The sequence below is a fragment of the Streptomyces lacaronensis genome (genome assembly GCF_047337785.1).
Taxonomy (GTDB): Bacteria; Actinomycetota; Actinomycetes; order Streptomycetales; family Streptomycetaceae; genus Streptomyces; species Streptomyces lycopersici.
The window spans coordinates 9,676,484-9,731,907 of sequence record NZ_JBLHDK010000003.1; the positions used below are offsets into that span (position 1 = coordinate 9,676,484).

Genomic DNA, 55,424 nt, shown 5'->3' on the forward strand with positions numbered 1-55,424 from the left:
CTGGGCAAGGTCCTGTCCCACGAACACCTGTTCATCAACCTGATGCGGGAGCGGCGCGGCGATGGGCTCATCGCCGACGAGGCCACCGTCACGGAGGAGCTGACCGTCTTCACCGCCCTGGGCGGCGGCACCGTCGTCGACCTGACCACCGCCGAGCTGACCCCCGGCGCCGCCCCGGACGCCGGGGCTGCTCCGTCCCCGCCCGGTGCCAGCCGGGACCCGGCCAATGTCCTCGCCGTACAAAAGGTCGCCGAAGCCACAGGACTGCACGTGGTGCTTGGCGCAGGGCACTATCGCGACCCGTTCCTGGACCGGGACTGGTTCGACCGTCACGGAGCCGACGCCATCGCCGAGGAGATCGTCCGCGACCTCACCGAAGGCTTCCCCGGCACCGGGGGAGTCCGTGCCGGGATCATCGGCGAGGTGGGCTGCGACAAGTGGTACATCTCCACGGCCGAGGAACGTTCGCTGCGCGCGGCCGCCCGCGCTCAGCGGGCGACCGGAGCGGCCATTCACACCCACGCGGCCCGCTGGCCGGTCGGCCTGCCGCAGCTGGACCTGCTCACCTCCGAGGGAGCCGACCCGGCGCGCGTCGCCATCGGCCACTGCGACACGGTGACCGCCCCCGGCTATGCCGAACAGATCGCCCGCCGCGGCGCGTACGTCGGCATCGACACGATCAACACCCCCCACACCGGCGAGGTGCGCCGTCGTGTACGGATGGTGCTGGATCTGGTGGGGGCCGGGTACATCGACAGCATCCTGCTCTCCCACGACGTATGCCTGGTCTCGCAGCTCCGCGCCCACGGTGGGGGAGGGTACGGGTTCGTCCACACCCGATTCCGCGAGGAGCTGCTGGCGGCCGGCCTCGACGCGGGCGAGTTCGAACACATCACGACGGCGAACCCGGCCCGCCTGCTGTGCGCCTGACCTGAGCCCGCGGGCTAACGTGTCTCCGTTCGCAGCAACCGTGGAGAGAGGGACACCGAATGGGCGAGAGCAGCGGCCGTCGCCGGGGAAGGCAGGCGGCCCGCAACCCGCTGTCGCGCGCGGAGGTGATCGACGCGGCTCTGCACTATGTGGACCTGCACGGCCTGGACGCGCTCACCATGCGGGCGCTCGCCAAGGAAATGGGGGTCTACCCCACGGCGCTGTACTGGCACACCGGCACCAAGGCACAGCTCGTGGCGGCCGTCTCGGCACGGGTGCTGGAGGACATCGTGCTCCCCGCCGACCGCGGCATGGCCTGGGATGAGTGGCTGACCGAGGTCGCCCGGCTGTGTCGCCAGGCCATGCACCGGCACCCCAACCTCGCCCCGATCCTGGGCTCCCAGTTGGTGGTGAGCACCACCGCGGTCCCGTTCGTGGAGCGCGTGGTGGGCGTGCTGGAGCGAGCCGGCTTCTCGGGGCGGGAACTGGTCGAGGCGTACAACGCGGTGGTCGGCTTCGTACTCGGCTGGGTCACCCTTGAGCTCTCCAGCGTGCCGGCGGACGTGGAGGAGGGCTGGCAGAAGGAATACGCGGCCCAGCTACGGACGGTGAGCCCGAATACCTTCCCGGCCCTGACCCGTAATCTTGGTCTGCTGGAGAACAACGCGTTCCTGGTCCGCTGGGACTCCGGCAGGGACCGACCCATGGACCGCAGCTTCGAGACCACGCTGGAACTGCTGATCCTGGGGTTGCGCGCCAAGCTCACCGCACAGTGATGAGGGGCGTCGACGTGCTCTTCCGGCCAGTGGAAACATCCCTTGCCGAAGCGGCCGGGGCGCAGCAGCCTCCGGCCCATCATGACCGATCGACCGCGCCAGGGGTCGCACCTCGCGAACCTCGACGTCAATCTGTTGGTGACCCTGCGTGCACTGTTCCGTGAGCGCAATGTCACCCGCGCGGCCAGACACCTGGGCGTTACCCAGTCGGCTGTCAGCGCCTCGCTGTCGCGGCTGCGGCGGCACTTCGGCGATGAACTGCTGGTGCTTGTGCAGGGCGCGTACGTACTGACTCCGCTGGCCACACAGCTCTCCGGGCAGGTGGAGACGGTCTGCGCCGCGGCGGAACGGCTACGCTCGGCCGGGACGCCGACGGCGTCATCCGCCTCGTCGACGGCGTGGTGTCCCCACCGCTCGGCCACTTCCGCAAACCCCGTGTGGCGTCGCGGCCGCTGTTCCGGGACCGCTGGGTGTGTCTGGTCGCCGAGGGGCATCCCCTGGCCGCCGCCGGGTCCTTCTCCGTGGCGGTTCTGGCCCGGCAGCCCTGGGTGGTGCCCTACCATCGTGACAACTTCCGCGGACGGAAGGGCTGCTGAGTCTCGACTGTCCCGTAGCGCTCGATCCGCTGGAGGAGCACCTGTGGTGGGACGCGAGCCATGACGAGGACCCGGCGGACTGCTGGCTACGGGACCTCGTGACGCGGGCATCCGTCGGTATCTGCCCCTGAGCGGCCCTGAAAGCCGTTGAGAGCCCCGAAGGTGCCTGCCCGTGGCCGTGCGCGGCCGCACCATAAACGCCATTGATGGGCCCCAGCCAAATGCTCTATTGACCTGGGCATTCCCTCCCTGCCATCAGGCTTCCTACTGTGCCCGACAGGCCGCGCACGAGCCGACCGCGGCACCGGACCCCTGAAGGGTGTCTTTATTGTCGTACGGTGGTTGACCTGGGGCTTTGCGATCGCCTGCGTGTGGGCATGATCAATGATTGTGGGTCTGCGACTGCTCTACTTGATTTTCTGTCGACTACTGGGCTGCTTGCTCTTGCTGGGCCGATCGACCGCCGCGAACAATGCTGAGATCCTCGTGCTTCGTCATGAGGTCGCTGTACTTCGCCGGCAGGTCGAGCGGCCGAGCTTTTCGTGGGCTGATCGTGCCGTGCTCTCCGGTCTTGCATGGCGCCTTCCCTCCGTCTTGCGCCGCTATCGGCTGGTCACCCCGGGCACGCTGCTGACCTGGCACCGGCGCCTGTTCTGGTGACTTCGCCGGTCGACCTCCGGTACACCGTGCGCACCCCTTCCCACCAGGGCGGGAGTCGAGGGCTGCGGGTGTCCAGGCGCTCCGCCGCGGTCATGACGGAGGCGTCGGTGATACCGAGGGGGAAGTCGTGGTAACGGCCGACGAGCTCGGCGATCCGGGGCCAGTCCTGGTCTTCGACCGGTTCGACTCGAAAGGCGCCTGCGGTGATGCCCTCGATGAGGGCGAGCTAGGCTTCGGCGGCCTTCTTGGCGCCAACGGCGCGCTTGACCCGGGTGTTGATGAAATACGAGACCTCCGCCAGGACGAGCTGGGGGATCACGAGTTCGCCCTCGAAGCTCTCCAGCAGGGCCGCGGACCTGGCGTGGTCAGGGTCGTCCGCGGATAGATAGGCGAAGACGGGACCTGCGTCGACGATCAGCTTCACGCGTCGTCTGCTTCCCCACGCATGTAGGCCTTGAGATCGCGGGCGTAGGGCGCGCTGCTACCGGTGTGTAGCACGCCTCTGCCCCGGAGGGTGCGGACGGGGCGTGACACGACGAGTTTGGATAGTTCTTTGGTGACCAGCTCGTCCACGGTGATGCCCTGGGCCGCCGCCAGCTGGCGCAGGCGGGCCTCAAGGTCTTCGGGCACCTGAATCGACATGCGGCCAGAATGTCGCGGGACACACGCGGGGAGAGATCCGCAGAGGCCGAATCGGCGCGACGTTGCCCCAGGCAGTCAGAGGGATGGTACGGCTGCGTACGACCCCGGATGGGGCACTACGGTGCGGTACGGATCGTTGCAGAGAGTTGCCGCGCCGCTGAGGGTGACGCCCAGGAGCTCGTGCGCGACGTCGTTCGCATCGGGCCCGGCGGCCAGGACGTAGTGGTCGGGGCGCTCGGCGATCGCGGCGGCGCCGAGCTGGTCGAACCAGTGGTGCAGGGTGCCGTCCAGATCGGCCACGACGCCGTTCCCGGCGAGCTCGCCGATCACGATCACCGTGACGCCGACGGCGCGCAGGGCCGGGACGTCGATGCCGGGGAGGCTGCCCTCGAGCACCAGCAGCCGGAAGCCACCGCCGACGACCTGGTCCAGTAGCCCGACTTGCTGACCGTCGTCGACCTGGCCCTGCACCGAGCGGCTGCCGCCGCCGGGACCGTGCAAGCCGGGACCGAGGTCGGGAAGTCGGATTCGCTCGGGCTCTTGGCGGGAGTCGCGACGCGCACGCAGGGCGTCGTCGCGTTGGCGGGCGAGCTCGTGGTCGGTCAGGGTGTGCTGACGCCCGAGCTCCATGCTGGTCGCGGTGATGGTGCGGACATGCGGTTCGCGCTCGCTCTGATAGGTGTCCAGCACGTCGGGTTCACGCACGTCGGCCAGCACCAGGTCCAGTTTGAACGCGAGGTTCGCCGCGTCCCGCATTCCTGAACACATGCCCTGCCCGAGGAATGGCGGCATCTGGTGGGCGGCGTCGCCGGCGAGTAGGACACGCCGGTCGCGCCAGCGTTGTGCGATCAGGGACCGGAACGTGTAGGTCGCGACGCGCACGAGGTCGGCATCGGCCGGGGTCAGGTACCGCTTCAGCCTCCGCCACGTCTCCCCGTCGGAGAACTCCCGACCTACGTCGGCCTCGTCGAGCATGAAGCAGAACCGCTGGTGTCCGGCGCCGGTGGTGATGATCGTGGTGGGCTCATCGGGATCACCGATCTGTAGGGCCGAGGGCAGCCCCAGTTCTTCGGCGGGACGCCGGAGTTTGAAGTCGCACACCAGCCACGGCTCGGCGAAGTCGAGATCGTCCTGGTCGATGCCGAGCGTCGCCCGCACAAAGCTGTTGCCGCCGTCGCAGCCCACGACGTAGCGCGCCCGCACCGTCCCGCCCTCAGCCGTGCCGAGCTGTACCCCCTCCTTGGTCTGGTCGAGGCTGGTCACGACGGCACCGAGCCGGACCTCGACCGTCGGTAACGAAGCACACTGCGCATGCAGTGCCCGCTCGAGGACGGGCTGATGGAACGTGATCATGTCGGGCCAGCCGCTGTCGCCGACAAGCCGGCTCTCCATGTTGAGAAGAATCTCGCCCGCGGCGTTGCTCCACTGGTAGGCCTTGTGCACATGCAGGGTGGGCCACAGCTCCTCGATCAGGCCAAGTCCGGCGAGCAGCCGGAGGCTCTCGCCGTCGAGGCTGGCGGCGCGCGGCAGGCCGTAGAGCCTGGGGTAACGCTCCAGCACCACCACGGAGCGACCGGCCTGCCCCAGCAGCGCCGCCAGTGTCAGGCCCACCGGCCCCGCGCCCACCACCGCCACATCGACGACGTCGACCCGTGACAACCCGCCGCCCGGTTCCTGTCCACTCATCGTCTCGCTGTCCTTTCGTGCCGACCGGTGTGCTGATCAAGGGATCAGCACGAGCTTGCCGGGAGCGTGCCCGGCGATGCCGACCTCGTGGGCCTTCGCAGCTTCGGTGAGCGGGAAGGTCCTGTCGACGATGACGCGCAGCGCGCCGGATCCAGCGCTGTCGACGAGACTGCCCCGGGCGGCGGCGCGGATCTCGGTGCCCGCGTCCTGGCCGGGTCCGTAACCGAGCAGCTTGATGCCGGCCGCGGCGCGGCGCGGCGACCCGGTGATCGAGGCGATGCGGGTGCGGTCGGCCACCAGCTCCAGCGAGACGTCGAGCGCCTCGTCGCTACCGGCGAAGTCGACCGCGGCATTGACGCCCTGCGGCGCCACGGCGCGCACCCGGTCGGCGAGCCCAGGACCGTAGGCGACGGGCGTGCCGCCGAGTTCACGCAGCAATGCGTGGTTGCGTTCGGCGGCGGTGGCGATCACCGTCGCCCCCGCGGCGGCGGCCAGCTGCACGCCCATCAGGCCGACCCCGCCTGCCCCGCCGTGGACGAGCACGGTGTCGCCGGCAGCCACACCGGCGGTGTGCAGCGCATGGACCGCGGTGGTGCCGGTCAGCATCAGCGACCCGGCCTCAGCCCACCCGAGCCCGGCCGGCTTCGCGACGATCGAGGTAGCCGGGGCCGTGACGTAGTCGGCGTAGGCGGCCGTCACCGGATACCCGATGACCTCGTCGCCGGGGCGGACACCGGTCACGTCCGCACCAACCTCGGTGACGACGCCCGCGCACTCCAGACCGATCGAGGGCATCGAGGCGGCGATCCCGGCGGCGTCCTTCTGGTCGTCGTCCACGGCGTGGAAAGTCCCGCTGTAGAGCTTCCAGTCGATCGGATTGACCCCCGCGGCGCGGACCTCGACCACCACGCCGTCGGCGGCCGCGTACGGGATGGGCGCCTCGACCACGGTGAGCACGTCGGGTGAGCCGTAGGCGCTCGGTCGCACGATCCTGGGCATGACTGAACTCCTGTTTTGTCGGTGAAGGACTCCCCCGAACCCAGTATTGGTCAGCTCGGGCATCATTCCCAGTGCATTATTAGTACGGAGTACTTGCGCCAGACGCACGAATGGGGAGGGCCGTGGCGGAGGAGCTGGATCTCAATCTGCTGCGCGTGTTCGACGCGCTGTTGGACACCGGCAGCGTCAAGGAGGCCGCCGTGCGCCTGCGCCTGTCCGCACCGGCGACCAGCCGGGCGCTGAGCCGGCTTCGGCGCGTGATGAACGACCCCATCCTGGTTCGGGCGGGCCGCGGCCTGGTTCCCACACCGTTCGCCCAACGCTCGGCTGTCACGGTCAAAGCACTGCTCGAAACCGCCGATCGGCTGCGGACCGAGCCCGCCGGCAGCGATCCGCGCTCCTGGCGGCGCACCTTCTCCATCCGCCTCAACGACGGCCTCGTTCCGGTCCTCGCCCCGCGCCTCACCCGCCGGATCGCCGACGAGGCGCCCGAGGTCCGCCTGCGGTTCGTCCGCCAAGACTCCAAGGAACCCGACCTGCTGCGGGACGGCTCGATCGACCTCGATGTCACGGTCGCGGGCCCGCCGCCGCCCGACATCCACGCCTCGACATTGTTCACCGACCATTTCGTCGCCGCCGTCGCCGCCAACTCCGAGCTGGGCCGGGCAACGCGACTGACCCTCGATGACCTGTGCCGCTTGCCCCATGTCTCGGCCTCGCGACGCGGCCTTGCCCGAGGTCCCCTCGATGACGCCCTGGAGCGGATCGGGCGTTCCCGTCACGTCGTGGCGGTGGTGCCCACCTATGCCGTGGGTGCTCTTATGGCTCTTGAGCAGGACGTCATCTGTCTCATGCCGCGCGTGCCGACCGCCCACCTGGTCGAGCGAGGGGTCCCCCTGCGCCATCACGAGGTTCCTGTCGACCTGCCCACCGCCGACGTCGAACTGCGTTGGCACCGTCGCGTCAACGACGACCCCTCCTCACGATGGCTTCGCGGCTGCGTCCGTGAAGCCATCCGCCCGCTCACCGCAATCCCGGGTGTCTGACCCTGCGCGCCGAGAATGTCATCCGTCCTGGTCGGAGGCCTGCACCCGGGCTGGCGGTGGTCGGCCTCGTCGCTTGAGTCGGCGCTCTCGCGTAGCGGGTAGTCGACGCGTCATGATGATCGACCGTGCTGCTGCGACTGGCCTACCTGGGAGTGACCAACGCGTTCGCGATGCTGCGTCTGCTGCCGATGGGCGACCGGGGCAAGGATGCGGAGATCCTGGCCCTCCGCCATCAGGTCACAGTGCTCGAGCGCCAACTCGGTGGTGATCGAGTACGGTTCACGCCGAGCGATCGGGCGTTCCTGGCGGCGCTGCTGCACCGGCTGCCGTTGCCGGTTCTGCGGCGTGTGCGGCTGCTCGTGCGTCCTGACACGGTGCTGCGCTGGCATCGCGACTTCGTCAGGCGCCGTCATGCCGCCTTATCGCGTCCCAAGCGACCCGGTCGACCTCGTACGGCGCGGTCAATCCGGATTCTGGTGCTGCGTCTGGCGAGGGAGAATCCGCAGTGGGGGTACAGACGGCTGCACGGCGAGTTGCTCGTGCTGGGGGTGAAGGTGGCCGCCTCGACCGTCTGGAGGATCCTGCAGGATGCCGGCGTCGATCCGGCGCCCGACCGGAGCTCCAGCACGTGGGCCGACTTCCTGCGCTTCCAAGCCGACGCCCTCCTGGCCTGTGACTTCTTTGATGCGGTCACCTTGTCCGGCGCGCGGATGTACGTACTCGTGGTGATCGAACACAGCGGTCGCCGCATCCGGGTCCTGGGCGGCACCGCACACCCGACCGCATCCTGGGTCACACAGGCGGCGAAGAACCTGGTCATGGATCTTGAGGAACACGAGCTCCTGGACCGGACCTTGATCTGGAACCAGCGACACCTCCTCCACGCCCTACGGGAGTTCGAGGAGTTCAACAACTCCCATCGACCGCATCAGGGCATCGCGAACGCCCGACCGCTACACCCACTGCCCACACCAATCGACGGTCCGGACAAGTTATGCCACCGCGACATACGACGCCACGACCGCCTTGGCGGCATCCTCCACGAATACAGACATGCCGCGTGACCTGCACGGACGAGGTATTCGGCAAGCGCAGCGTCGCGGCGGCTGAGAGCCGTCGCCCTGATAGTCGAAAACTTCCGACCCCGGAACGGAAAACCTCCAGCCCGGCCCGAAACCCTTCGGTGCATACACCTACGAGATGAACGCCCTCGTGGTGCGCTCGGCATGACAAGCTGTACTTCCCACTGCCCGACCCCAGGAGGTCGCCATGACCGCAGAGTCTGCATGCAAAGAAGGTTCGGAGCCGACCGACCCCGAGACGTCCGCTCTGGTGCCCGATAGCGACGGCCACTACGACCTGAAACGCAAGTTCCGGGAGGCCCTGGCGCGCAAGCGCAGTGCGCAGGCGGACGCCGCTGACCTCGCTGCGAACGTCGAGGCGTCGAAGGTCCGTAGGGCGAACAACCCGGCTGCGAGCCAGCGGTCGTTCCGGCGCAAGAGCGGCGGCTGAGTCAATGAGCTCTTTCAGTATTGCCGCTCCAGAGTCGCGTAGCCGGGCATAGTCGGCAAGATCCACAGCAGCCGCCCGACCGGGTCGGTCACCATCTACACGTTTACTCCGTGTCGGCGGTGCTTGTGGGAGAAGTCGGCCCGGCCGTCGCCGACCCGGTCGCACTCTGCCAGGGTGCCGTCGAGCAAGACGTAGTCCGGGTCCGCCTCGCGCAGGGCACGCAGCAGGCCAGGAGAGCGGTCGGCAAGCAGGCCGACGACGGCTGTCGTGTAGGCGTGGGCGGTGCCGACGGAGATGCCGAACCCGGTCGCGATCTGGGCGACCAGAATGCCCTCGGCCGGTCCGTCGGAGAGGACGACCGTGTTGCCGTACACCGAGATCGGGTTGGCGCCGCCGCGCACGACGAGACCGGCACGGCCGTCGATGTCCAGCCAGCCGCCGCGGCTGGTGAGGTCCGCCTGCGGCCAGGCGACCAGGTCGGTCCAGTTCTGCCCGTCGACCGATCCCTGCATCCGGTACGCGCGGCCCGCCGCGGTCTCCCAGCGCAGGGTCACCCGGTCCACGTCCAGGGCCGCGCCCAGATCGACGGCGAGCCAACTGTCCGCGCGCGGACGGTCCGCACGGGAGATCGCCCAACGGGTTGAGCCGTCGCCGTCGACCGCGAGTGCGGGTTCTTTGCCCGGGTCGAAGGAGGACGCGGAGGCCGTCGCCCCGGCGCCGCGCGCCAGGTCGGCGCCCGCGGCTGAGTCGCGTATCTCGAAGGCGTACAGCGAATAGCCGTAACTGGGGTCGGGGCGTGCCCCGAGCATCCGTAGATGCCGGAACCGGCCGCGAGGAAAGGTGAGTTCGTCGGCCCGTGGGCCGGTGGGAGTCGAGGAACCGGCCTGCGCCGCGACCGTCGCGCTTCCCTCGGCCGCCCGGTACGTGCGGCTTCCGTCCAGCTCCGGCATCCCGGGCAGGTCCAGGTTGTGCACCTCCAGGTGGCCTTCCCCGGCGGCCGTACCGGAGGTCGCGCACACGACCGTCCCGGTCGGGAGCGTGGTGAAGCCGCGCGCCTGCTCGAAGAGCTCACGCTGCGACAGGGGGTTGCACCGGTGCGTGCCCGGACCGGGCCCGCCACTCGTGGAGCGGATAGCTGATGGCCAGTTCGGCGCGCGCCTCGGGTTCGTACTTCGGTTCACCCGAGAACTTCGCGAGGCGGTACTGCGGCGGGTACGGCTGGTAGGCCTCCAGACGTTCGGCCAGGGCAAGTTCGCAGCGGGCCGCGGCGCGGTCTCCGGCCACCTGCGCGAGGAAGGCGAGCGGGATGGCCCGCCTCGTTGCGGCTCCACCGGCCGAAGGCGCCGCGCCATGCCTCGTACCGCGCGTCGTCGCTCGCCCAGGCGAGGCCGGGGGCGAGCGCCTGGGCGTAGATTCCCATCTCCTCCAGCTTGGTTCGGCCTGGAAACCGCCGTCGAGACCGCGCGGGTTCCAGCCGTCGGAGTCGGGATCGTCCCCCGTGCCCAACACGGCGGTGTACTGGGCCTGTTCGCGGACGATGGTGTCGACGTTGCGGCGCGTCACCTCGTCGAGGTCGTCCCACAGCAGCCGGGCCGCCAGGACGAAGTAGGACTGGAAGGGGGTGTCGAAGAACAGTTTCCGGCCCCACTCGGTGCCGCCGGTCAGTCGGTTCGACGCCGCGAAGTGCTTCAGGGTGGCGAGGGTACGGGCGCGCAGCGCGTCCTTGTCGACTCCGGCGAGCTCGGCGTCGTACGGGCCGCGGGTCAGCAGGACGGCGTTGCCGAGCACGACCGCGAAGCCGAAGTCCTTGGCGGCGTAGTGGCCTTGGGCCGTGTCCCACTGTTGTTCGGACCAGCGGGTGTGGGTGAGGAGGACGCGGTAGTACGTGTCGGAGACAGGGGTCCATTACCGGATCGGGTCCGGCCGCCGCGCCGACTCCGGCGGCCGCCGCGGCCAGGGCCTGCTCTGATCCCAGGACGAGTGGGGAGGCGGTCAAGGCGCCGGAGACGCCGAGCAGCTGAATGATGTGACGGCGTGTGAACTCCGTGGGCTGGCTGCGGCATGTGGCGGCTACCTTTCCATCGACAACGTTGTCAGGCGGCCGCGGTCATTCTTCGGGTGCGCCATGGGCGAGTCAAGGGTGCTGTCGCTTGTTGGTGCACTCGATCAACTCGACGGATCGCATACGGCCTTGGAGGTCGGTCAATTGGGCCGTGCGGCCCTGTTGACCGACCCGTCGAACGCTGCTTAGGTGTCACGACGGTGAAAGCGCTTGCCGTTGCTGGTGTTTCCCTGGTGAGGCTGATGCTTCCCTGGTGGCCGCCGACGGGTCGCTGGCCCACCTGCGAGAAGGGACTGGCTGCCCCGCCAGTCTGACAACGTTGTCAAAGACGGTGAACGACCAGGCGTCCACCGCACCTACCAACTCCTGCCGTCACCGTCACCGCCGCCGAACTCCGTACCGACCCGCTCCTCCCTCCGACGACGAAGGGTGATGCCCGTCATGTCCCCACTGAGCCGCCGTCTCTTCCTCGGCACGGCCTCGGCCGCCTTCCTGGCGGCAGGCACCGGATCCGCCGCCGCGCTGTCGGAAAGCATCCGGCGCAGAGCGAGAAACTGGACCTTCGAGAACGACTCCCTCAGGGCCACGGTCACCTATGAAGACGGTGGCATCCGCCTCACCGGACTCCTCAACAAGCGTGCGGGCCGCCACTACCTGGCGGCTCCCTCACTGCTCTTCGCCCACGAACTCGACGCCGCAGACACCGTGCGCGCGGACGACGGAGGGTGGCGCCTGGGAGCGACGACCAGGGAACTCATCACCGTGCGCACGAAGGAGAGGTCCTGGCGGGTTGGGGAGCGCGTCCGCATCCCCCTGCGCAGAACCGCGCCCCGACCGTTCCTCGTCACCCTGGTCTTCGAGATCTACGACGGCGACGCGGGCCTGCGTTACTTCACCCTCGTGCGCAACGAGGACACGGCCCGCGAACTCACCCTCACCCGCTCCACCGTGATCGACCTGCGACTGCCGGACGAGCCGCACACCCTCCACTACGTCCCGAACATGAAGTGGTTCAGCACCCGGGGGTCGTTGAGCACCGACCCGGTCGGCAGGTCCTGGCCGAAGAAGGCTCTCACCGTGTACGACACCGGGGACGGCTGGAGCATGAGTCCCGAGCTCAACTGGAAGACCCAGCGTGGTAACGGCAACTACCCGACCGACTACATGTTGCCGCCGTTCGCGGGCATCAACGCCTGGCACGAGCAGGACACCGTCTCCGTGGACACCCACCCCGAGGCGCTGCGACTGACGCTGTTCCCGGGTGAGGAGTTCGAGTATCTCGCGGTGAACCTCACGGTCTTCAAGGGCGACGTCGTCGACGGCAAGATGGCCGAAGAGCTGCACTTCCGCAAGCGCTTCAAGTACCACCAAACGACCACGCTCTTCCACCAGAACGACTGGGACTACCGCGGCGGCCCGGGTCACGAACTGCCCGCCGGCTACTACTACGACACGGTCATCCCGCAGACGAAGCGGGCCGGCCTCGACATGGTCATGCTCGACGACTACTGGAACACCACGCGCGACACCATCGAGCCCAGCGACTCCATGAAGAAGTCCATCACCAGCCTGGCCACGCTGTCGAAGACCCTCAAGGACAACGGACTCGGCTTCGGCCTGTGGTTCTCGCTGACGGGAGACGGCCACCTCAAGGGCCGCGACCTCGCCGACCCGGCCCAACTCGCTTACAAGCGAAGCCAGATCGAGACGCTGCTCAACGGCTACGGCGTCACCCAGCACATGATCGACCTCACCGAGTACTGGCAGAACGAGCGGGCGACCGTCTACTCGCACGCGAGTGACAACGTCTACCGGAAGGCCGTCCTCACCCGGAACATGCTCAACGACCTGGTGACGAAGAACCCTCAGTACCTGGCCAAGCTCACCAGCGAACTGGACATCGCCCCCACCCAGGGCGACCGCAACAACGGTTTGCTGCACATCGCGTACAACGGCTGGAACACCTCCAACGGAGGGATCACCGGAGAGGACCTGTCGCTGCGCACCGCACTCACCGCGTTCGGACACCTGCCGATGGCCGCGACGTACATGAACGGCGGCAAAATGATCGGCCGCATGGAGGACTACTACTCCTACATGGCCGTCCGCGCGGTCAAGTTCCCCCAGGACCCCGGCGACGCGACCAAGTGGCCGGACGCGGCGGTGAAGTTGATGGGCATCTTCAATGCCTGGCGCAGGCGGCCCGAGATCACCGCACTGACGGACGGCCCGTTCCTGCCCGTCTACCTGGGCCAGGGCTGGGACACGACGGAGTGGGACAGCAGCAAGGGCCCGTACGTGTGGATGTGGGCGGACGACTCGCGCCGCACCGCCCTCCTGATCGCGACCGCCGCCGGCACCGCGCAGACCGCCGTCGATGCCAAGGTGCGCTGGCTCAAGGACCGCACGACGTATGCCGTCACGGACATCACCATCGACGACGACGGCACCCAGGCGCACACCCCGAGGGGGCAGTTCACGGGCGAGCGCCTGCGCACCGATGGGCTGCCGGTCGACCTGTCCGAGAACACCTCGAAGGGCAAGGCGTTCTGGCTGGAGGCGACGTAGGCGCGGGGCGCGCACATCGCGGGTCCGACAGGCCGGCGTGGCCGGACCGGCCCGGCCCCGCGTCGGTCAGCTCGAAGAGCGCATCCGCCCGCTTGTAGAGGCAGTCGTGGGACTCGACACGAAAGTGGGACAGCATGCTCAGCGCAGCATCAGCGGGACCCGCAGGAGCCACCCTCTTCACGGCGGCCGTTCCGTCACGCGACGTTGCTCGACATCTCGAAGCGTGAAGAACGGCCGTCCTGTTGTCTCAGGAGGAAGCCTAGATCAGCAGGTCAGGTGACCCAGCGAGGTCAAACACCAGGCTTACTCGCCGGTCTCGCCGGGCAGCCAGTGCAGGGCGAACCAGAGTTCCACGTGTACGCCGGGGTCCTGCAGGTCGAGGGTGGCGAGTTGTGCAGGGTCGTCCCCCGGGTGCGGTTCCTGCGCGGAGCGTGGGGGCGTGTGGTGGCCGTGGACCACGATCCAGTGTCCGGCTTTCGTCGTGCCGACGGGCGCGAGGGCGGGTGTGACTTCGGCCGGGGTGGCTCCGAGCATGAGCCGTACCAGTGCGCTGGCGCTGTGGGTGTCGGTGCCCAGGGCGCGCCTCGCGGTACTGGTCCTTGCCCTGGGTGATGTCGACATCACCCAGGGCCTCCATAGGCCGCCGACCAGGACGGACGGCGATCGCACGGTGGCCGTGGGCCGGCCCTGACCGCGGAGGCGGCCCCGACAAGGAGGATGGAAAAGCCGGCGTGCGTGCGGCAGAATCCGCAGCACATGAGCCTACGGCAGTCCCGTCCCACACACCTCGCGAACCTCGACCTCAACCTCCTGGTGACGCTCCGAGCACTGCTGCGCGAGCGGAACGTCACCCGGGCCGCCCGGAACCTCGGCGTTACCCAGCCCGCCGTCAGCGCCGCCCTGTCCCGGCTGCGTCGGCATTTCGGTGACGAACTGCTCGCCCGGGTAAACGGTGCCTACGTCCTGACCCCGCTCGCCGCGCAGCTGGCCGGACAGGTCGAGACGGTGTGCGCGGCGGCCGAAAGGCTCTTCGCGACCGGTAGGGCGTTCGACCCCGTGACCACCGAGCGGGAGTTCAAGCTGCTGATGGCCGACTACCAGGCGACGGTCCTGGGCCCCGCGCTGTCACGGCTGTTCGACCGCGAGGCGCCGCATGCGGCGCTCCACCTCCAGCTGATCAGGGAGACCCTGGGCAGTGGCGCGGGCGATGCGATCCGGCTCGTCGACGCCATGGTCTCCCCACCGCTCGGCCATTTCCGTACCCCGGGGGTCGAGTCGGCTCCGCTCTTCCATGACCGGTGGGTCTGCGTGGTGTCCGCCGGCAATCCGCTGTGCAAGGCGGAGTCGTTCGGCATCGAGGACCTGGCGCGGCTGCCGTGGGTGGTGCCCTACCACCGGGACGAGGGCTACCCGTCGGCCGCTCCGGCGACCCGGCAGCTGACCGCCCTGGGCATCCGGCCACGGATCGCCGTACGCGTGGAGAGCTACCGGGCCGTACCCGACTTCATCACCGGAACGCGGCGGGTGGCGCTCGTTCCGGAGCGGCTTGCCGCGCCGCTCGCGTCCGCGCGCGGGCTGCGCACGCTCACCTGCCCGGTACCGCTCGAACCGCTGGAAGAGCATCTCTGGTGGGACGCGAGCCACGACGAGGACCCGGCACACAGCTGGCTGCGCGACCTGGTGGCCCGGGCGGCAGCCTGCCTCGGAGCATAAACGCCGTTGATGCCGCCCAGTCGAACGCTCTATTGACCTGGGCATTCCCTCCGGCGAAGCGGGCTGCCTACGGTGCGGGGCACGCAATGAGAGCCGCGTTCGCGGCACAGCCCCCTTCCACAGGAGTCCTCATGGCCCATGCCCTGACCGAGCCGCAGGTCCATACCGTCACCAAGCCCCTGGGCATCACGGGCCACCGGCTCGACGCCGAATGTGCGCGTGGTGGGGTCGGGCGCCTCCGGCATCTCTGCCGCGATCGAGAGCGCGCAACTCGGGCGGGACGTCCTCCTGGCCGACAGCCTGCCCGTGCTCGGCGGGCAGATGGTGAGCTCGCTGCTCGGGCTGTTCTTTCGGATGGGCGGGCTTCTTCCAGGCGACTCGGATCGCCAACACCGCGCCCCTCGGTGTGATCTTCGTGGCGACGACCGGCAGAGCCGCGCTCGGCGCGGTCGTCACCCGCGTCCCCACCCTGGCCGGTCCGGACCGGGACCCGCCGACCATCATCCGCACCGGGGACCGGGTCTGCGTCGACGCCGGCCACGGCACCGTCACGGCCCGCACCGACCCCGCACACCGCCACACCCTCCCCTCAACGACGAGGAGACGTCCATGAGCGCCCCCCGACCTCTCGTGGAACTGGCCCCGATCATCGAGCGCCAGCGTGCGAGCCGCTACTGGCTGCTGATGTACGCCGTCTGCTGTCTGATCACCTTCCTCGACGGCTTCGACTTCCAGATCCTGTCGTTCGCCGCCACCTACATCCGCAAGGACTTCGGGCTTACCGGGACCCAGCTCGGCACCCTGGGCACGGTTGGTCTCTTCGGCACCATGATCGGTGCGCTGATCATGGGTTATCTGGCGGACCGGATCGGACGCCGTCCCACCATTGTCGCGTCGGTCGCCGGTTTCGGCGTCTTCATGCTCGGTTTCGCCTATGCGGACACATACGAACACCTGTTCGCTTTGCGGTTCGTGTCCGGGCTTTTCCTCGGCGGGGTGCTCCCGCTGACCTGGGCCCTGGCGGCCGAGTACGCGCCGAAGCGGTTCCGGGTGACCGCCGTGGCCATCATCATGGTCGGCTACACGCTCGGCGGCGCCGCTGGTGGTCCCGTTTCCAACTGGCTGATCCCCGCCTACGGCTGGCGATCGGTGTTCGTCGTCGGCGGCGTCTGTTCCCTGCTCACCGTCCTCGCGGTGCTGCCGCTGGTGCCCGAGTCGGTGAAGTTCCTGGTGCTGAAGGCCCGCCCGGGCAGCGATGAGCGCGTTTCCCGCATCCTGCGCCGCTTCCAGCCGGGTCTGTCCATCGAGCCTGGGACCCGCTTCATCACCGAGGCCCAGGAGCAGGCGCACTCGGGGCAGCGGTTCAGCCCCGTCCAGCTCTTCCGTGGCCACCTCGCCGCCATCACGCCCCTGCTGTGGCTGGTCTACCTCCTCTCCTCGGCGCTGATCTACTTCCTGGTCTTCTGGACCCCGATGATCAACGAGCGGATGGGGTTCAGCGTGAGCGCGGCCGCCACCATCGCCGCCCTGGCGAGCGTGGCGGGCGCTGTGGCGCAGCTGTTCATCAGCCGGTTCGTCGACCGCAAGGGGGCGGGCATCATCCTGTGGATGCCGCTCGCGGCCGTCGTCTGCATGCTGGCACTGGGCACGGGAGTTCTCGGCCCGGCCGTCTACGTCGCCTTCGTCATCGGCGCCAAGATGTTCGTCAACGGCGGTCATGGCGGTATCACCAGCATCGCCGGCACCTTCTACCCGACGGCGATCCGCGCCAACGGCGCCGCCTGGGCGTCCTCGGTCGCCAAGGTCGGCGCCATGGCCGGTCCCTGGCTCGGCGGTGTCATCCTCGACGCCGGTCTTGGGCCACAGGGCGCGTTCACCGTGTTCGCGGCCTGCCCGGCCGTGATGGTGCTGGTGCTGTTCGTGCTCGGCCGGGTCCAGCGCCGGCTGCCGGCCGACGCGGAGGGAGCGCTGTCCGTGGAGGCACCCACGACCGGCGTGGCGCCGGTGAGAACGGCGGCTCCCTCCTGACCGACGCCTCCACCACAGAAGCAACCACGAAGAACGAGGAAAGAGTCAAGGGATAATGTCCACCGAGCCGCGCAGCAATCATCCGATCGGGTCGTCTCGCTGGGCGACGACGCGCACCCAGTGGAAGGCGCTGGGCTACGACGACGAGGAGATCCGCCGGCCCAAGATCGCCATCGTCAACTCCTCTTCCGGGCTCGCGCCGTGCTTCGCCCATCTCGACAAGGTGGCGGAGGCCGTCCGCCAGTCGGTGTACGACGCCGGCGGGCTGGGCTTCGAGATCCGCACCGTCGCGCCGACCGACTTCATCATGGCCGCCGGCCGGGGTGGCGGCTATGTGCTCTCGGGCCGCGACCTGGTGTCCTATGACATCGAGGCGGTTGTCGAGGGCGCGCGGCTCGACGGGATGATCTGCCTCGCGTCGTGCGACAAGACGACGCCCGGCCAGCTGATGGCGGCCGCGCGGACCGACGTCCCCACCGTGATCGTCGCCTGCGGCTATCAGAGCTGCGGTGTCCTCGACAACGGCCGCCGCGTCGACATCGAGGAGGTCTTCGCCGATGCCGGCAAGCTCGCCGCGGGCGCCATCAGCTTCGACGACCTCTGCCAGATGTCCGACCGCGCCATCACCGGCCCCGGCGTCTGCCAGGGGATGGGCACCGCCAACACCATGCACATCGTCGCCGAGGCGCTCGGCATGGCGCTGCCCGGCTCGGCCCCCACCCAGGCCAACAGCGAGACGATGTGGGCGGCCGCGCGCGCCGCGGGCCCGGTCGTCATGGCGGCCGTCGAGGCGGACCGGCGCCCCAGCACGGTGATGACGCCCGCCGCGTTCCGCAACGCGGTGACGGCGGTCATCGCGGTCAGCGGCTCGATCAACGCGGTCAAGCATCTGGAGGCGATCGCCGCGGAGTCGCCGTACGACATCGACGTCCACCGGCTCTTCGAGGAGATCGGGCGGGAGGTCGGGCCGATAGCCGCGGTCCAGCCCAACGGGCCCACGACCATCGACGAGTTCGACGCCGCGGGCGGGGCCCGGGGCGTGCTCCGGCAACTCGGCGACAGGATCGACGGCTCGGCCATGACGGTCTCGGGCACGTCGATGGCCGAGGTCGTCGCCGGCGCCCCCGTCGACGCGGAGGTGATCCGCGCCGAGCCGATGCGCCCCGAGTCCACCATCGCCGTGATGCGCGGCAATCTCTGCCCCGACACCGGAATCGTGAAGTTGTCGGTAACAGAGCACCGGGCCCGCGCCTTCCGCGGTACGGCGCGCGTCTTCGAGTCCGCGCCCGAGGCCACCGAGGCGATCGAGCGCGGCGAGGTGCTGCCGGGCGAGGTCCTCGTGCTGCGGGGTCTTGGCGTCACCGGCACCCCGGGGATGGGCATGGCCTCCAGCGTGGTCTTCGCGCTGGCCGGCGCCGGCCTGAGCGAGGAGGTGGCGTTCGTGACCGACGGGCAGCTCTCGGGGCTCGTCAACAAGGGCATCGTGGTCGGCGAGATCTCGCCCGAGGGAGGCGTGCCCGGCCCGCTGGGGGTCGTCCGCACCGGTGACCAGATCGCGATCGACGTCCCGAACCGGACCGTCGACCTCCTGGTCGACGACGAAGAGCTGAACCGTCGGATCGAGGCGTACGCCGAAACACGTGCGCCGCAGACCTGGCCGGCGCGGCCCGGCTCCTGGCTCGGCGTGTACGCCGGCGCCGTGGAGCCGCTCGACCGAGGCGCCACGCTGCGCCGGACCGCCGCCAACTGACCACCATCTCCTGGGAGAGGCCACACCATGCCCCACCCCCTGTCCGATCTCGTCGTCCACACGGTCACCAAGCCGGCCGACGATCCAGCCGAACGGCTCGACGCCGACATCCTCGTCGTCGGCGCCGGCATCGCCGGGCTCTCGGCGGCCATCCAGGCACGCCGCCTCGGCCGCGATGTCGTTCTCGTCGACGCGCTCCCGGTCCTCGGCGGCCAGTGCGTCAACTCGATGATCGGGCTCTTCTGCGGGATCTACGGCAACGCGCCCGACTACCGCCAGCTCACCCACGGGATCTTCGGTGAGCTCTTCGAGGCGCTGGAGAGGACCGACGACCTCCACTACAACCGCACCCACACCCAGACGGTGACCTACGACGAGGTCGCCCTCGGCCGCTGGTTCGAGAACACCGTCGAGGAGCTCGGCATCCGGGTGGTCCTCGGCGCCTCCGTCAGCGGTGTCGGGATCGAGGGCGGCGTCATCGAGCGGGTCGACTTCGCCACTCGCTTCGGCCCGGTGAGCGTCACCGCCCGCGGTGTCGTCGACGCGACCGGCGACGCGGCCCTCGCCTGGGAGGCGGGCCTGCCCTGCCAGGTCCCGGACCGTACCGTCTGGGGCTCCCAGCAGATCCGGCTGGAAGGACTCGACGAGTCCGGCAAGCCGGAGCCCGCCCAGCTGGTGGCCCGGGTCGACGAGAAGGCCGCCGAGTACGGCCTGGTCCGCCGTGACGGGCTCGCGTTCTTCTTCCCGGGCCGCAACACGGCGGTGATGAACATGACCCACGTCGAGGCTCCCCTGGGCGCGGTCGAGGCCGCCGACGCACAGCTACGGGGCCGCGCGCAGGCGGACCGGGTCGTGGAGTTCCTCCGGCGGGAGTTCCCGGCGGCGTTCAAGAACGCCCGGGTCCGGGCCTATGGATTCCCGGGGCGCCGACAGACCCGCTGGCTCGCCGCCGCCCACCAGCTGACCCTCGACGAGGTGCGGGGAGAGACGAAGTTCGAGGACGCCGTCGCCCGGACGGCCTGGCCGGTCGAGCTGCACGACCGGGCCGAGGGCTACATATGGGAGACCTTCGGCCCCGACCACGTCCACTACGTCCCGCTGCGCAGCATGCTCTCGCCTCAGGCGCGCAACCTCCTGGCCGCCGGACGCTGTGTCGACGGGGACGCCGCAGCTCTCTCCAGCGTCCGGGTAATGGGCCCGTGCTCGGCGATGGGCCTCGCCGCCGCACACGCCCTCGATCTGACCCTGGGCGAAGACGTCCACCAGGTCGACCTGACGGCGCTGCGCGACCGCGTCCGCGAGAACGTCGAGGACTGAGAACGTCGAGGACTGAGGAGGAGCCGATGGTCGCTTTGACAGACGAAGAGAAGGCCATGCGCGACGGCCGTGACGGCGCTGCCGTCGCGGCGGCGATGGACCTGCTCATCAGATACGCCGACGCACTCGGTGCCGAGCACCTGTGCGAGACCCGCAACGTGGCGGGGACCAACACCCAGCCCTCACCCGCCAAGACGAAGCTGTTCGAGGAGGGCGGCTGGTCGAAGGCGTTCGCGGTCATCAGCCTCGACTGCGACGACGACATCGAAGTGCCGCGGATGAAGGTGCCGACCTGCCAGCTCCAGCACGGCTTCGGCGACGACGCGCTGGGGATCATGCCGTACTCCGAGCGCAACATCGAGCTCCAGGCCGACGCCGAGTCGTTCTACAGCTCCAAGGGCGTCAACATCCTGGCCACATGCACCCCGTACCAGGTGGGCAATCTGCCGACCTACGGCGAGCACATCGCCTGGATGGAGTCCTCGGCGGTGGTCTACGCCAACTCGGTCCTCGGCGCGCGCACCAACTGTGAAGGGGGCGCCTCGACCGGGTCGGCGAGCATCACCGGCCGGATCCCCTGCTGGGGCAACCACCTGGTGGAAAACCGTTATGGCACCCATCTGATCGAGTCCGGGCTGCGGATGACCGGCTTCCAGGACTGGGGCATGTTCGGCTACTTCGTCGGCGACGCGGTTCAGGAAGCGCGCCCGGTCATGGTCGGCGACCTCGGCCAACCCGACCTGGCGGACCTGAAGCACTTCGGGGCGGCCGCCGCCTCCTCGGGCGGCGTCGAGATGTACCACATCCCGGGACGCACCCCCGATGCGCCGACCCTGGAGGCCGCCTTCGGCGGCGCCGCCCCGCCCGGGCCGCTGCACTACGGCGAGGCGGAGCGCCGCGCGATCTACGACTCGCTCAACTCCATCGGGAACAGCGAAGATGTCGACTTCGTGCTGATCGGCTGCCCGCACGCCTCGCTCGAGCAGATCGGCCGGGTCGCGCGGGCGCTCGAAGACCGCACCCTGTCGGCCGGGACCGAACTGTGGGTCATGACCCCGCGCGCGCTGCGTGCCGTCGCGGACCGCAACGGGTGGACGGCCACCATCGAGCGCGCCGGGGGCCGGGTCCTGACCGACTCCTGCCCGGCCATGTCGCGGGCCGCGCCCACGGGCACCAAGGTATTCGCCACGGACTCGGCCAAGCAGGCGCACTACCTTCCGGCGATCCTCGGCATCGAAGCCTGGTTCGGCACCACCGAGGAGTGCGTCGATGCCGCCGTGACCGGTCGCTGGCGCGGCTCGCTGACGCCCGCGGCGGTGGTCCGATGACCAGCGCCGCAGGGACCCGGCGGCTCCTGCTCCGCGGCCGCGGCATCGTCCCGGGGCGCGTCGAGGGCCAGGCCCTGGTCTCCCACGAGACCATCTCCGGCTGGGGCGGGATCGACCCGGCCACCGGCACCATCATCGAGCGCAGACACGAGCTCTACGGTGTCTGCTTCACCGGCAAGGTGCTGGTCTTCCCCGGGGCCAAGGGTTCCTCGGGCTGGTCCGGCTTCTTCCAGTCGACCCGCCTGATGGGCACCGCTCCGCTGGCGATGGTCTTCACCAACCTGACCACGAAGGCCGCCCTCGGCGCGATCGTGACCCGCGTCCCCACGGTGACCGAGTTCGACGACGACCCGGTCGCCAAGATCGCGACCGGCGACCGGGTCGAGGTCGACGCCGACAACGGACTGGTGATCGTGCACGGACCGCGGCCAGGTCATCCGCGATGACGAGCCCGCGCTCCACCGTCGGCTCGGTGGCTGTCGTCGGCTTCACCGGTGATGCGGCGCTCGCCGCGGGCGATCGGTTCGACGTCGTCGGCCCGGGTCGTCCCGACGACCTGGGCGGGGCCGTCACGGCCGCCTTGAAGGAGGTCCGCTCCGGCCGGTGCGCGATCGTAGGGGCGTTGGTCCCGGCGATCTCCCGCGAAGAGCCCGAGCGTCTCGGAGTCGGCGGTGCCGGGTAAGAACGCGGCGTCGGGCGGGCGCGACGGCCGTTCCCTCAGCGTCCGCACGCTCGACGTGCTCGGGGCTTTCGGTGCCGCCCGGCCGCGGCTCACCCTCTCGGAGCTCTCCCGGGCGAGTGGCCTCTCGCTCACGACCACCCACCGAATTGTCACCGACCTCGTCGAGTGGGGTGCGCTGGAAGAGGCCGATGGCGGCTACCAGGCCGGACTCCGGCTCTGGGAGGCGGCGTGCGCGGCGCCCCGCGGGCTTGCTCTGCGGGAGACCGCGCTGCCGACGATGGAGGACCTCTACGAGGCGACCCACGAGAACGTGCAGCTGGCCGTGCGCGACGGGCTCGACGCCGTCTACGTGGAGCGCATCACCGGCCATGGCGCAGTCCGGGTTCTCACCAGGGTCGGCGGGCGCTTCGCCCTTCCGGCCACCGGCGTCGGACTGGCGCTGCTGGCCCATGCGCCTCGGGAAGTTCAGGAGCGGGTGCTGGCCGAGCCGTTGCGGCGTTGGACGCCCTACACCGTCACCGACCCCGCGGTGCTCCGCATAATGCTCGCCGAGGTGCGGCGTACCGGGACAGCCGTCAGCGACCGCCAGGTGACCGACGACGCGTTCTCAGTCGGCTGCCCAGTGCGCGGCGTGGGCGGTGAGGTGGTTGCGGCGCTCTCCGTCGTGGTGCGCTGCGACGGCCCCTTCACCCCGATGGTGCTGACCCCTGCGGTGCGGGCGGCGAGCCGCAGCATCTCCCGGGCCCTGGGCTGGGAGCCGACCCGGCCGACCCGTGGTCGGCGTCTGCCGGGCGCGAGCGGGGATTCCTTCCGAACATCGGAAGTCCCCTAGGTCGCCGAGGGCGCCGCCGGTCACCGTTGGGTTCAGCCCGGTCGTCGCACCGGGCCCTGGTCCCGGGTTCGCCCACCCGAACCCTGGTCCGGGGTTCGGGTGGGCGAAAGACAGAAGGAGAAAACCGATGCCCAGTTGGCCCTTGAACCAGTGGTACATCGCCGCGTACAGCGAAGAGATCGGCGACGGCCTGCTCGGCCGCACGATCTGCGGAGAGCCACTCGTCTTCTACCGGACCGGCGAAGGCGAGGTCGTCGCGCTGGCCGACCGGTGCGTGCACCGCCGATACCCGCTGTCGCGCAGCCACCTCAAGGACGACCAGATCATCTGTGGCTACCACGGCTTCACCTACGACAAGACCGGCGTCTGCGTCGCCGCGCCGGCCCAGAAGCGGATCCCGCGCACGGCCCGCGTCCCCGCCTGGACGGTCCGCGAGCAGGACTCGCTGGTGTGGGTCTGGATCGGTGACCAGGAACTGACCGACGACGCGCTCATCCCACGGGCACCGTGGCTGGACTCACCGGACTACACGGTCGTCCGCGGCGTGGAGCCACTCAAGGCGCGTTACAGCTTGCTGGTCGACAACCTGATGGACCTCTCCCACGAGACCTACCTGCACGGCGGCTACATCGGCACGCCGGAAGTCGCCGAGACGCCGATCACGACCGAGGTCGACGAGGACGCCAACGTCGTCTACGTGAGCCGCCACATGGACGACGCCGAGTGCCCGCCGTTCTACTCCCAGTCCACGGGCATCGAGGGTCGGATCACCCGCTGGCAGGACGTCGAGTACCACGCGCCGTGCCTCTATCTGCTGCACAGCCGGATCGCTCCGGCCGGTATCCTGCCGCCGGAGGAGGGTCCGGACGACCAGGCATTCCACGTCGAGGTGACCTACGGGATCACCCCCTCGACCGAGCACGAGACCCTGGACTTCTGGATGGTCTCGCGTGACTTCGCGCTCAACGACGAGAAGGTCACCGAGTTCCTCGCGACCAACAACCACACGGTGGTCATGCAGGACGTCGTCGCCCTCGACCTGCTCGAAGAGGTCGTCGAGAGCGAGAAGGAGGACTACCAGGAGCTGTCGATCAACATCGACACCGGCGGCCTGGCCGCCCGCCGGCTCCTCGCCAAACTGGTCGCCCGGGGTGAGAGCGAGACGGCCGAGGCAGAGCCGGTGGCCACGCCATGAGCAGCCTGGACCAGTTCGGTTCCGCCGCCCCCGTACACGCGGATCTGCCGGCGCCGACCAAGATGCTCAAGGGACGGACCGTCTACCGGGTGGTGTGGAAGCTCCACACCGACGTGCTCGTCGGCTATTGCTGGTGCGGCGCCGGCCACGAGGACATCGACCCCATCGCCTTGTGGGAGTGGCTGCTGGCGCACCCGGACACGCACGGCGGCGGCCAGGCCGACTCCGTGGCACCCGACCCCGAGCCCGAGCTGGTGGACGCGTGAACACTGAGATCGAGCTGGATCTGATCGTCGCCGACGCCGCGGCGGTCACCGCGGACGTCCGGCTCCTCGAACTGCGCAGCCCCAACGGGGCCGAGCTGCCGGCGTGGTCTGCTGGAGCCCACATCGACCTGCTGCTCGATGACGGGCTGGTGCGGCAGTACTCGCTGTGCGGCGATCCGGCCGACCGCGACCGCTGGCAGGTAGCCGTGCTGCGCGAGCCGGAAAGCCGCGGCGGGTCGGCACACGTCCACGACAGGCTCGGCGCGGGCGACCCGATCAAGGCACGCGGCCCGCGCAACCACTTCAAGCTGGAGCCGGCGGCGGCGTACGTCTTCGTGGCGGGCGGCATCGGCATCACGCCGATCCTCCCGATGCTCGCCACAGCCGACGCCGCCGGCGCCGATTGGCGGCTCTACTACGGTGGCCGCACCCGGGGCTCGATGGCCTTCGTGGACAACCTTGTGGAGCGCCATGGCGACCGCGTCGTCGTCTGCCCGCAGGACGAGACCGGACTTCTCGACCTGGACCGGATCGTCACCGGCCGTCCGGCCGGCGCGCTGCTCTACTCCTGCGGGCCGGCGCCGCTCCTCGACACCCTGGAGACCGCGTGCGCGAGTCTGCCGGCCGGCACGCTGCGGACTGAACGGTTCACGGCGCTCGAGGCCGACCCGGACGCCGTCTCCGAGGGTTTCGAGGTCGAGCTGGCCGGCTCCGGACAGGTTCTGCGGGTGCCGGCCGACAAGTCGATCCTCGACGTGATGGAGGACGCCAGCATCGAGATCCTCTCCTCCTGCCGGGAAGGTACCTGCGGCACCTGCGAGACCGGCGTCCTGTCGGGCGCGATCGACCACCGCGACGTATTGCTGACGAGCGACGAGCGAGCGGCCAACGATGTGATGTTCGTCTGCGTCTCGCGGGCTGCTCCCGGCTGTTCGAGGCTCGTCCTCGACCACTGATCGCGGTCAGCCGGACCCGGCAGTTCTCCGCACCGCACCCGTGCCACCAAGCACCACGGCGGCTGTTCGCGACTGCTTCTCCCCACAGTCTCGCCTGCGGCACCATGTCCCCATGGCCGCTGTGGGGTTCCGCACGCCCCGGCTGGCCCACGGCCGACTCCTGTTCGGCGATCCAGGCAGCCCGCGTCAGGCCGACCGCCTGGTGGAGCGGCTCGTGGGTGCACCTTCCGGACCTGGGGCGGGCTGGTCGAGTCGGCCGGGCGCGGCGCTGCGCGGGTCTCGGACCCGGCGGCGAACGGTGTGCTCAGCCGGTGCTGCCGGGGCGGCGGGCGAGCACACCGGCCGTGGTGAGCAGGGCGAGCATGACGCCGGTGAACCACGTCATCGCGGTGGTCACGGTGGTGTAGCGGGTGGCGATGCCGAGGCCGATCGCGGGCAGGGCGAGGCCCAGGTAGGCGACGAGGAAGAGCCCGGCGAGGGCTTCGCCGCGTTTGGCCGGCGTGGCCATGGCGACGACGGTGCCGACCGCGGACTTGAACAGCACTCCGGCGCCGCTGCCGGCCACGATGCCGGCCACCAGGAACACGGGGAGGCCGGCGGTCTGCATGCCGATGGCAAGTGCGGCCACCCCGGCCGCCTGGGCGAACAGGCCGAGGTTCCTGCGTACCTTGGCATCGAGCCGGCTGGTGAGCGTCTGCGCCGCCGCAGAGGCGGCGAACACGGCGAACACGGTCAGCCCGGCCAGTGCGCGGGACGGGTGGTGCAAGGTGTGGCCGACGAACCCGGGGGCCAGCGAGGTGAACAGGCCGAAGACCGCGAAGGACGCGAAGCCCGCGGCTGCGGCGGCCATGTATCCGGCCGGGTCGCCGTGGTCGGCGCTCACGCGCTGCGGGCGGTATGCCGGCCTGGCCGGCTGCTTCTCGACCGTCTCGGGGGTGAGCGCGACCGCGGCGATGCTGATCAGCAGCAGGGCGCCGAAGATCAGGTAGGGCAGGCGCAGTGGCGCGTCGAGGTACTCGGCGAGGAGGCCGGCGACGAGCGGGCCGAAGCCGAGGCCGCCGATGTTGGCCGCGGTGGAGACGATCTCGAACCGTTGCGACGAGGCGCCGGGCCGGTGCGCGCTGTGCAGTTCGTGCAGGTGCGCGGTGGCGGTCGCGGTGAGCATGCCGACACCGAGACCGGTGACCAGCCTGGCGACGAGGAGGACCGGCAGAGATGGCTCGGCGAGGAACAGCGCGGCGGCGACCAGCTCGAGCGTCAGCGCCGTGATCAGGACCTTTCTCCGGCCGAGCCAGTCCGAGACGTGTCCGGTCAGCAGCAGACTGGTCAGTACGCCGACGGCGTAGACGGCGAAGACGATCGTGACCGTGAACGTGGAGAAGCCGTCTCGTGCCTGGTACAGGGGGTACAGCGGCGTCGGGACGGTGGAGAACGCCATGGCCGTGACGAACGCCGAGGCGATCATCCAGAATCCGGCACCGTGCCTGCGGGCCGAGTGCCGCTTGCCGACCCCCTCGGCAGGTGCCCGGAAAGCGTGCCTGAGTGCGGACAACGACATGTGAGTGCTCCGTTTCCGTGGAGGTTGTCGGTCGCCGTCTGGGATCGACGCCGACCGTGGGGTCGGTCACTGCCCCGGACCCACCGGTCCGGGGCAGCAGCGACGGGATTTCTCAGGCCGGCCGGCCGTGGGCCTGGGCCCACTTGACCTCGGCCCCGGCGGCCTCACCGCCGGTGGCCTCCGCCTGGGCGCGACCCACCGACTCCATGACGGCCGCGTAGCCCGGGCTGACACTCGCGTAGACGCCGCCCCAGTTGGCCCAGTCGTCGCGGGCCCAGGTCTTCTGGAGCTCGGCCGTCACGCCGAGGACGTCGACGACCTTGACGCCGGCCCGGCTCAGGCGCTCGATCGAGATCCGCTGCGCCTCGTCGGAGTAGGTGCCCGAGGCGTCGATGACGGCGTACACGTCATATCCCTCGGCGAGGGCCGACAGCGCGGGCTCCACGACGCAGATGCTGGTCATGATGCCGGCGACGAGGAGCGTACGGCGGCCGGTCTGCTCGACGGCGCGGCGGAAGCCCTCCACGTCCCACGCGTTGATCTCGCCGTGACGCTGGACGTACGTCGCCTTGGGCGCGTTCTCGAACACCTCCGGGATCAGCGGGCCATTCGGTCCCTCGGGGACCGACGCGGTGGCGATCACCGGGGCGCCGGCCAGCGTGGCGGCCTTGGCCAGGGCGGCCACGTTGTTGCGCAGCTCGCGGACGTTGACGTGGTTGACGATCTGCAGCAGACCGCTCTGATGGTCCACCAGCAGTACCGCGGCGGCTGCGGGATCGATGAGGCCGTTGTTGCTCGACACAATGTCTCCTTGGGCCAGGGGCGGGCGTCCGGCACTGGGCCGAATGCCGTCGTTCACCAGCAGCGCCCTTGCTGCTGACGACCTCTTCAACCCGGTGCCACAGCGGCCGCTTCCCATGTCAAGGAGATGGCTCGAGATAACGGTAATCTCCAACAGAGATAGTTTTGGTGTCGGCCGTACGGAGACGGAATGGATCTTCGGCAGATGGAAGTCGTCGTCGCGGTCGCCGAGGAGGGCGGCTTCAGCGCGGCGGCGCGACGCCTGCACGTGGTGCAGTCCGCGGTGTCCACCACGGTGCGCGCTCTTGAGCGCGAGCTAGGGGCATCGCTGTTCCACCGGACCACCCACCGGGTGTCCCTCACCCCGGCGGGCCATGCCTTCCTCCCGGCCGCCCGCGCCGCGCTGCAGGCCGCCGAACAGGCCCGCGCCGCCGTTGACTTGGTCAAAGGAGAGCTCCGGGGAGAGATCACGATCGGCGTCATGCAGGGTCTCTACACGGGCCTCGCCCAGGCGCTGGCCGCCTTCCGCCACCAGCATCCGCAGGTGAGTGTCAGGCTTAGCCAGGCGCCGGCGGACGACCTCCTGCAGGCGCTGCGCGACGGCACCACGGATGTGGCCGTCGTGGCGCTGGCCTGTCCCCAGCAGCGAGGACTGGCCGCACGCGTGCTGAAGGAGGAGGAGATGGTCCTGATCACGGCACCGAGCCGCGCCGTGGAACCCGAGCGACCGGTCACCCTCGCCGAGGTGGCCGACCTGCCACTGGTGGACTTCCCCGTCGGCTGGGCGATCCGGCACTCGGTCGACCGGGCCTTTCGTACGGTCCTCGTCAACCGCGCCGCCACCTTCGAGGTCAACGACATTCTGGGCGCCACCGACCTGGTCCGCCATGACCTGGGCGTGTGCATCATGCCGGAATCCCTGGCCGCCCGCTTTCCCGACCTGACCGCACGCCGGTTCGCCCGGAACGCACCGACCTGGAAGGTGATGGTGGTGCATCCCCGCGGGCAGGTTTCTCCGGCCGTCGCCGCGCTGCTGCGCCACATCAAGTAGGTGGAAGGCGCGGGAGGCGCCGGACGCGTCATAGCCGGGCTGCGGCCCGGGCGGGGGCGGGTGGGGTCAGGTCATGGAGATGGCGGCGTTCATCTCCCACATGAGTACCTCGGCGCCGTCGGGGCCGCCGGTGACGCGCTGGCCCTCCGCACCGGTGATCCGGACCGCGTCGCCGGTGGCCAGTGCTCCCGCGCCCTCCAGTTCGGTGCTGCCGCGCGCGACGAAGAGGTGGACGAAGGGGGCGGTGGCAATCTCCAGGGTTTCGGCGGGGCGGATGCGGGCGACGTGCAGGGCGGCGTGCGTCTGCCGGATGCCGATCGCGCGCTGGTCGCCGTGCCCGGGCATGCCGGAGGCGAGAGTGGTCCAGCCGCCGAGGGCGAGTTGGTCGTTGATGTCGAGCTGCTCGTAGCCGGGGCGGATGCCGGACTCGTCGGGGATGGTCCACATCTGGATGAAGTGGACGGGGTCGTGGTGCTCGGGCTGGCCGGTAAGGGTCCAGGAGTCGTTCTTCTCGCTGTGAAGGATGCCGGTGCCGGCGCTCATTCGCTGGGCGAGGCCGGGGTAGATCACCCCGTTGTGGCCCTCGGAGTCCTGGTGGACGAGGCTGCCGTCGAGGACCCAGGTGATGATCTCCATGTCCCGGTGGGGGTGGGTCTCGAAGCCGGTGCCGGGGGCGACGACATCGTCGTTGGAGACCAGCAGGAGCCCGAAATGGGTGTTTTTGGGGTCCCGGTGGTGCGAGAAGGAGAAGGAGTGGCGCGAGTCGAGCCAACCGGTGCGGGTGTGGAAACGCTCGTTGGCGCGCCGGATGTCGAGGGGGCGGGTCATGGCGCTGTCCTTCCTGTCCTTGCTGTTCGTGCGGCCGGGGGTGCCGACCTTTTGCATAGTTGAATGTTGTACAACACTGGAGGCAGGGTTATTCCCGCCACCCCACAGGGGGGATCGTCTTCCATTTGGTTCACGGTTCAACTAGTGTCCGGTCGGCGAGCACGGACCCTAAGGGTGAAATCTGTCATGGGCATCTTCAGCCGCAATCGAACGAACGACACCAACGGAACGGAGACCGCAACCGTGAGCACCCCGATCAAGGTAGCCGTCGTCTACTACTCCTCCACCGGTACGATCGCCGAGGTCAGCAAGCAGATTGCCCAGTACGCGGAGAAGTCCGGCGCCGAGGTCCGCCTGCGCAAGGTAGCCGAACTGGCTCCGCAGGAGGCGATCGACGCCAACCCTGCTTGGGCTGCCAACGCCGCCGCCACCGCCGACGTCCCTGAGGCCACCCCGGCCGACATCGAATGGGCCGACGCCGTGATCTTCGGTTCCCCCACCCGCTTCGGCAACATCGCCTCGCAGCTGAAGCAGTTCATCGACACGCTCGGCGGCCTGTGGGCCCAGGGCAAGCTCGCCGACAAGGTCTACAGCGGCTTCGCCTCCTCCGCCACCATGCATGGCGGCCAGGAGTCCACCCTGCTCGCCCTGTACAACTCCTTCCATCACTTCGGCGGCATTGTCGTCGCCCCCGGCTACACCGACCCCGCCAAGTTCGCCGACGGCAACCCCTACGGCACCTCCCACGTCGACGCCCAGGGCAACAACCCCGTCGACCAGACCACCCGCGAGGCCGCCCGCGTCCAGGCCGAGCGCATCGTGCGCATCACCACCGCCCTCAAGGCCGGCCTCGCCACCGCCTGAGCCCGCCCAGCGGAACACCGCTCCCGGGCCGGTCGGCCGTATGACGTCACGTGCGGCCGGCCCAGACGGTGACCCGTTCAAGGCCGCGGACCGGGCCGCCAGCCACACGGCCCGCACACAGCAGGCCGCAGGAACGTCGCTCGGCTCAGCCCTGCCGCCATCAGAGTCCCGGACAGCTCCCCGCTCAGCCGGCCGCAGCCGCCCGTCGCCTCCGCAGACGACCGCCAAACGGCGACCGAAGGCTGCCCGACCAAGTCCGCGGCCGGCACCATTTCGGCCGCTTCGTGTCAGGCAGTCGCAGCTCCTGATCCGCGGCCAGTGCGGGCACCCGATGCGCCTGACCGACTTCGGCGTATCGGTCCTGGCCGCGGCCTGCCCGCTCGCTGAACTGCTCGGCGATCTTCAGCGCGGTGTCAAGACGCGAGCAGCACTCACCGAGGGACGGCCGCATCTTCCGGGCATTCGTCCCGCCGTTCGGGATCGGGTCGGTACGTTCAGTGCTCATGAAGCTGTTCACGTTTCAGCAGGGCATGGGCCGATGGGACGCTGGGACAACGCCGTCCCTCATCCACGCCTACGTCCCCGTGGAACTCGGGCAGTAACCGGGCCGGGGAGCAGACGCTGACGTCCCTAGGCGGTGTGCGCGGCGACGAGGACCGAGGAGGGCGAGAGCAGGGCGGGCGGCAGGACCGCCTGACGGTCCGAGAGAGGCAGGACCTCCTCGGCGATCTGGAGGCCGAGGGTCCCGGTCATGAACGCGCGGCGTGCGGTGATGCGTGCCCAGGTGCGCGGGTACCGTTCGGCGAGCTCGGCGCGGAGGTCGGCATCAGCGATGGCGAGGGCGTCCTCGCAGTTGGCGGCCAGGTCCGGGGTGTCACCCACGGGGATGATGTCGGCCTGCAGCGACATGCCGGAGTGGATCGTGCCGGGTGATCCTGCGGCGAAGGGGCTGTCGAGCCATTCGTCGATGTGCTGCAGGTGTCCGGGGTTCAGCAGCGGACGGATGGACGACTTCGCGAGTTCCCGGGTGGTCCGCTCGGCGATGCCGGCGGTCGACGCCCCGAGCGTGAGGCACCCGTACCAGGCGGCGATCGCGGCGAAGTATCCGGCCGCGAAGTCGACCCGCCGCTCGTCGAGTTCGCCGGCGCGCAGCACGTATCCGGCCCGTGAGGTCAGACCTCCCTGGAGCCCGACCGCGGTGGACAGCAGGTCGCCGTGCCCGATCAACCGGTCGCTCGGGCTGCGCAGTCCCACCACCTGGCCGGTTCCGGTGGTCAGCATGACGTGCGCGGTCAGGGGCAGGCCGTTGAGGCCCAGGTGCTCGGCGACCGCCAGCTCCGAGCGGCCGGGCTGCAGGGCCTCCAAGGCGCGCCAGACGTGGCCGGCGGCCCGGGTGGAGCGGTGCTCGTTGAGCGCGATCTGGTCCGCCTCGTTGCGTGAGCGCAGTCCGTCGATGCCCATCAGCACCCCGGTGGCGTCGGTGAGGTGGTCGGTGACCTCCAGGATCTCCCCGAGGACGAAGGCCGGAACGGCGTAGGCGTACGAGGCGGCCGGGGAGTCGGTGGCCGTGATCGGCCGCCAGCCGACCAGGCCCACGCGGGATTCGGCGCCGACACCGGCCTGGCGCAGGGCCCGGGACACACGCTGCTGGATGCTGCGGTCCTGCCCGGGCAGGCTGAGCGACTGGCACAGAACGGCGGTGGCGGCGACGGGCATGCCGGCGATCATCGCCTTGGACTCGTTCCCGGTCAGGATGAACGGCGCGTTGTCCAGGTCCAGCACCACCAGCGCCTCCTCGAAGCGAGGGTCGAAGCCCGTCAGGTAGAGGCTGTTGCCGGGATGCTCGCGGTCGGCGTAGACGATCAGGTGTGTGAGACCGAGCTCGCGCATCCGTGCGCGAGCGAGGCCGATCCGGCCGGCGTAGACCTCGGCCGACAGGACCGGCTCGGCTTCGAGCTCGGCCAGCGGGGGGAGTTCGACCTGACGGAGGACGATGTGATCACGCATGGCGGTTTCCCTTCGCGACGAAGGCGACGGCGCGCACCGGCGAGCCGGTGCCGCCCGCGATCTTGAGCGGCAGCGCCGCGAACAGGCAGATGGGGGGCAGCGCGTCGAGGTTGGTGAGGTTCTCCAGGACGAGGACACCATTGGGCAGGAACTCGTAGTGCGCCTTGAGGTCGGCGCCCGCCACGTCACCCGGGTCGATGCTGATGCAGTCGATGCCGACCGCTTTGACGCCCTTGCCGCGAAGGTAACTGGACGCCTCGCCGCTGAGCCCCGGCCAGCCGCGCAGGTAGTCGAAGCCCTCCGGGACCTTCCGCCAGCGCTTGGACCATCCGGTGTTGATGATGACGATGTCGCCCTCGCGGACGGATTCGTTCGCGGCCTCCCACGCCTGCACCTCGGCCCGACCGATGTGGTGGCTGGTGGTCTCGAAGGGCCCGAAGGTCATCACGACCGCGCGGCCGATCAGCTGGGACACGTCGATATCAGCGGTCGGGATGCGGCGCGGGTCGTCGTGGTCGGGGACGAAATGGGAGGGCGAATCGATGTGCGTGCCGGAGTGGTCGCACATGATGAGCTGCTTGAATTCCGCGACGTCGTCCATCGAAACATAGTCCGCGATGATGTACTTCGGATGTGTCGGGAAGGTCGGGATACCGAGTTCCAGCGTGTGGCTCAGGTCTACGAGGTCGTAATCACGCAGGGTTCCGGCGAGGCGGTCGATCTCGCCGACGGTGTCTATCTGAGAGGCCATGCCTGGTAGCCAAACACGTTGCCTGTGCGACCAACAAAGACGACTTTGCGCTTACCTAATAGGAAAAGGCTATAGGGATTGCCTATGAGGTTCGATTAGGCTGTATCTATGAGCACAGTAACCCTGCGGCAGATCGAGTACGCGCTCGCTGTCAACGAGGCGGGGGCCATCTGTGCCGCCGCGAAGGCACTGCACGTGGCGCAGCCGTCGCTGTCCCAGCAGATATCGAACCTGGAACGCTCCCTGGGCGTCGTGCTGTTCAAGCGCACCGCGACGGGCACCTCCACCACGGCGGCCGGACGGGCGTTCCTGGCCGAGGCCCAGGCGGCGGTGCATGCGGTCGAACGGGCCCGCGACCTGGCGATCCGGGCCGGGAGCAGCAAGGACGTCGTCATCGGGGCAAGCGAGCTGGTCCCTACGTCCTGGCTGGCGAAGGCGATGGGGCAGCTGCGCGCGTCCACTCCCCGGCTCTCTGCCCGTGTGGTGAACTTTTCCGATACGCAAACACTGCTGGATGCCGTCGGATCAGGTGGAGTCGACATCGCGGTCGGCCCCGTTCAGCCGTCGGCGTGGACCGGACGCAAGCACCAGGTCGGAACGCTCGAATTCGGCATCGCCGTCCCGCGCCGCTCCTCGTCCGCCGCCCGTGTCCCGAGGGGGAACCTCGCGGGAGGGGACTGGATCGCCTGCCCCTCGAACGCGTCGGTGCTGACGCAACTGCGGACGTCGATCGGCGACGTGGACACGGACCATCCGGCCGCGCCCAATCTGGCCGCCGCCGTCTCCTACGTGGACGCCGGGCTGGGAGCCACCCTGGTTCCGGTCGACTACGCGCTTCCGTCGTCGCTCCGTCTGGTCGGCATCCAGCCGGCTCCCACGGCCGATCTGTATGCGCTCGCTCCCGACGCCACCGAGGCCGCGACGTTCGACCGCATCACTCAGGAAATCACGGTCTGCGGCCACTCCTGAGCGCCTTGCACGAACGGGCCCACAAGACGGCGATGCCTCCTCGGCCGGCTGACGGCCACCACGACGGCCGGGACTCCCGTCCTCTGGGCGTCCCGGCCGTGACCTGGCGCGGCCTCTCAGCTGGGGGATGTCTGCGGGGTCTGCTGTTCGCGCGGCGCCTCGTCACCCGCCGGGCGGGATGCGATCTCCTCCAGGGACAACCCCTTCGTCTCCCGCACATACCTCGCGGCGAACACCGTGGCAGCGAGAGCGACGAGGCAGTACAGCCCATACGTCATCGACAGACTGCCCGCGGAGAGTACCGGGAAGGTCAGCGTCACCACGAAGTTCGACGTCCAGTTGGAGGCGAAGCTGATCCCGAGGGCGGTGCCCCGGATGCGATTGGGGAAGCTCTCACTCAGCAGCACCACGACGACCGGCCCCCAGGTGGAGCCGAACGCCACGACGAACAGGTTGGCGAAGACCAGAGCGACGACTCCCCAGACGTGAGGCAGGTGGGGTGTTCCGTCGACGACGGTGGCCTGTGAGAACGAGATCGCGACCATGAGGAGCGACACGAACATGCCGGCGGCTCCCGTCACGAGCAGCGGCTTGCGGCCGATGCGGTCGACGAGCCCGATCGCGATGAAGGTCACGAGGACGTTGACGACGGACGTCATCGTGGAGATGAGGAACGAGTCGGACTCCTCGAACCCGACGGCCTGCCAGAGCGTCGTCGAGTAGTAAAAAATCACGTTGATGCCGACGAACTGCTGGAAGGCGAACAGGATGATGCCGACCCAGACGATCGGCTGCAGTCCGAGACGGTGCCCGCGCACCGACCCCTTCTCACTCACCGCGTACTCAATCCCATCCTCGATCTCCCGCACGGAGGCGTCGACCATCGTGCGCGGAACGAGGCCGCCGAGGACGCTTCTCGCTTCCTCGGTCCGGCCCTGCGTGATCAGGAAGCGCGGCGACTCCGGCAGGGTCAACGCAATGAAGCCGTAGACCACCGAGGGAATGACCCCGACCAGGAACATCCAGCGCCACGCCGGAAGCCCGAGCACCACCTCGGAGGCGCCGCCGGCGGTGTCCGCGAACAACTGGTCGCACAACAGCGCCGCGAAGATGCCAACCGTGATGGCGAGCTGCTGCAGTGACCCGAGCCGCCCCCGATTGCCCTTCGGCGCGATCTCCGAGATGTAGGCCGGTGCGATCACCGATGCCGTGCCGATCCCGATTCCACCCACGAGACGCCACAGCACGAAGTCCCACAGCGCGAAGGCGAACGCGCTGCCGACGGACGAGACCAAAAACAGGACCGCCGCCCAGAACATGATGCGCGTGCGGCCCCAGCGGTCGGCGAGGCGGCCGGCCAGATACGCCCCGAAGGCACACCCGAGAAGCGCTGACGCCACCGCGAGGCCACTCGCGCCTTCGGACAACCCGAACTGATCACTGATCGCGTTGACGGCTCCGTTGATGACGGCGGAGTCGAAACCGAAAAGGAAACCGGCGACAGCCGCCGCAATGGCGAGCATCCGAACACGGCCGGGACGATAATTGTCCCCCAGGGCGGATTCTTCGATACGATCCACTACTTACCCCTTTGTGTTCGCTTCATGACCGGCCACACGAACTCCCTCTTCCGGCGACCACGAAATCGCGCATCAGCAGCAGGGGGAGCGGCCACGAAGGGCAGCTCGGTCAATTCAGGCATCGATACGGGCGGGCATGCGTCAACCAGGAAGCGCGACCGCAGTGGTTATCGCTCCGTGCCTTCGTATGCCGTCAAAGGTGAAGTCAAGCCGCATTCGTCCGTCGTTTACAAAGACGAGTTTCCTCTGCGCCGATAGGTTCGACCTCTTACCTGCGCTTGCCGAGAATGTCATCCGCCCTGGTCGGACGCCTGCACCCGGGCTGGCGGTCGTCGGTCCCGTCGCTTGAGTCGGCGTAGCGGGTAGTCGACGCGTCATGATGATCGACCGTGCTGCTGCGACTGGCCTACCTGGGAGTGACCAACGCGTTCGCGCTGCTGCGTCTGCTGCCGATGGGCGACCGGGGCAAGGATGTGGAGATCCTGGCCCTCCGCCATCAGGTCACGGTGCTCGAGCGCCAACTCGGTGGTGATCGAGTACGGTTCACGCCGAGCGATCGGGCGTTCCTGGCGGCGCTGCTGCACCGGCTGCCGTTGCCGGTTCTGCGGCGTGTGCGGCTGCTCGTGCGTCCTGACACGGTGCTGTGCTGGCATCGCGACTTCGTCAGGGGCCGTCATGCCGCCTTATCGCGGTCCAAGCGACCCGGTCGACCTCGTACGGCGCGGTCCATCCGGATTCTGGTGCTGCGTCTGGCGGGGGAGAATCCGCAGTGGGGGTACAGACGGCTGCACGGCGAGTTGCTCGTGCTGGGGGTGAAGGTGGCCGCCTCGACCGTCTGGAGGATTCTGAAGGATGCCGGTGTCGATCCGGCGCCCGACCGGGGCTCCAGCACGTGGGCCGACTTCCTGCGTTTCCAAGCCGACGCCCTCCTGGTCTGTGATTTCTTTGATGCGGTCACCTCGTCCGGCGCGCGGATGTACGTACTCGTGGTGATCGAACACAGCAGTCGCCGCATCCGGGTCCTTGGCGGCACCGCACACCCGACCGCATCCTGGGTCACACAGGCGGGTGTTTTGATCCGGTTCGGCCACGATCGACCGGACTCGGTCCCGTCTGGCTCCCCCTTTTATGGCCCGCACGTAAAGGCGCGCCGGGTCCAGGAATCCTGGGCGCCAGGGGACGGGAACCCGTACGCGAGCCCCCGAATCATAGGGCCACGCGTACGGGTTGACGGCCGCCGATCAGACATCACCAGGGGCATCCGGGTGGACGGAGCACGGCCCGAAGGCTGCCCCTGGCTGTCCGGCTGCCGACGCCTGCACCGCCGCTACGAACGCAAGCCGGAACACTTCCTCGCCTTCACCGCCATCGCCGCGACCCTCATATGTCACCGCAGACTGGCCAAGTGACATGACCTCTCAGCACCTCGAGCGCGGTTACAGGTCCTGTGCGGTCGGTGTAGCGGTTGGTGATCGGAAGCAGCGTTCCCATGAGGATCCCGCGGAGCGGGTCTGCAGACTCAGGCGTTGTCAGGGTGTGTCAGGTTCGCAGGCCGCCAGAGGCGGTGAGGCGCTCTCCGGTGACCCATGCGGCGTCGTCGGAGGCGAAGAAGACCGCCGCCCGCGCCAGATCCTTGGGCTGACCGATACGGCCCAGGGGGGTGCGCCCGATCATGTCCGTCTCGGCGTCACTGCCGATGAAGCCGGCCGCGTGGATACCTTCCGTCTCCACACCGCCAGGGGCCAGGGTGTTCACTCGGATCCCGCGAGGGCCGAGCTCGGCGGCCAGGACTCGCGTCAAGGCATCGACGGCGCCCTTCGTCGCGGCGTACACCGACATCCCCGGCACCGCGCGGGCGCTGTCCAGCGATCCGATGTTGATAACCGACCCGCCGTCGGACCCGAAGTACTTAAGGGCTTCCTGGATCGTACGGATCGGTCCGGTCACGTTGACGGAAAGCTGACGGTCGATCTCCTGCTGCGTGACGGTCTCCAGCGGCTGTGCGTGATAGACACCGGCATTGTTGACGAGGATGTCGAACCGGCCGTACGCGTCTACGGTCCTGGCGAAGAGGCGCTCAACATCCGCAGGCACCGACACGTCGCCCTGCATGGCGATCGCGGTCCCCCCTCGCGCCTGGATGTCCTGCACCACCCGCTCGGCGCCAGCGGCACTGGAGGCGTAGTTGACCACGACCGACGCTCCGGCCGCAGCGAATTCCCGCGCGATGCCCGCCCCGATGCCCTTGGAAGCACCCGTCACGAGCGCGACTTTTCCCGCCAGTCTCGAATCGGCGTTCTTCGGCGATACCCCGTCGCCGCGACCAACACCTGTCTGATTTGCCATGATTGCCACTCCCGTCCATGTTGGTGAGCGTTCGGGTGACGCGGGCCTCCGGGGCAACTGCCCGGGATCTAGACGATGCGTTGTCGAACAGAACCCGCCGGGCGGCCTCGCCGCCACGGGCCCCTCACAGGCGCGCCCGTACCGACTCCCGCCCTGATGGCCACCGCTTTCGGCGGCGGCGATCCACCGGACATGCACCACGGTAGGATCCGCGAGACATAGAGACAAATAGTGTCATCGCATGTCTGAGATTGGCATTGCCTATGCCACCCAAGGTGGAAGCGGATGAACCCGCGGCAATACGGATACGCTTTGGCTATGGCCGAAGAGGGCTCCATGACAGCGGCTGCTGAGCGTCTGCGCGTCACGCAGCCGTCCTTGTCGCCGCAGATCGGCGCTCTGGAAAAGCACCTCGGTGTGCAGCTGTTCACTCGGACATCGGGCGGGGTCACAGTGACCATGGCCGGACGCGCCTTCCTCGCCGAGGCAGAGATCGCGACCACCGCGTGCCGCAGAGCCGTCCTGGCTGCCCGTGCCGCCTCCGGGGAACTGGCCGGTGAACTCATCATCGCCGTCCACATGGGCCTGGGAGCACGACGGCTCCCTCTGGCACTGGGCCGGCTCCGCCACCGCCACCCGAAACTCCAGGTCATTCTCCACGAGGAGCCCGATCCAGCGGATATGGAACGGCCGGCCCGCCAGGGAACGCTCGACATCGTCCTCGTCCACCGCATCCCCACCGGCTGCACATTCGACATCCACCCCCTGGGCGAGGAGACCTACGTCGCCGTCCTGCCCGAGGGACACCCGCTCCTCGCCAGCGACAGGGCCCTGCGCATGGCAGACCTTGCGACACAGGGATCTTGGGCGTCACCGTGGTTCCGGCATCGGCCGTGCCCGAAAGCTTCGAACAGCTAGCCCGCCCGTTCCTGCCTTCCCTGACCGAACCCGTCATCGTCGGTACACGCCGCCACCCAGGTTCGGCGGAGGCAGCCGTGCTCGACCACCTCTATCAGCAGAACTGGTGCGGCACCAGCCTCCTCGCCCCGCATACCGCCCTCTGAGCCAAGGGCCCCACTGATCGTCGGCCGCGCGCTTGTCCCGGACGGGCCATAGGCCGCCAGGCAGGTCGGGGAGCTGGAAGAAACGCCTGTTCGGTGCCGGTCCAGGAGAACACCTCCAGCAGCTCCTCGGTCAGGTCCACCCTCGGCAGCATCGCGTTCACTGCGCCCCGCAACTCCAGCAGGGAGGCCGGTTCGGGTTCCGGCTCCTCCCGGTAGGCGCCCTCCAGCAGCGCGGCCGGATGCCCGCCCGCCTCCCTGGGCAGGTTCAGCGAGGCAAGCACGGTCGGCCTTGTCTGCTGCCACGCCTGGCCGGCCAGCAGCCACTCCCAGGGCTACGACTACTGCACGGAAGGCCGAGAAGAAGGCTGACGATGCGGTCGACGCAGGCCCGCTGGGTGGACGCCGGCGACGTCATCACCGGCATGCGGCTCCGCACGGACAAGGGCAAGGCCGTGACGGTCACCTCCGTGCGCCGCTTCGCGAAGCTGCAACGCACCTACGACCTCACAGTCAGTAGAATCCACACGTACTATGTGCTGGCGGGCGAGACTCAAGTCCTCGTTCACAACAGCAACGGATGCGTAAATTGGGCCTCCAACAGCGTTAAAACGTGGGGTCATGCATTTCAGTGGCTGGATAATGACGCCGCTGCAGGGTCTTGAAGGGACTCCATATCGAAGGAGCCGGACCTAGGTCGGTACGCATTCCGGAAGGATTGGGGCAGGTGATTATGCCGGATGGCAGTATCGTCCAAGCGCGGGCAGCTACCATCGTCCCGAGTCCAAGTGGGCTGTACAAGACGGGATTCCCGATCATTGGCCCGAACTAGGAGGCTGGAGACATGAGCTTCTCTGTGTCGTTCAATCCGGCCGTGCGGTCTGGTGCTGTGGCTCCTGCTTCGGCGAGTCCGGAGCCGGGTGCCGAGTATGAAACCCTCGTCATGGAGGCGTGTAGCGCCCTCTCTGATGCTGGAGGCGGAAGATTCCACATTGGCGGTTTCGGGAGTGATGAGTGGCCGCTCGATGTCGCGTATGACTTGTCTGCCTTCATGGAGCAGCTTCCGTCGCTTCTGGCGGGTGTTCGCGAGCATCGCGAAGTCGAGGTGGATCTCTACTCGCAAGGTATTGAGAGGACTTTGACCTTCCGTTCAAGCGGGGATCTCGTGGTGATTCACTGTAATTCCCGGACCAATTGGGTTCCGAACCCAGAGCGCGAGAACATTGCACGGGGTGAGCTAGTCGCGATGCTCTCGAAATTGGCTGAAGACTTCGCCGGAGGGTTGAAAGCGATCAATTTCGAACTGTCGGAGGTCGCACCATTCGAACGTTGGCTGGCGGGTGAGGTGGTGCACCCTGACTCTGCGGTGGGTGACGGCAGTAGTTGACGGCAACGTCACTGGACGGTGGCTCCGCACAGCGGCGGGTCGTCGGCGTCGTCGCGGGTTGACGACGGCGCGCTGGAGGCGGAGTCGGACGTGGGCGTAGACGGTGGCGGTGACACCGATGTGGGCGTGGCCGAGGAGTTCCTTATGACGACGAGTTCGACGCCCTGTTCAAGGACGAGATCAAGTGCACGATGAAGTGACCGGTCGCTGCGCCGCGCAGGTTCGGATGGCCTGACCTGTGCGGTCCGGCGACCGGTCGATGCTTCAGCCCTTGACCGAGACCCCGACGAGTGCGACCCGGGCTTGTTCCTCGCCCAGCATCATCTGCTACCGCTTGAGGAAATCGCGCACGTCCGGGGCCGCGGAGGGAACACTGACCCGTTCTGGGGCTCATGGGTTCCGTTCGCCGTCACCGACTACTCCCTGCCGCCGTGGGGCGGCCTGGCAGTCGATGCTGGTGGTCGGCTCGCAACCTTCCACCTGGCCGGCGGTGAGCCGCCATCTGAACCGCTCACCTCCCCGGGGTACGGATCCCTCAGCGAGTTCCTGGCCGCCCTGGCCGAAGCCTTCACTCAAGGCACCGGCCCGTTGATGACCGCAGCTGTTCCTGGGATTCACCGCGGCGTGTTGGTATGGGGGCCGCTGCCGGGCAAGGGCGCTCCATGGACATCGGCGCACCCGGAGGACGGCTCCACAGTCTGAGGGCAGCGCGATAGGGCCATGAGGCAGACCGGGGCACGAATGGCGAGTAGTTGTCAGCCATCCCTGTTCAGCGATGACGCGCAGCACGTGCGGCGGCTTCCGGTATCGATTGTCCAGGGCAAGACCGATGTGCCGTTGGACCACACGCAGATTGATTGGAAGACGGTATCGCGTGGTCGGACCCGGTCGGCCACCGTTGCCGGAAGAGACGGTCGTGCTCATTCAGCGCTCGGCGAGAGAGAACCCGACCTGGGGTACGTCAGCATCCAGGGTGAGCTGGATCGGCTCGGTCATCGGGTCGCCGCCGCCACTATCCGGCGCGTCCTCTTCGTCATGGAGATCGCCACCCGGCGCGTTCACGTCCTGGGTGTCACCGCCCGCCCGACCGGCGCATGGCCCCAGACGACGCCCCGAACATCATCCCCTTGCCCGCCGCCGCGGTCAGGCGTCGCCAGGTACTTGGCGGACTGTTCAACGAGTACCGCACCATGTCACCCCAACTGCCTCACCATCCACAGGGAATGCCCAGCTCAGCAGCCTGATCGGAATAGGCAATCGTGAACAGCGGCCCTCATGGAATTCGCCAACTCGATGGCGTTTTCGCGGTAAAATCCAGTTCGAATGTGAAAGGTCTCCTCTGGCGGCAGTGCGACGACCGCATGGGTGATGCTGGCGTAAATTGAGTGGAGCTGCCTGAGCGTGAAGGTGCACGTGTCAGATGTATTTTCTGGCACATGCGCTACCTCTGTCGTGATGTTTTCCAGTTCCCTCTTCGGGCTGCCCGCGCAGAGTTCCGTCATGGCGTCTCCGTCATGGGCCTCCATGGTGAGTGCGATGCACTCTCGGAACAGGGCTGCCTGCGCAGGCGTAAGCCTCAACGACATACCTCCTGGGTCATATGACTGGATTCGAATCCTTGCTCTCATTTTGGCCTGTATCTCTCCGAGTCGAAAGAATCCGATGAATAGTGGTATGCGTGAATTCGGTATGCTGTCTCGACGATCAGGACGCCGCGCCCTCTGTCATAGGCAACGCCCGACCCAGTTCTGGTGTCGACGTGGGTGGTCTTGCCCTCGAAGGATGCCAGATATCGAGCCAACTCCTTCGAGTTCGAGCCAATGCCTGATATGGAGTGATCTGCTGCGTTGGCGGAGCCATCGTTCATTCGCTGAAAATCGTGGTCCACGCCTTCCGCGACGCGCGCTCCATGCCCTGGCCGCCGCCCAGAGCGAGCTCGCCGAGGCCCGCTCGCGCTCTGCGCCCCGCTGAGGCGGTACGTGGTGAGTCCCGGACCGGCGGCGGGCCGTCCCCTGCCGTTACGGACCACCGGGTCCGCGGTTTTTCACCGCCGGGCCGGGCACGCCTCCGCTCCCGGCGTGTCCGGCCCGGGGTGTGTCAGTCGCCCGGGTGGGAGAGCTCGATGTCGTGGCTCTCCACACCCGAGCCGTGCACGGTCAGGTTGGTGGCCTTCGGCGGGTAGCCGGCCGCCGTGACCGTGTACTCGCCGCCGTCCAGGTCGGTGAAGGCGTAGCCTCCGTCGTCGCCGGTGGTCGCGGTGGCCACCACGTTGCCGGCCGCGTCGATGAGCGTGACCCGCGCGTCGTGCAGCGGTCGGCCCGCGGCCTGAACCACGCCCCGCACCTGCCGGCCGGAGAGAAGTTCGACCTCGGCCCTGGTGACGCCCTGCGCGGTTATCTCGACGGGCAATGCGATCGGCCGGTACCCGGCCGCGGTCACCGCGAGAGTCAGCGGGCCGGGCACCAGCTCGTCGAAGCCGAAGGCGCCGTCCGTGTCGGTCAGTCCGGCGGCGAGCACGTCGCCGCGCACGTCGGCCGCGACCACCATGGCGCCGACGACCGGCTCCTCGCGGTCGGCCGACCTGACCGTGCCGACCAGGCCACTGGTGCCGGAGAGCAGGATGTCGTACGGGACCGGCTCGCCGCCGACCACGACCGTGGACGCCTGTGGCTGGTGGCCCTCGACGGAGGCGATGAGCACATAGCTGCCCGCGCCCGGCGCGTCCACCGCGTACGAACCGTCCAGACCGCCCACCACACGGCCCACCTGCCGCCCGCCCGGCGAGATCAGGGTGACCGCCGCCTGCGGCACGGGTGCCGACTCGGCGCCGCGGACATGGCCGCTGATCCGGATGCCGCCGGATGACGGGACCGCGGCCGCGGCACTCGCGGTCGCCGCCGGGACGGGCGAAGTGTCCGTGGCCGGCGCGGCCGAGGCAGCGGCCGGGCTCGGCACCTTCTCGTCCTCCTCGTCGTGCTCGTCCTTCCGGCCGCGGAGGCCGAGCGCCGCGAGGGCGGCGCCGACGAGGGCGAGGACGCCGGTGACCAGGACGGCGGTGTGGACACCGTTCATGAAAGCGGTGTGGCTGCCCTCCGTCACGGCCGTCCTGAGCTGTGCGGGCATCGCGTCGGAGACCGGGGCGGCGCCCATCGCGACCGCGTCCTTCGCCTCCTCGAAGCGAGCGGCGGCCGAGTGGGGCAGCCCGGCGTCGGTCAGTGAGTCGGTGAGCGTGGAGCCGACGCGGCTGCTGATGAGGGAGACGAGCACCGACGTGCCGAGCGCTCCGCCGACCTGGAGCGAGGTGGCCTGGAGGCCACCGGCGATGCCACCGTCCCTGACGGGGGCATTGCCGACGATCGCGTCTGAGGACGCGGACATCACCATGCCGACGCCGAGACCGAGCGCGACGAACGGCGGCCACAGGGCGTTGTACGACGAGTCGTCGCTCCACGCGAGCATGGTGAACGCGGCGCCGGCCTGGAGCACCATCCCGAGCGGCATGGTCAGGCGCGGGCCGAACTTCTCGGTGAGCTTCGCACCGAGCGGCGAGGCCACCATGGAGGCGAGGCTGAGCGGCAGGGTGCGTACACCGGACTCGACGGGCGTGAAGCCGCGTACGTTCTGCAGGTACAGCATCACAAAGAAGATCACGCCGAGCAGGACGAAGAAGTTCAGCGCGGTGACGAACGTACCGATGGTCAGGGCCGGATTGCGGAACAGCCGCATGGGGAGCAGGGGGTGGGCGACGCGGGTCTCGTACCAGCCGAAGAGGACCAGCACGACGGTACCGCCGGCGATCGCGCCGAGCGTGCCGGCCGAAGTCCAGCCCCATGTCTCGCCCTTGACGACGCCGAAGACGACGGCGAGGAGTCCGAGGGCGAGCAGCACGACGCCGGGCACGTCGAACTTTTCACTCGCGGCCGCCTCGTTCCTGGACTGCGGCAGAACCACGAGGCCGAAGACGAGGGCGATGACGCCGATGGGGGCGTTGATGTAGAAGACCGACTCCCAGTTGACGTGCTCGACGAGCAGCCCGCCGACAATGGGGCCGAGCGCGGTGGAGACGGACGAGATCATCGCCCAGATGCCGACCGCCATACCGAACTTCTTCGGCGGGAACACGGCACGCAGCAACGCCAGGGTGTTGGGCATGAGCATCGCGCCGAAGAGGCCCTGCACGGCGCGGAAGGCGATGACGCCCTCGACCGAGCCGGCAAGGCCGATCGCGACGGACGCGGCGGTGAAGCCGACGACGCCGACGAGGTAGAGCGTACGGCGCCCGAGGCGGTCGCCGAGCTTGCCGCCGAGGATAAGGGTGGCGGCGAGGGCGAGCAGGTAGGAGTTGGTGACCCACTGCAGTTCGGCAGTGGTGGCGCTCAGGTCGCGGGCGATCTCGGCGTTGGCGATCGAGACGACCGAGCCGTCAAGGCCGACCATGAACAGACCGAGCCCGACGGCGACCAGCGTCAGCCAGGGATTGGCGCGACGACCGCGGCGGTGGGAGTCGGATACGGGGGTGGGCGCTGTGGAAACAGCGGTGACAGACATGGGTGAGACGTCCTCGGGACGTGGGGCGCGCGGCTAGGGGCGCGTGGACATGTGTGGAGGGAGGGAGCGCACACCCAGCCCCACCGCAGCAGCGGCAAGGGCAGTGGGCGTACGGGCAGTCGGACCGGTCAGGCGGAGTGGTCGCGCAGGCGCCTGGTGAGAGCCTCAAGGGCGCCGAGCGCCGAGCCGAGGGCACCGAGGTCGCCGTCGGAGAGGGTACGCAGCGCGGACGCGAGCTGCGCCGCCGCGATGTTCTCGACCTCGCCGATGCGCTGACGCGCCATGGCCGTGACGCACAGGTGCGCCACGCGCTTGTCGGTGTCGTCCTGATGCCGCTCGAGCAGGCCCGCTTCGGTGAGACGGGTGACCAGGGCGCTGACGTTGTTCGGCATCATCCGCAGCGCGTCGGCCGCCTTGTGGACGGTGGCGCCGTCGTGCTCGGCGACGTACTGAAGCAGGGCCAACTGCCGCTCGGGGAGCTTGGGATAGGGCAGTTGCCGGTCGACGCTCTGTTTGATGTACCGGTTCACCGTGGGCAGGCACGCCACGAGGCCGGCGGCCACATGGTCGACGCTCTGGCTCGGACGAGCCTCACTGGATCCGGACACGCCGCCAAGTTATCTATGACAAGAAACCTATGTCAAAATACTGATTGCTGGTCGCAGACGGCCCGCAGGCGGCCATGGCTCGCCGTGCACGCGGCGGAGGATCGGCCCCGATCACCGGTGACATGGTCGATGCGCGGGTCTTCCGCGGCCCCGCCGCGGTTATCGGCGCCACGGCCGTCGAGGAGCGCGATGCGATCGGTGGTGCCGTGTTCATCGAAGGGCTCGCCAAACTCGATCAACTCCCCGCCATCGGCGCCCACTTCCCGTTCCCGTCGCTGAAGATTCCCAGGTCGTCCGGCGGGCGGGGCAGGGCGGTCGGCTGGTTGCCCGCGGCCCGGTAGCGGGCCGCCTTCCCGCCGTGGAAGAGACCGCGCGCTACCCGAGTAGATGACGCGGGTCTTCGCCGGATGGGTTGACAGCGCCTCATCATCGCCGCAGCATCGCTCTCGGCTGTTGACTGTCAACAGACAACAGTCGGGGCCGGGACAGATGACCCGCTGAGGATCGAGGAGGATCGGCATGGCTGAGTCCAGGGCGCCGCAACAGGCGGCGCACGGGTCGCCCGAGCGGCTGAGGGTCGCCGTCGGATGCGGGGTCGGCGCGACCATCGAGACATACGACTTCATCGGCTTCGGCACGGCCGCGGCGCTCTACTTCGGCGACGTGTTCTTCCCCGACTCCGACCCGCTGTCGGCCACCCTGCTGTCCTTCGCGACGCTGGGGATCGGCTTCGCCGCCCGGCCTCTGGGCGGTATCGTCGCCGGTCACCTCGGGGACCGCGTCGGCCGCAAGCCCGTGCTGGTCGGATCCCTGCTGCTGATGGGCGTCGCGACCGTACTGATCGGCTGTCTGCCCACCTACCAGATGGTCGGGGTCTGGGCTCCGGTCCTGCTGGTGGCCGTCCGCGTGATCCAGGGCCTCGCCTTCGGCGCCGAATGGGGAGGCGCCATCCTGATGACCTTCGAGCACGCCCCGTGGCGACGGCGCGGCCTGTACACGGGCATCACACAGGCCGGCTTCCCGGTCGGACTGCTGCTCGCCAACCTCGCGTTCCTGATGAGCCGGCACACCCTGGACGACACCTGGGCCTGGCGCGTGCCGTTCCTGCTCAGCGCCGTCCTGATCGCCGTGGGCATCTTCATCCGGCTCAAGATCGACGAATCGCCCCAGTTCGAGGAGATCAAGGAGTCCGGCGAACTCGCCAAGAACCCGCTGCTCACAGTGATCCGCGAGGACTGGCGCAACGTTCTGCGGGCCTTCTGCCTGCGGACCACGGAGACCGCGGGATACGCCGTCTCGGTCACCTTCGTCCTGTCCTACCTGGACGATGGTCACGCCCCCGACGTATCGAGCACCACCACCCTCACCGCGCTGGTGACGGCCGCGGCCCTCGGCATCGCGGCCACCACGCTCTGGGGCCGCCTGTCGGACCGGGTCGGTCGCCGCCCGGTCTACCTGTTCGGCTGCGCGGTGAGCGTCGTCTGGGGCATCCCGCTCTTCCTGTTCGTCAACACCGGGACGGCGGCACTGGTCATGGTCGCCTTCGTAATCAGCTACGCCGTCTGCCAGAACTGCCTGGCCGGCGTCCAGGGGGCCTGGTTCTGCGAGCTGTTCGCCACCAGGACCCGCACCGCCGGAACGTCCCTGGCCTATCAACTGTCCGCGGTGGTCTCCGGTTTCACGCCCATGATCGCCACCGCGCTGTACTCCGGCACCGGGTGGATCGGCCCCGCGGTGCTGTTCACCTGCTACGGCCTGCTGGGCTTCGTGGCAACGCTGGTGACGCGCGAGACATGGGGCGAGCCCGAGCGCCGGGAGACCGACCGGGCCGTGACGGCGTCCGCCGAACCCGCGCTCAAGGCCGCCCACTGAGAGACCTCAAGGCCGCCCACTGAGAGACCTCAAGGCCGCCCACCGAGAGAAGAGACGAGGATGACTGCGATGACCACTCAGGCCACCCCCGCGGCGGGGGTGTCGCCCGCCGAGCGGGTGCGTGCCGTGAAGGAATCCGCCTACCGCATCCGTATGCACGCGCTGGACATGGGGGAGACCCAGGGGCAGGGCTACATCGGACAGGCGCTGGGTGTGGCCGACGTCCTGGCCGTCCTCTACCAGGACGTCCTCAACCACCGTCCGCACGAGCCGGAATGGCCGCAGCGTGACCGGTTCCTGCTGTCGATCGGGCACTACGCGATCGCGCTGTACGCGGCGCTCGCCGAGGCGGGCGTGCTGGAGGTCGGCGAACTCGCCACCTACGGCAGTGACGACTCGCGTCTGCCCATGTCGGGCATGGCCTCGTACACCCCCGGCATGGAGATCTCCGGTGGCTCCTTGGGACACGGTCTGGGAGTAGCCACCGGCATGGCCCTCGGCCTGCGCCACCAGGGCAGCGACGCCCGCGTGTACAACCTGCTCTCCGATGGCGAACTCGACGAGGGCTCCACCTGGGAGGCCGCGCTGGCCTGCGCCCATCACGGGCTGGACAACGTCACCGCCATCGTCGACGTCAACGCCCTCCAGGCCGACGGCCCGACCAAGGGCGTGCTGCGCACCGAGCCGGTCAGGGCCAAGTGGGAGGCGTTCGGCTGGCATGCGATCCGCGTGGACGGCAACGACATCGACGCGCTCGTCGCGGCCTTCGACCGCCTGCGCGAACACCGTGGATCACCTGCTGTGCTCATCTGCGACACCAGGATCGGGTGCGGTGTGCCGATGCTGGAGACCCGGGAGAAGGCGCACTTCATGCGGGTGGAGGAACACGAATGGCAGGCCGCGCGCGACGAGTTGACTGAGCGTCACCGGAGCGGGGCCGACTCCGACCGCGCAACCACCCACGGAGAGGGACCCGTTCGATGAACAGCTCCGCGCCGACTGAGGCCGCGCCCACACAGACCGAGGCCCCCAAGCGGAGGCTCACCACCTCCGCGATGATCGCCTCGATCGCGGAAGAGGGACAGCGCACCACAAAGGCCCCCTTCGGGCACGCGCTGGCACGGCTCGCCGAAGAACGCTCCGATGTGGTCGGGCTCTCGGCGGACCTGGCGAAGTACACCGACATGCACATCTTCCGCGAGGCCCACCCCGACCGCTTCTTCCAGATGGGCATGGCAGAACAGGCGATGCTGGGCGCGGCGGCGGGGCTGGCCGAGGTGGGCCTGACCCCGTTCGCCTCCACCTACTCCGTCTTCGCCACCCGCCGCGCGTATGACTTCCTGTGCCTGGACATCGCCGAGCCGCAGCTGGGCGTCAACGTCGTCGGCGCGCTGCCCGGACTGACCACCGGCTACGGGCCCAGCCACCAGGCGACCGAGGATCTGGCCATCCTGCGCGGCATGCCCGGCCTGACGATCGTGGACCCCGCGGACTCCGTCGACATCGAACAGGCCGTCCCGGCACTGGCCGCCCACCCCGGCCCCACCTACACACGACTGCTGCGAGGGGCGGTGCCCACCGTCCTGGACGAGTACGACTACCGGTTCGAATTCGGCAAGGCGGCGCAGCTGCGTGGTGGCCGTGACGTGCTGTTCATCTCGACCGGTCTGATGACGGTACGGGCCCTGAGCGCGGCGGCGGAACTCGAATCCGACCGTGTCGACGTCGCCGTCCTGCATGTGCCGACGATCAAGCCGTTCGACCGCGAGACGGTGGTGCGGGAGGCCGGCACGGGGCGCCTCGTGGTGACCCTTGAGAACCACAGTGTCGTCGGAGGTCTCGCCGAGTCCGTGGCTTCCAGCCTGGCCTTCTCCCAGCAGGCGGCCCGCATCGTCCCGATCGGGCTGCCCGACGAGTTCCTCGCCGCGGGCGCACTGCCCACCCTCCACGACCGCTACGGGCTCTCCGTCGCGGCGATCAAGGAACGCGTCCGCCGCGAACTCTGATCCCGCGCGGGACATCCGCGCTCACTCCCTTCTCCACTCCCCATTCCACTCCTCAGGAGCACCGCATGGCCAGCGAGCACACCCCCCGCACCGCCGTCGTCACCGGGGCGGGCTCCCGCCGCGGCATCGGACGCGCCACCGCGCACGCGCTGGCCGCCGCCGGCTACCACATCGCCGTCCTCGACCTGGACAAGGAGGCAGCCGAGGACACCGCCCGGGAAGTCGCCGCCCGGCACGGCGTACAGGCGTTGGGCCTGGCGGCGGACGTCACCGACGCCGACGCGGTCGACGCGGCGATCACGCAGACCGAGGCGGGACTCCCGCCGATCGGTGCCCTCGTCAACAACGCGGGCATCACCTCGCCGACTCGTTTCCTCGACGTCACGCCCACCGAGTGGGACACGATCTTCGAGGTGAACGTCCGCGGTAGCTACCTGGTCACCCACCGGGTGGCCACGGGTATGGCCGAGCGCGGGTTCGGCCGCATCGTCTTCCTCTCCTCCGTGTCGGCCGAGCGCGGCGGCGGCGTCTTCGGGGGAGTGGCCTACTCGGCCGCCAAGGCCGCCCTGCTCGGCTTCGCCAAGGCGCTCTCCCGCGAACTCGGGCCCGCCGGGGTCACCGTCAACTCTGTCGCCCCCGGCCTGATCGACACCGATATCACCCAGGGCAAGCTGGACGAGGACCGCAAGGCAGCCATGATCGCGGACATCCCCGTGCGCCGTATCGGCAGCGTCGACGACGTGGCCGACGTCATCGCCTTCCTGTCCCGGCCCGAATCCGGCTACCTCACCGGCGTCACCTACGACATCAACGGAGGATCCCACCTGCACTGAGGACCCTTCGGGGTGGTTCGCTCACCTCCGGGACCCGAGCCCGGGGGCGAGCGGACCCAGGGCCTCCTCCGGCGGAAGCGCTCCGCGCCACTCTCGCCCGGGGCCCGTGGCCACCTGGTGGCGGTCCCGGGCGATGGCGGCGCGCGCGACGCCGTAGCGGATCTCCACCGGGTCGTGGACCGCTTCGTACCGGACACGCCCCAGGTCACCGCGCAGCAGGATCCGCAACGGGTCACCATCGACGAGATCGCGCGCCGCGCCCGCATCGACAAGGGCACCGTCTGCCTGCACCGGAGGACGGAGGAGGTGCTGTTCGCCGAGCTGGTGCGGCGTGAGTTCCAGGGCGTGCTCGGTGTCATCGCTTCCAAGATCGAGCAGGACCCGGCGGCGCTCGCCCGCCTCGGGGGATTGCCGTATCCGCGGGCCCGTCCGCGGACGACCGGGCGGGCCCTACCTTGCCGAGCGTGCCCCGGCGTGAGACACGCACCTTGAGGTCGTGGTGTTCAGGCGGTGTCGCGAGTGCCTTCGCGTTCGATGCCCAGCTGCTCGATCGCCGAGGCCATGTGCGCGTGCAGGATCTCTTGGGCCGCCGCGGCGTCTCCGCGGGCGATCGCGTCGGCGATGGGCTCGTGGGCCGTCGCGGACATGGCCACGTCGCGGCGTTCACTGGCCGCGCTCATGATCACCACGCGCATCGGTCCCTCGAGCTGCCGCCAGGTCTTGAGGAGTACCGAGTTGCCGGATAGCTCGCACAACAGGAGGTGGAAGCCGAGATCGGCCTCGACCTTCGAGGCCAGATCCGCGCCTGACGCGAAGGCTTCCTGCAGCTTTTCCAGGGCCTTGCGCAGGGCCTCGGCCGCGTCCTGTCTGCGCGGTGACGCGATGATCTGTGCCACCGCGAGTCCTTCCAGCGCTTCCCGGACCTGGAAGAGTTCCCGGACCTCGGTCGGGGTCAGCTGGGACACGCGCAGCATGCCACGTGCTCCCGCGGTGACGAGGCCTTCCTGCTGGAGGTGGCGCAGGGCTTCGCGTACCGTGCCGCGGCTTACCGACAGGTGCTCGGCGATCTCTACTTCTCCGAGGTGGTCGCCGGGCTGGTACTGGCCGGTGGTGATGGCCGTCCGCAGCGCCACGAGCGCGCGCTCCCGGAGGGTTGTCGAGCGGGTGAGACTGGAAAGCGCCTGACCAGACACGGCTTAACCCTCCTTCAACTCCACGAGTGATCATAGTAGCCCGAAATGGTGTCGTCTGTTGACTGTCGGCATGAGTGGGTCCGGCGGAGGAGCGGATTGCCGTGGGCCCGGGAACCACTCGGGCAGATGCCGACGCGGTCCCGCGGGAGCTTCCTGGCCGCCCACCGCGTGGCGCCCGGGATCGCCGAGCGGGGCTTCGGCCGCATCGTCAAGTACGGAGCGATGCGGTTCGCGGCGCACACCGCCGAGTGGAAGGCACCGCCGAGTGGAAGGCCGGGCACGCAGGTTCATCGCCGCGAAATGGGATTACACCGCGCGCCGGGGCACCGGTCGCCCGCCCACCCCGGCAGCGATCAAGAAGCTCGTCGTGCGGCTGGCCAGGGAGATCCTGGCGTTCGTGCGCCTTCCCTCGATGAGCGACAGAGACAAGCACCTCGAGATCCTTGGCTGCCGGCGCCCGGGTGCGACAGCGGACGGGGCGTGCCGCTCCGTCGCCCAGGGAGGGGGTGACGAGGACCCTGAGCGAGGGCGGATCAGCTCCCGTTCTTGCTGTTGAGGGCGTGGGTGTACTGCTCCTCGGTGACAGGTTCGAGCCAGGTGGTGCCGTCTCCGTCCGCGTCGCCGACGACCATGACGATGTGGGCCATGAGCGTGGTGTCGGTGCCGCCGTGCCAGTGCTCCTCGCCGGCCGGGCACTTGACGGTCTGCCCGGCGCTGACACGTACGACGTGGCCGTCGCGGGTACCGACCAGGCCGATGCCGTCGGTGATGTAGAGGGTCTGGCCGTTGGCGTGGGAATGCCAGTTGGTGCGGGCGCCAGGGGTGAAGCGGACCAGGGCGGCAGCGAGGCGGGCAGGTTCGGTAGGGGCCTCGATCATGTTGAGGTAGACGTCGCCCGTGAACCGCTCGGCCGGCGCCTTGGCCGTCGAGGTCGAGGTGATGTGCTCCATGGTCTTCATCCTTGCCAAATAGGGTGGTTGGGGGTGAGCAGACAGGGTCAGGAGGAGTCGCGCTGGTCGGCGATCTTCTTGAGCCTCTTGATCGCGGTCATGGCGTTGGGCCAGCCCGCGTAGAAGGCGAGATGAGTGATGGCTTCGGACAACTCCCGCACGCTCAACCCGTTGTCCAGGGCAACGCCCAGGTGGTAGTCGAGTTGCTCGCCGCGGTAGAGGGCGGCCAGCGTGCTCACGGTGACCAGGCTCCGGTCGCGGGGCGAGAGACCGGGGCGGTTCCAGATGTCACCGAAGAGGACGTCATTGGTGACATCCACGAGCTTGGGAGCGATGTCCCTCAGTTCCTCGGGGGCGGACTGCTCGGGCATGGCGGGTCTCCTTGTTCTGCAACGGTCTGATGGTGCGGTGGAAGCCGAGCGGCTACTGGGCGGTGTAGCCGCCGTCGACGGGCAGGGCGATGCCGGTGACGTAGCCGGCGCCGGGACTGGACAGCCACAGGACGGCTTGGGCGATCTCGTCGGCGGTGCCGAGCCGGTTGATGGCCTGGCCGGCTTCGGCCTGGGTGCGGTCGAGTTCTCCGCCTTCGACCATGGCGTCGACCATGGGGGTGCTGATGGTGCCGGGGCAGACGGCGTTGACGCGGACGCCGCGTGCCCCGTATTCAAGTGCGGCGCTCTTGGTCAGGCCGATGACGCCGTGTTTAGAGGCGTGGTAGGCGGCGCGGCCGGGGTTGCCGACGAGACCGCCGAGGCTGGAGCAGTTGACGATGGCGCCCCTTCCCTGGGCGCGCATGTGGCGCAGTTCGTGCTTCATGGCGGCCCAGATGCCGCGCAGGTTGATGTCCTGGACGCGGTCGAACTGACCGGCGCTTTCGTCGGCGGCGTCGGTGGGCGGGACCATGATGCCGGCGTTGTTGTAGGCCATGTCGAGGCGGCCGAAGGCGTCCACGGTGCGGTCGACGGCGGCGGCGACCTGGTCTTCGTCGGTGACGTCGCAGACCAGGGCGAGGGCCTGGTGACCGTTGTCGGTGAGTTCCTTGGCGGCGGCGGTGACGGCCTTCTCGTCGATGTCCGCGAGACCGATGGCGGCGCCGGAGGTGGCGAAGGCGCGGGCGGCGGCCAGACCCATGCCGGAGCCGGCACCGGTGATGAAGGCGACCTGCCCGGAGAAGTCGTAGGCGGGGTTCTTGGGGTCCACGGGGTTGCTCCAGGTGAGTGTGGTGCGGGACGGCCGGACCGGTTCAGGTCCGCGCCGACGTCGCTTCAGTGGTCTTGCGCACTGCCGGGATGGGCATGTCGGGAACTCGGTGGGCGACGGTGCGGGTCGAGCCGCGCTTGGCAGTGATGGCCAGGGCGATCAGCGGCAGCAGGGTCAGGCCCGCGAAGACGGCGCCGACCAGGGCGGGTCCGGTCACGCCGAGGGAGGAGGCGAGGGCCTGCCCGGCGAGCGCGGAGCCGGCGGCGATGCCGGTGTTGTACGCGGACGTGGTCAGCGCGGAGGCCAGAGTGGGGGCGTCGCCGGCGATACGGACGGCGAGGGCGGTGACGACCGGGTTGATCGTGAACCCGGCCAGCGCCATGAGGAAGATCAGGGCGATGGCGGCCACCGGGGTGGTGGACAGCGGGATCAGTGCGAGAAGGATCAGCGCGGTCGTCGCGGCGGCCGGGATCGTCGTGGTCATCGGGTGGCGGTCGCCGAACCGGCCGCCGATCGCGGTGCCGCCCAGTGCACCGGCGCCGAATGCGATCAGCACCAGGGGCACGGCACCGTCCGGGATGCCGGCGCGGTCGGTCAGCAGCGGGGTGATGTAGGTGTAGCAGGCCAGAACGCCGCCCATGATCAGCACGGCCGAGGCCAGTGCCAGCCACAGCCGGCCCTGGCGCAGTGCCCGGATCTCGTCCCGCACGGACACCTGGGCGCGTTGCTCCGTTTGAGGGATGAAGCGGCCGATCACGGCGGCGGCGAGGGCGGCGAGCACGGCCAGGGCCCAGAACAGTCCGCGCCAGCCGGTGACGTGCCCGACCAGGGACCCGGCGGGGACGCCCACGACGTTGGCCAGGGTCAGGCCGCCCATCATCACGCTGACGGCCCGGGTGGAGTTCGCGGGCCCGGCGGCGGTGGTGGCGATGACGAAGCCGACGGCCCAGAACGCGCCGGTGGCCAGGGCGGTGACGAACCGGGCGGCCAGGACGACGGTGAAGGAGCCGGTGAGGGCCGCTACGACGTGTCCGGCGGCGAAGACGGTCAGGGCGAGGACGAGGGTGAGGCGCTGGGGCAGGTGCAGGGTGGCCAGGGCCATGGTCGGACCGCCGACGATCATGCCGACGGCGAAGGCGGTGATCAGCAGGCCGGCGTGGGAGACGCCGGCTCCGAGGTCGGGGGCGATGTCCGGGAGGATGCCGGCGATGACGAATTCGGTGGTGCCCATCAGGAAGGTGCCGGCGGCGAGCACCCACACGACGAAGGGCAGCTTGCCCGGCGCGTGAGCGGCGGGAGCGGACATAGGGGGAACTACTCCTTGGGAACGGGGTGGCGAGGTCAGGAGGCGGGCTGGATGTGGACGCGGTCAGCGTCGGCCAGGTGCGCGATGCCGTCCGGGTCGGTGAGGTGGCCAAGGACGACCAGGCCCGGTGAGGGGTGCCCATCGCGGCAGAAGAGGGCCAG

56 protein-coding genes and 5 pseudogenes (2 of these 61 running past the window's edge) are annotated in these 55,424 nt (G+C 69.2%); 36 read left to right on the forward strand and 25 right to left on the reverse strand.

The annotated features are described in order from the left end of the window. The 5 genes and pseudogenes from ACMTAK_RS42150 to ACMTAK_RS42170 form a co-directional block, all read left to right on the forward strand. Positions 1–930 carry the 3' portion of a phosphotriesterase family protein gene (locus ACMTAK_RS42150; protein ID WP_413811005.1) on the forward strand. The gene continues 48 nt to the left of window position 1, outside the view, so the window shows 930 of its 978 coding nt (coding positions 49–978); the start codon falls outside the window, past its left edge; its stop codon occupies positions 928–930. A 59-nt stretch (positions 931–989) separates the two neighbouring features. After that, positions 990–1,706 carry a TetR/AcrR family transcriptional regulator gene (locus tag ACMTAK_RS42155; protein WP_413811006.1) on the forward strand — a complete coding sequence of 239 codons (717 nt, stop codon included), beginning with the start codon at positions 990–992 and terminating at the stop codon, positions 1,704–1,706. Between the two features lie 81 nt (positions 1,707–1,787). Continuing rightward, positions 1,788–1,994, forward strand: a pseudogene (locus ACMTAK_RS42160) (LysR family transcriptional regulator); the annotation flags it as partial. 110 nt (positions 1,995–2,104) lie between these two features. After that, positions 2,105–2,302, forward strand: a complete 198-nt coding sequence (locus ACMTAK_RS42165) for a LysR substrate-binding domain-containing protein (RefSeq protein WP_413811007.1) — start codon at positions 2,105–2,107, stop codon at positions 2,300–2,302. A gap of 390 nt (positions 2,303–2,692) precedes the next feature. Next, the gene (locus tag ACMTAK_RS42170) at positions 2,693–2,962 is read left to right on the forward strand and encodes an integrase (RefSeq protein ID WP_413811008.1); all 270 of its coding nucleotides are present in this window, start codon (positions 2,693–2,695) and stop codon (positions 2,960–2,962) included. 226 nt (positions 2,963–3,188) lie between these two features. On the opposite strand, the gene ACMTAK_RS42175 is transcribed toward ACMTAK_RS42170, so the two are convergent. The 4 genes from ACMTAK_RS42175 to ACMTAK_RS42190 form a co-directional block, all read right to left on the reverse strand. Beyond that, a complete protein-coding gene (locus ACMTAK_RS42175) occupies positions 3,189–3,386 on the reverse strand; it encodes a PIN domain-containing protein (protein ID WP_413811009.1) in 198 nt (65 codons plus the stop codon). Next, positions 3,383–3,604 carry a hypothetical protein gene (locus ACMTAK_RS42180; RefSeq protein WP_413811010.1) on the reverse strand — a complete coding sequence of 74 codons (222 nt, stop codon included), beginning with the start codon at positions 3,602–3,604 and terminating at the stop codon, positions 3,383–3,385. Before ACMTAK_RS42180 ends, ACMTAK_RS42175 begins: the two co-directional genes overlap by 4 nt. 75 nt (positions 3,605–3,679) lie before the next feature. Beyond that, complete coding sequence (locus tag ACMTAK_RS42185; RefSeq protein ID WP_413811011.1) at positions 3,680–5,290, reverse strand: bifunctional 3-(3-hydroxy-phenyl)propionate/3-hydroxycinnamic acid hydroxylase; 1,611 nt, start codon at positions 5,288–5,290, stop codon at positions 3,680–3,682. Between the two features lie 36 nt (positions 5,291–5,326). Then, positions 5,327–6,289, reverse strand: a complete 963-nt coding sequence (locus ACMTAK_RS42190) for an NADP-dependent oxidoreductase (RefSeq protein WP_413811012.1) — start codon at positions 6,287–6,289, stop codon at positions 5,327–5,329. A 122-nt stretch (positions 6,290–6,411) separates the two neighbouring features. Between ACMTAK_RS42190 and ACMTAK_RS42195 the strand changes: the two genes are divergently transcribed. The 3 genes from ACMTAK_RS42195 to ACMTAK_RS42205 all read left to right on the forward strand — a co-directional run bounded on the left by ACMTAK_RS42195 (position 6,412) and on the right by ACMTAK_RS42205 (position 8,847). Continuing rightward, complete coding sequence (locus ACMTAK_RS42195; protein ID WP_413811013.1) at positions 6,412–7,335, forward strand: LysR substrate-binding domain-containing protein; 924 nt, start codon at positions 6,412–6,414, stop codon at positions 7,333–7,335. Positions 7,336–7,460: 125 nt separating this feature from the next. Then, complete coding sequence (locus tag ACMTAK_RS42200) at positions 7,461–8,399, forward strand: helix-turn-helix domain-containing protein (RefSeq protein WP_413811014.1); 939 nt, start codon at positions 7,461–7,463, stop codon at positions 8,397–8,399. A gap of 205 nt (positions 8,400–8,604) precedes the next feature. Next, the gene (locus tag ACMTAK_RS42205) at positions 8,605–8,847 is read left to right on the forward strand and encodes a DUF5302 domain-containing protein (protein WP_413811015.1); all 243 of its coding nucleotides are present in this window, start codon (positions 8,605–8,607) and stop codon (positions 8,845–8,847) included. 98 nt (positions 8,848–8,945) lie between these two features. Here the strand turns inward: ACMTAK_RS42205 and ACMTAK_RS42210 are convergent. The 3 genes and pseudogenes from ACMTAK_RS42210 to ACMTAK_RS42220 all read right to left on the reverse strand — a co-directional run. After that, positions 8,946–9,170 (reverse strand): annotated as a pseudogene (locus ACMTAK_RS42210) (transposase family protein); the annotation flags it as partial. Between the two features lie 204 nt (positions 9,171–9,374). Continuing rightward, positions 9,375–9,797 (reverse strand): annotated as a pseudogene (locus ACMTAK_RS42215) (discoidin domain-containing protein); the annotation flags it as partial. A gap of 118 nt (positions 9,798–9,915) precedes the next feature. Beyond that, positions 9,916–10,635, reverse strand: a complete 720-nt coding sequence (locus tag ACMTAK_RS42220; RefSeq protein ID WP_413811016.1) for a hypothetical protein — start codon at positions 10,633–10,635, stop codon at positions 9,916–9,918. A gap of 715 nt (positions 10,636–11,350) precedes the next feature. On the opposite strand from ACMTAK_RS42220, the gene ACMTAK_RS42225 reads away from it, so the two are divergent. Beyond that, the gene (locus ACMTAK_RS42225) at positions 11,351–13,477 is read left to right on the forward strand and encodes a hypothetical protein (RefSeq protein WP_413811017.1); all 2,127 of its coding nucleotides are present in this window, start codon (positions 11,351–11,353) and stop codon (positions 13,475–13,477) included. Between the two features lie 303 nt (positions 13,478–13,780). On the opposite strand, the gene ACMTAK_RS42230 is transcribed toward ACMTAK_RS42225, so the two are convergent. After that, positions 13,781–14,011: a hypothetical protein gene (locus ACMTAK_RS42230; protein ID WP_413811018.1), complete on the reverse strand. Its 231-nt coding sequence runs from the start codon at positions 14,009–14,011 to the stop codon at positions 13,781–13,783. On the opposite strand from ACMTAK_RS42230, the gene ACMTAK_RS42235 reads away from it, so the two are divergent. The 14 genes and pseudogenes from ACMTAK_RS42235 (at position 14,010) to ACMTAK_RS42300 (ending at position 25,544) form a co-directional block, all read left to right on the forward strand. Further along, on the forward strand, positions 14,010–14,168 hold the full coding sequence (locus ACMTAK_RS42235; protein WP_413811019.1) for a hypothetical protein: 159 nt from the start codon (positions 14,010–14,012) through the stop codon (positions 14,166–14,168). The genes ACMTAK_RS42230 and ACMTAK_RS42235 overlap by 2 nt on opposite strands. 65 nt (positions 14,169–14,233) lie before the next feature. After that, on the forward strand, positions 14,234–15,190 hold the full coding sequence (locus tag ACMTAK_RS42240; protein WP_413811020.1) for a LysR family transcriptional regulator: 957 nt from the start codon (positions 14,234–14,236) through the stop codon (positions 15,188–15,190). Between the two features lie 222 nt (positions 15,191–15,412). Next, positions 15,413–15,568: pseudogene (locus ACMTAK_RS42245) on the forward strand (FAD-dependent oxidoreductase); the annotation flags it as partial. Between the two features lie 37 nt (positions 15,569–15,605). Next, positions 15,606–15,803, forward strand: a complete 198-nt coding sequence (locus ACMTAK_RS42250; protein ID WP_413813290.1) for a hypothetical protein — start codon at positions 15,606–15,608, stop codon at positions 15,801–15,803. Next, the gene (locus ACMTAK_RS42255; RefSeq protein ID WP_413813164.1) at positions 15,800–17,218 is read left to right on the forward strand and encodes an MFS transporter; all 1,419 of its coding nucleotides are present in this window, start codon (positions 15,800–15,802) and stop codon (positions 17,216–17,218) included. Before ACMTAK_RS42250 ends, ACMTAK_RS42255 begins: the two co-directional genes overlap by 4 nt. A 55-nt stretch (positions 17,219–17,273) precedes the next feature. Continuing rightward, positions 17,274–18,968 carry a dihydroxy-acid dehydratase domain-containing protein gene (locus ACMTAK_RS42260; protein ID WP_413811021.1) on the forward strand — a complete coding sequence of 565 codons (1,695 nt, stop codon included), beginning with the start codon at positions 17,274–17,276 and terminating at the stop codon, positions 18,966–18,968. 27 nt (positions 18,969–18,995) lie between these two features. Beyond that, positions 18,996–20,285 (forward strand): FAD-dependent oxidoreductase, encoded by a 1,290-nt coding sequence (locus tag ACMTAK_RS42265; protein WP_413811022.1) that lies wholly within the window; start codon positions 18,996–18,998, stop codon positions 20,283–20,285. 26 nt (positions 20,286–20,311) lie between these two features. Continuing rightward, positions 20,312–21,613 carry an aconitase X gene (locus ACMTAK_RS42270; protein WP_413811023.1) on the forward strand — a complete coding sequence of 434 codons (1,302 nt, stop codon included), beginning with the start codon at positions 20,312–20,314 and terminating at the stop codon, positions 21,611–21,613. Next, the gene (locus ACMTAK_RS42275; protein ID WP_413811024.1) at positions 21,610–22,059 is read left to right on the forward strand and encodes an aconitase X swivel domain-containing protein; all 450 of its coding nucleotides are present in this window, start codon (positions 21,610–21,612) and stop codon (positions 22,057–22,059) included. Before ACMTAK_RS42270 ends, ACMTAK_RS42275 begins: the two co-directional genes overlap by 4 nt. Continuing rightward, positions 22,056–22,295, forward strand: coding sequence for a hypothetical protein (locus ACMTAK_RS42280; protein WP_413811025.1), 240 nt, complete (start codon positions 22,056–22,058; stop codon positions 22,293–22,295). The genes ACMTAK_RS42275 and ACMTAK_RS42280 overlap by 4 nt, the downstream gene beginning before the upstream one ends. Beyond that, positions 22,285–23,127, forward strand: a complete 843-nt coding sequence (locus ACMTAK_RS42285) for an IclR family transcriptional regulator (RefSeq protein ID WP_413811026.1) — start codon at positions 22,285–22,287, stop codon at positions 23,125–23,127. The genes ACMTAK_RS42280 and ACMTAK_RS42285 overlap by 11 nt, the downstream gene beginning before the upstream one ends. A gap of 127 nt (positions 23,128–23,254) precedes the next feature. Continuing rightward, complete coding sequence (locus tag ACMTAK_RS42290) at positions 23,255–24,322, forward strand: Rieske 2Fe-2S domain-containing protein (RefSeq protein ID WP_413811027.1); 1,068 nt, start codon at positions 23,255–23,257, stop codon at positions 24,320–24,322. After that, positions 24,319–24,588, forward strand: a complete 270-nt coding sequence (locus ACMTAK_RS42295; protein ID WP_413811028.1) for a hypothetical protein — start codon at positions 24,319–24,321, stop codon at positions 24,586–24,588. The genes ACMTAK_RS42290 and ACMTAK_RS42295 overlap by 4 nt, the downstream gene beginning before the upstream one ends. After that, a complete protein-coding gene (locus ACMTAK_RS42300) occupies positions 24,585–25,544 on the forward strand; it encodes a PDR/VanB family oxidoreductase (RefSeq protein ID WP_413811029.1) in 960 nt (319 codons plus the stop codon). Before ACMTAK_RS42295 ends, ACMTAK_RS42300 begins: the two co-directional genes overlap by 4 nt. A 304-nt stretch (positions 25,545–25,848) precedes the next feature. On the opposite strand, the gene ACMTAK_RS42305 is transcribed toward ACMTAK_RS42300, so the two are convergent. Then, positions 25,849–27,102, reverse strand: a complete 1,254-nt coding sequence (locus ACMTAK_RS42305) for an MFS transporter (protein WP_413811030.1) — start codon at positions 27,100–27,102, stop codon at positions 25,849–25,851. A 112-nt stretch (positions 27,103–27,214) separates the two neighbouring features. Then, the gene (locus ACMTAK_RS42310) at positions 27,215–27,904 is read right to left on the reverse strand and encodes an isochorismatase family protein (RefSeq protein WP_413811031.1); all 690 of its coding nucleotides are present in this window, start codon (positions 27,902–27,904) and stop codon (positions 27,215–27,217) included. A 189-nt stretch (positions 27,905–28,093) separates the two neighbouring features. Between ACMTAK_RS42310 and ACMTAK_RS42315 the strand changes: the two genes are divergently transcribed. After that, complete coding sequence (locus ACMTAK_RS42315) at positions 28,094–28,954, forward strand: LysR family transcriptional regulator (protein ID WP_413811032.1); 861 nt, start codon at positions 28,094–28,096, stop codon at positions 28,952–28,954. 66 nt (positions 28,955–29,020) lie between these two features. Here ACMTAK_RS42315 and ACMTAK_RS42320 read toward each other — a convergent pair whose 3' ends face one another. Further along, positions 29,021–29,782, reverse strand: a complete 762-nt coding sequence (locus ACMTAK_RS42320; RefSeq protein ID WP_413813165.1) for a pirin family protein — start codon at positions 29,780–29,782, stop codon at positions 29,021–29,023. Positions 29,783–30,025: 243 nt separating this feature from the next. On the opposite strand from ACMTAK_RS42320, the gene wrbA reads away from it, so the two are divergent. Then, on the forward strand, positions 30,026–30,646 hold the full coding sequence (gene wrbA / locus ACMTAK_RS42325) for an NAD(P)H:quinone oxidoreductase (RefSeq protein WP_413811033.1): 621 nt from the start codon (positions 30,026–30,028) through the stop codon (positions 30,644–30,646). 630 nt (positions 30,647–31,276) lie between these two features. On the opposite strand, the gene ACMTAK_RS42330 is transcribed toward wrbA, so the two are convergent. Both ACMTAK_RS42330 and ACMTAK_RS42335 read right to left on the reverse strand, forming a co-directional pair. Next, entirely contained in the window at positions 31,277–32,653 is a 1,377-nt protein-coding gene (locus ACMTAK_RS42330) for a hypothetical protein (RefSeq protein WP_413811034.1), read from the reverse strand. Continuing rightward, positions 32,646–33,404, reverse strand: a complete 759-nt coding sequence (locus tag ACMTAK_RS42335) for a cyclase family protein (protein WP_413811035.1) — start codon at positions 33,402–33,404, stop codon at positions 32,646–32,648. The genes ACMTAK_RS42330 and ACMTAK_RS42335 overlap by 8 nt, the downstream gene beginning before the upstream one ends. 108 nt (positions 33,405–33,512) lie before the next feature. On the opposite strand from ACMTAK_RS42335, the gene ACMTAK_RS42340 reads away from it, so the two are divergent. Next, positions 33,513–34,373 (forward strand): LysR family transcriptional regulator, encoded by an 861-nt coding sequence (locus tag ACMTAK_RS42340; protein ID WP_413811036.1) that lies wholly within the window; start codon positions 33,513–33,515, stop codon positions 34,371–34,373. Positions 34,374–34,489: 116 nt separating this feature from the next. Here ACMTAK_RS42340 and ACMTAK_RS42345 read toward each other — a convergent pair whose 3' ends face one another. After that, positions 34,490–35,953 carry a sugar porter family MFS transporter gene (locus ACMTAK_RS42345; RefSeq protein WP_413811037.1) on the reverse strand — a complete coding sequence of 488 codons (1,464 nt, stop codon included), beginning with the start codon at positions 35,951–35,953 and terminating at the stop codon, positions 34,490–34,492. Positions 35,954–36,342: 389 nt separating this feature from the next. Between ACMTAK_RS42345 and ACMTAK_RS42350 the strand changes: the two genes are divergently transcribed. Continuing rightward, positions 36,343–37,362 carry a helix-turn-helix domain-containing protein gene (locus tag ACMTAK_RS42350; protein ID WP_413811038.1) on the forward strand — a complete coding sequence of 340 codons (1,020 nt, stop codon included), beginning with the start codon at positions 36,343–36,345 and terminating at the stop codon, positions 37,360–37,362. 130 nt (positions 37,363–37,492) lie between these two features. Here ACMTAK_RS42350 and ACMTAK_RS42355 read toward each other — a convergent pair whose 3' ends face one another. Then, positions 37,493–38,299 carry an SDR family NAD(P)-dependent oxidoreductase gene (locus ACMTAK_RS42355; RefSeq protein WP_413811039.1) on the reverse strand — a complete coding sequence of 269 codons (807 nt, stop codon included), beginning with the start codon at positions 38,297–38,299 and terminating at the stop codon, positions 37,493–37,495. Between the two features lie 318 nt (positions 38,300–38,617). On the opposite strand from ACMTAK_RS42355, the gene ACMTAK_RS42360 reads away from it, so the two are divergent. After that, positions 38,618–39,217 (forward strand): LysR family transcriptional regulator, encoded by a 600-nt coding sequence (locus tag ACMTAK_RS42360; protein WP_413811040.1) that lies wholly within the window; start codon positions 38,618–38,620, stop codon positions 39,215–39,217. Positions 39,218–39,443: 226 nt separating this feature from the next. Here ACMTAK_RS42360 and ACMTAK_RS42365 read toward each other — a convergent pair. After that, positions 39,444–39,683, reverse strand: a pseudogene (locus ACMTAK_RS42365) (hypothetical protein); the annotation flags it as partial. Positions 39,684–39,734: 51 nt separating this feature from the next. Here ACMTAK_RS42365 and ACMTAK_RS42370 point away from each other — a divergent pair. Further along, the gene (locus ACMTAK_RS42370; protein WP_413811041.1) at positions 39,735–40,025 is read left to right on the forward strand and encodes a polymorphic toxin-type HINT domain-containing protein; all 291 of its coding nucleotides are present in this window, start codon (positions 39,735–39,737) and stop codon (positions 40,023–40,025) included. A 179-nt stretch (positions 40,026–40,204) separates the two neighbouring features. Further along, positions 40,205–40,747, forward strand: a complete 543-nt coding sequence (locus tag ACMTAK_RS42375; RefSeq protein ID WP_413811042.1) for a hypothetical protein — start codon at positions 40,205–40,207, stop codon at positions 40,745–40,747. Between the two features lie 924 nt (positions 40,748–41,671). On the opposite strand, the gene ACMTAK_RS42380 is transcribed toward ACMTAK_RS42375, so the two are convergent. The 3 genes from ACMTAK_RS42380 to ACMTAK_RS42390 all read right to left on the reverse strand — a co-directional run bounded on the left by ACMTAK_RS42380 (position 41,672) and on the right by ACMTAK_RS42390 (position 45,903). Next, on the reverse strand, positions 41,672–41,809 hold the full coding sequence (locus tag ACMTAK_RS42380; protein WP_413811043.1) for a hypothetical protein: 138 nt from the start codon (positions 41,807–41,809) through the stop codon (positions 41,672–41,674). Between the two features lie 1,035 nt (positions 41,810–42,844). Beyond that, complete coding sequence (locus tag ACMTAK_RS42385; protein ID WP_413811044.1) at positions 42,845–45,295, reverse strand: MFS transporter; 2,451 nt, start codon at positions 45,293–45,295, stop codon at positions 42,845–42,847. A 128-nt stretch (positions 45,296–45,423) separates the two neighbouring features. Continuing rightward, positions 45,424–45,903, reverse strand: a complete 480-nt coding sequence (locus tag ACMTAK_RS42390) for a MarR family winged helix-turn-helix transcriptional regulator (protein WP_413811045.1) — start codon at positions 45,901–45,903, stop codon at positions 45,424–45,426. Between the two features lie 122 nt (positions 45,904–46,025). Between ACMTAK_RS42390 and ACMTAK_RS42395 the strand changes: the two genes are divergently transcribed. The 6 genes from ACMTAK_RS42395 (at position 46,026) to ACMTAK_RS42420 (ending at position 51,106) form a co-directional block, all read left to right on the forward strand. Beyond that, a complete protein-coding gene (locus ACMTAK_RS42395) occupies positions 46,026–46,244 on the forward strand; it encodes a hypothetical protein (RefSeq protein WP_413811046.1) in 219 nt (72 codons plus the stop codon). A 178-nt stretch (positions 46,245–46,422) separates the two neighbouring features. Next, the gene (locus ACMTAK_RS42400) at positions 46,423–47,775 is read left to right on the forward strand and encodes an MFS transporter (protein WP_413811047.1); all 1,353 of its coding nucleotides are present in this window, start codon (positions 46,423–46,425) and stop codon (positions 47,773–47,775) included. A 69-nt stretch (positions 47,776–47,844) separates the two neighbouring features. Beyond that, positions 47,845–48,759, forward strand: coding sequence for a transketolase (locus ACMTAK_RS42405; RefSeq protein WP_413811048.1), 915 nt, complete (start codon positions 47,845–47,847; stop codon positions 48,757–48,759). Then, positions 48,756–49,781, forward strand: coding sequence for a transketolase family protein (locus tag ACMTAK_RS42410; protein WP_413811049.1), 1,026 nt, complete (start codon positions 48,756–48,758; stop codon positions 49,779–49,781). The genes ACMTAK_RS42405 and ACMTAK_RS42410 overlap by 4 nt, the downstream gene beginning before the upstream one ends. Positions 49,782–49,846: 65 nt before the next feature. Further along, on the forward strand, positions 49,847–50,614 hold the full coding sequence (locus ACMTAK_RS42415) for an SDR family NAD(P)-dependent oxidoreductase (protein WP_413811050.1): 768 nt from the start codon (positions 49,847–49,849) through the stop codon (positions 50,612–50,614). 12 nt (positions 50,615–50,626) lie between these two features. After that, a complete protein-coding gene (locus tag ACMTAK_RS42420; RefSeq protein ID WP_413811051.1) occupies positions 50,627–51,106 on the forward strand; it encodes a hypothetical protein in 480 nt (159 codons plus the stop codon). An 11-nt stretch (positions 51,107–51,117) separates the two neighbouring features. On the opposite strand, the gene ACMTAK_RS42425 is transcribed toward ACMTAK_RS42420, so the two are convergent. From ACMTAK_RS42425 to ACMTAK_RS42450, 6 genes are all read right to left on the reverse strand, one after another. Further along, entirely contained in the window at positions 51,118–51,807 is a 690-nt protein-coding gene (locus ACMTAK_RS42425; protein ID WP_413811052.1) for a GntR family transcriptional regulator, read from the reverse strand. A 533-nt stretch (positions 51,808–52,340) separates the two neighbouring features. Then, the gene (locus ACMTAK_RS42430; RefSeq protein WP_413811053.1) at positions 52,341–52,757 is read right to left on the reverse strand and encodes a (R)-mandelonitrile lyase; all 417 of its coding nucleotides are present in this window, start codon (positions 52,755–52,757) and stop codon (positions 52,341–52,343) included. A gap of 47 nt (positions 52,758–52,804) precedes the next feature. Continuing rightward, positions 52,805–53,128 (reverse strand): carboxymuconolactone decarboxylase family protein, encoded by a 324-nt coding sequence (locus ACMTAK_RS42435; protein ID WP_413811054.1) that lies wholly within the window; start codon positions 53,126–53,128, stop codon positions 52,805–52,807. Between the two features lie 52 nt (positions 53,129–53,180). Further along, positions 53,181–53,888, reverse strand: coding sequence for an SDR family NAD(P)-dependent oxidoreductase (locus ACMTAK_RS42440; protein ID WP_461773849.1), 708 nt, complete (start codon positions 53,886–53,888; stop codon positions 53,181–53,183). A gap of 112 nt (positions 53,889–54,000) precedes the next feature. Continuing rightward, complete coding sequence (locus ACMTAK_RS42445) at positions 54,001–55,263, reverse strand: MFS transporter (RefSeq protein ID WP_413811056.1); 1,263 nt, start codon at positions 55,261–55,263, stop codon at positions 54,001–54,003. 35 nt (positions 55,264–55,298) lie between these two features. Continuing rightward, positions 55,299–55,424, reverse strand: the 3' end of a protein-coding gene (locus ACMTAK_RS42450) for a cyclophilin-like fold protein (RefSeq protein ID WP_413811057.1). The gene runs 255 nt beyond the window's last position; 126 of the gene's 381 nt are visible here — the last part of the coding sequence; its start codon lies off the right edge, out of view; it ends in the stop codon at positions 55,299–55,301.

Coding starts and splice junctions, on each gene's coding strand:
- ACMTAK_RS42280 (WP_413811025.1), top strand. CDS start 22,056: ATGACGAGCCCGCGCTCCACCGTCGGCTCGGTGGCTGTCGTCGGCTTC.
- ACMTAK_RS42180 (WP_413811010.1), bottom strand. CDS start 3,604: ATGTCGATTCAGGTGCCCGAAGACCTTGAGGCCCGCCTGCGCCAGCTG.
- ACMTAK_RS42205 (WP_413811015.1), top strand. CDS start 8,605: ATGACCGCAGAGTCTGCATGCAAAGAAGGTTCGGAGCCGACCGACCCC.
- ACMTAK_RS42155 (WP_413811006.1), top strand. CDS start 990: ATGGGCGAGAGCAGCGGCCGTCGCCGGGGAAGGCAGGCGGCCCGCAAC.
- ACMTAK_RS42275 (WP_413811024.1), top strand. CDS start 21,610: ATGACCAGCGCCGCAGGGACCCGGCGGCTCCTGCTCCGCGGCCGCGGC.
- ACMTAK_RS42315 (WP_413811032.1), top strand. CDS start 28,094: ATGGATCTTCGGCAGATGGAAGTCGTCGTCGCGGTCGCCGAGGAGGGC.
- ACMTAK_RS42235 (WP_413811019.1), top strand. CDS start 14,010: ATGAGCCGTACCAGTGCGCTGGCGCTGTGGGTGTCGGTGCCCAGGGCG.
- ACMTAK_RS42340 (WP_413811036.1), top strand. CDS start 33,513: ATGAGCACAGTAACCCTGCGGCAGATCGAGTACGCGCTCGCTGTCAAC.
- ACMTAK_RS42260 (WP_413811021.1), top strand. CDS start 17,274: ATGTCCACCGAGCCGCGCAGCAATCATCCGATCGGGTCGTCTCGCTGG.
- ACMTAK_RS42355 (WP_413811039.1), bottom strand. CDS start 38,299: ATGGCAAATCAGACAGGTGTTGGTCGCGGCGACGGGGTATCGCCGAAG.
- ACMTAK_RS42445 (WP_413811056.1), bottom strand. CDS start 55,263: ATGTCCGCTCCCGCCGCTCACGCGCCGGGCAAGCTGCCCTTCGTCGTG.
- ACMTAK_RS42255 (WP_413813164.1), top strand. CDS start 15,800: ATGAGCGCCCCCCGACCTCTCGTGGAACTGGCCCCGATCATCGAGCGC.
- ACMTAK_RS42410 (WP_413811049.1), top strand. CDS start 48,756: ATGAACAGCTCCGCGCCGACTGAGGCCGCGCCCACACAGACCGAGGCC.
- ACMTAK_RS42415 (WP_413811050.1), top strand. CDS start 49,847: ATGGCCAGCGAGCACACCCCCCGCACCGCCGTCGTCACCGGGGCGGGC.
- ACMTAK_RS42225 (WP_413811017.1), top strand. CDS start 11,351: ATGTCCCCACTGAGCCGCCGTCTCTTCCTCGGCACGGCCTCGGCCGCC.
- ACMTAK_RS42230 (WP_413811018.1), bottom strand. CDS start 14,011: ATGCTCGGAGCCACCCCGGCCGAAGTCACACCCGCCCTCGCGCCCGTC.
- ACMTAK_RS42270 (WP_413811023.1), top strand. CDS start 20,312: ATGGTCGCTTTGACAGACGAAGAGAAGGCCATGCGCGACGGCCGTGAC.
- ACMTAK_RS42375 (WP_413811042.1), top strand. CDS start 40,205: ATGAGCTTCTCTGTGTCGTTCAATCCGGCCGTGCGGTCTGGTGCTGTG.
- ACMTAK_RS42330 (WP_413811034.1), bottom strand. CDS start 32,653: ATGCGTGATCACATCGTCCTCCGTCAGGTCGAACTCCCCCCGCTGGCC.
- ACMTAK_RS42400 (WP_413811047.1), top strand. CDS start 46,423: ATGGCTGAGTCCAGGGCGCCGCAACAGGCGGCGCACGGGTCGCCCGAG.
- ACMTAK_RS42320 (WP_413813165.1), bottom strand. CDS start 29,782: ATGACCCGCCCCCTCGACATCCGGCGCGCCAACGAGCGTTTCCACACC.
- ACMTAK_RS42430 (WP_413811053.1), bottom strand. CDS start 52,757: ATGGAGCACATCACCTCGACCTCGACGGCCAAGGCGCCGGCCGAGCGG.
- ACMTAK_RS42185 (WP_413811011.1), bottom strand. CDS start 5,290: ATGAGTGGACAGGAACCGGGCGGCGGGTTGTCACGGGTCGACGTCGTC.
- ACMTAK_RS42370 (WP_413811041.1), top strand. CDS start 39,735: ATGCGGTCGACGCAGGCCCGCTGGGTGGACGCCGGCGACGTCATCACC.
- ACMTAK_RS42435 (WP_413811054.1), bottom strand. CDS start 53,128: ATGCCCGAGCAGTCCGCCCCCGAGGAACTGAGGGACATCGCTCCCAAG.
- ACMTAK_RS42440 (WP_461773849.1), bottom strand. CDS start 53,888: ATGGGTCTGGCCGCCGCCCGCGCCTTCGCCACCTCCGGCGCCGCCATC.
- ACMTAK_RS42385 (WP_413811044.1), bottom strand. CDS start 45,295: ATGTCTGTCACCGCTGTTTCCACAGCGCCCACCCCCGTATCCGACTCC.
- ACMTAK_RS42335 (WP_413811035.1), bottom strand. CDS start 33,404: ATGGCCTCTCAGATAGACACCGTCGGCGAGATCGACCGCCTCGCCGGA.
- ACMTAK_RS42360 (WP_413811040.1), top strand. CDS start 38,618: ATGGCCGAAGAGGGCTCCATGACAGCGGCTGCTGAGCGTCTGCGCGTC.
- ACMTAK_RS42290 (WP_413811027.1), top strand. CDS start 23,255: ATGCCCAGTTGGCCCTTGAACCAGTGGTACATCGCCGCGTACAGCGAA.
- ACMTAK_RS42265 (WP_413811022.1), top strand. CDS start 18,996: ATGCCCCACCCCCTGTCCGATCTCGTCGTCCACACGGTCACCAAGCCG.
- ACMTAK_RS42295 (WP_413811028.1), top strand. CDS start 24,319: ATGAGCAGCCTGGACCAGTTCGGTTCCGCCGCCCCCGTACACGCGGAT.
- ACMTAK_RS42395 (WP_413811046.1), top strand. CDS start 46,026: ATGGTCGATGCGCGGGTCTTCCGCGGCCCCGCCGCGGTTATCGGCGCC.
- ACMTAK_RS42405 (WP_413811048.1), top strand. CDS start 47,845: ATGACCACTCAGGCCACCCCCGCGGCGGGGGTGTCGCCCGCCGAGCGG.
- ACMTAK_RS42305 (WP_413811030.1), bottom strand. CDS start 27,102: ATGTCGTTGTCCGCACTCAGGCACGCTTTCCGGGCACCTGCCGAGGGG.
- ACMTAK_RS42190 (WP_413811012.1), bottom strand. CDS start 6,289: ATGCCCAGGATCGTGCGACCGAGCGCCTACGGCTCACCCGACGTGCTC.
- ACMTAK_RS42240 (WP_413811020.1), top strand. CDS start 14,234: ATGAGCCTACGGCAGTCCCGTCCCACACACCTCGCGAACCTCGACCTC.